This window comes from Enterococcus sp. AZ170, assembly GCF_050545135.1.
In the GTDB taxonomy this organism is placed as follows: Bacteria; Bacillota; Bacilli; order Lactobacillales; family Enterococcaceae; genus Enterococcus_L; species Enterococcus_L ureilyticus.
In genome coordinates, this window is the sequence record NZ_CP172947.1 from 2,076,173 (window position 1) to 2,133,843 (window position 57,671).

A 57,671-nucleotide genomic window follows, 5' to 3' on the forward strand; every position below is an offset into this window, starting at 1 on the left:
TATATGTTATTTTTTTGATCACAATTTCAGTATTCGGCGTTATTCCTAGTGCATTGGCTTCTTCCGTATCAATGTGGCATTCTAAGCCAGAGTTCTCAACTGCGCGGATAATGACATTTGCTAAGGTCCCGCCTCGTTCTCCTGAAAACTCGATTGTTACGGATTCACCATCACGAACACCAAATTGAGTAGCTTCATGTGGCAGCATGTGAATATGACGTTTTGCAACAATCGTACCTTCAACAATTTCTGCCGATCCTTTAGGACCAATAAGTGTGACATTACCTGATCCAGCTAAATCTCCGGATAAACGCAACGGGGCTTTCACTCCTAATTTAAACGAATCGCTTTGTAAAATTTCAACTTGTGTTTTTTTTCTTACTGGCCCTAAAATGCGAACCTTTTCAATCGCCCCTCTTGGCCCACAAACCATTACGGTTTCTTTACAAGCAAATTGTCCTGGCTGAGAAAGATCCTTTAATTTCGTTAATTGATAGCCATAACCAAATAATTTTTCTACATCTATTTGGGATAAGTGGATATGCCGATTTGAAATTCCTACTGGAATCTTTTGAGCGCTTGATAATATTGGTGGTTGTGTTTGGTTTGGTTCAGCCAATTTTTCCATCAATTTACCAAGTAGCTCTTCATAATTGTCCAACTTTATCACTCCTTTTTTCAATTAGTTCATGTTAGCTAAAACTTGGCGGACGACATTTGCCAATGTTTCTATATCTGCTTCGTTCGTTTTATTCGTATCGATAGGCGTTGAGATTGCTTTTTTGACTTCAGCCATTTCTTGTACTTCTTTTTTTTCATAAGTGAAGGTTGGATCATCCTCTATTAAACTCGTGACATCCTTTAACCCATACGCAACTTTTTTGATGTTTAGTAAATGTTTTGGTCCAACATTTTCTGAAACCGAACTGCCGCCAAAAGTGCCGCAGCCTAAGGTAAATGAAATTGGTAATCCTGTACTGATCCCGGTTCCTCCTTGGCTTCCACCTGTATTTACTAAAATTCGTGACGCAGGCTTAGCTGCAAATTTCAACACGATATCACGATTGTTAGTGTGCAAGCTCATCGTATGTCCAATGCCATTTTGTAACAATTCAATACTTAAATCACATGCTTCTTCCCAGTCATTTACAACATAAAAAGCTAAAACAGTCGTTAGTTTTTCAAATGATAAAGGATAGCCTTCACCAACGCCACCTTGGGGACCAATCAATACTTTGGTTCCTACTGGAACAGTGATTCCTGCTGCTTGTGCAATCACGTTCGCACTACGACCAACAAATTTAGCATTCATTGCATAACCATTTTTAAAAAGTAATTTACATACTTTTTCGGTTTCTACTTCTGACATAAAGTAGCCACCTTGTGCTTTTAATTCTTGCATAACAGCTTCTTTATTGATTTCTTCGCAGATGATTGATTGTTCTGATGCACAAATCGTCCCATTGTCAAACGTTTTTGACGCTATGATTTTTGCTACAGCACTTTTTACATCGGCCGTCCGCTCAATATAAGCGGGAGAATTACCAGCGCCAACTCCCAATGCTGGTTTTCCCGAACTATAAGCGGCTTTCACCATTCCAGGACCACCTGTTGCGATGATTAGACTCACTTCTTTTGCATGTAATAATTCATTTGTTCCTGCCATCGTTGGAACAGCTAAGCAACTGATAATCCCTTCTGGCGCTCCAGCCGCTACAGCAGCACGGTTCAATAGATCTGCTGCTTTTTTGGTACAGTTGACTGCTGTTGGATGTGGCGAAAATACAATTGCATTTCTTGATTTCAACGCAATCATTGCTTTAAAAATAACTGTAGAGGTTGGATTAGTTGACGGGATGATACCGAGAACAAGCCCCACTGGTTCTGCTACATCAAATGTACCTTTTTCAGTATTTTCTGCAATGATTCCGATAGTTTTCTCATGTTTGATCTCTTCATATAGTAATTGAGATGCCGCATGATTTTTATAGGTTTTATCCATTACTTTGCCGAAACCAGTCTCTTCTACTGCCCTTTCAGCTAAACCAATAGCATATTTACTTGCTGCATTCTTCATGTTTTGTAAAATTTGATCAATTTGTTCTTCTGAAAAAGTTGCAATTTGATTTGCCGCTGCTTTTCCTTTACGTGTCAAATCACGTGCTTCTTGAACAGAACGTAGATCTTTATCAAACATTTCCATTTGTATTCCTCTATTCGTCTATTATTAAAATGTCACTTAGCGCTTTTACTAATTTTTCCTTATTTGTACGGTGAATATTTTTTTGTGGGATACTAAAATTAGGTTGCTCTTTCGCTAACTTTCTCAACTCTGTTACTTTCATTTGTTGGAGTTTGTAACGGACTATTTTTTTTTGATCTGTTTCAACAATTTCGGTGTTTTCTATTTGATCACTTGTTTCTACTACAACTTCTTCTCGTTCATTTGGTTTTGACTCTGCTACCTTTTGAATTTCGTCTACAAAAGTTGTCGCTTCTATATGTGGTCGGGCAATGACATGGGAAGCCGTTAAAAGATCTTCACCCAAACGTTGTACGCTTGCACTGCCTGCTTGTACAGCTGTTTCCACAGCTGCCACATCACCAGAAATCAAAACCGTATTTAAACCGCCACCAACCTGTTTTTTACCTAAACAACGAACTTCAGAAGCTTTTAGCATTGTATCTGTTGCCTCAATCAAGGCTATTAGTCCTTTGGTTTCAATCATGCCAATCGCTTGCTTCATATGTTACCCCTCACTTTTAAATTTTCCAGATAGAATGGTGACTTTGCTTGTTGTCGACCAGCAAATAGCGGAATGTTTCGGAGCAAAAACAATGTCGCCTTGATATGCATCATACGTTATGCCGTCAATGGTTACATGAAGTTCGCCATTTACCACGTAGTTTACTGACTCTAGCCTATCTTCTTGATAAAACTGACTATTTTCGATTTCTAAAATTCCAAGCTCGAAATTATTTTCTTCTGATGTTAAAATTTCTTGATAACGTAGCCCGTTATTCTCATTATTTAATGGCGACAATTTAACTGTAGAACCGCGAATAATTTTTAAACCACCACTATGTTCTTGGTATTCAAAGGGCGACTCAGTAAAATCTGTTATTCCGGCTTCCTTCAATAGTTTTTTTAATAACGTCACTAAATACTCTTTTGAGACTTCTTGTGTGTTTGCTAAGAGATTTTTATTTTCAGACACACCCATTTTAAAGCTCATCTGATAATCTTCTGCTAAATCTTTAGCTGAAGGTGTGATTATGGTCTCTTTGTCTATACAAATAACTTGTTCTTTTTTGCTGTGAAGTTTTTCAATATCTTTTGCACATATCAATTTTTTCATTTTGTCACACTTTCTTTAAACAGATTCACAACTTTCATCAATGATTCCAATAACTGCTGCGTCTACGGGGATAGATTCATCTTCTAACATGCGTCTGGCTGCTGATCCTGTAGCAATGATTACTCGGTCACCGATACCCGCACCAATCACATCACAGACAATCATTCGCTCCCCTTCTCTAGAGCCACCAGTGACTTCTGCAAGCATTAGTTTTAATCCATTTAATTTTTCTGATTTTCGAGTTGCCCAAATTGTGTCCATCAATTTTGCAGTTACCATAAGCGATTATTTTCTTTCTTTTTAATCTCTTCCATTGCTGCAATAACCGAAGCTGTATCCCCAAAAATAGCCAACAAAATCATATTTTGAGGGCAACTCCCTCGAATATCCTCAACTGTAACACCCACTGCTTTTTCGGCAATATCTGCAGCACAAACCATTTCAATCAACTTCCCTTGAACTAGTCCTACAGCATCAGGAACGCCTAAATTATCTTTTGAGCCCTTGCGACGATTTAAAATAGCTAATGTTCCTTCACTTGGCGACTTAATAATGCGACAATCCATTTAGATTCCTCCTTATTTTAAAAGCAAAACAAATCGCTTAATCCTGTAGAAAATTAGGAAATTGGCATTGAAACGTTCTTTGTTTCACTGACGATTTGTCTATTTTCATAAGGATTGATTTGTGTAGCTAGCTATGTTAAAACTTGATTGGTACAACTCATAGCAATCCCAAGCGGCGTCACAAACATTGGATTCATTGGTTTATATGTTGGGATTCCTGTTGTCTTTTCAATAATCGTCTCTATATTCTTAAGACAGGCTGTACCGCCAACCAAATAGATTCCTTCTACTTTGTATCCTTGCGTTTGCTGAATAATAATTGAAGAGATCTTCTCAATTACCGGCTTTAAGCTAGTCAATAATTCATCATGATTTTTCCCATTTCGTTTATACTTTTCAGCTGCTTCAAAAGTAAGCTTATATGCTCCAGCAATTACTAAGGATAAATGTGTACCACCTGTTGCTTCATCCGCTACTTTAACGACTTGCCCATTTTCTACAATAGAAATACCTGTTGTCCCTCCACCAATATCAACGACTGCACCATCAGTTATTTCTAATAATTGATTAGCTGCTGTTGGTTCATCCAATAAGTTTGTTAGTTCAAATCCAGCGCTTTGAACAACGTTTTTTATGACCCCGCCATCCAACTCATCTGTACCAGGCGGTAATGAAGCAGCAGCATACACTAATTCTGTCTTCAATGTTTGTTCTATTTCCTCTTTAAGTTCTCGAACAAGTTCAACTGCACCAATATAATCAATGACCATCCCATCTCGGACCACATCTGCGTATCGATAAGCTCCTGCTACAGGCACATGATTTTCATCTAACACAGCAAGTACAACACAAGCAGTTCCTAGATCGATTCCCGTATAGTAAGTTTTTGACCGTTCTTTTTTCGGCTTTTTTATGACTTCTTCAAACGCTGCAACAAATTGATTACACGTTCTCATTGAATGTTTTTTCATTTGTTTCTCCTACTAATTGTTTCTTTAGATCATTTATTTTTTGATTTGCTTCTATTAGTATCTTGCTGTATTGAGGATATTCAGCTTGGATCAAATGGATCATGCCATAAATTTTCTTTAGTTTGATTAATAATAACCCTCGTTCACTAAAAATATAAACTGCATCCAATTGAAATTCTTCTGTTTTTTCTAGACTAGCTTCTTCATCTGACACTACTTTTTCTAGTGCCGGAAACAGCGTTTTTTCTATGTCGATGATTTTTTGACTCACATTCAACTGCTGATCTATCGCTAAACGAGCGGCTTCAAAAAGTTCTGAAGATAAAATTTCTTTATAGCCAGTCAATGAGTTTAATTGACGTTCAGTAGCGTTATCTTTCTTTCTTAGTTCTGCCTCAGACATTATTTTAATTCTCTTATCTAAAAGAAATTGCTTCGCTCCAGGTGTTAGGCGTAACTGATTATTTAAGTAAAATTGTGTAAATGGTTCTTTTTGAAAATCCATTCTAAGTTCACTTTCTGTCACAAAATGCATTCATAACCACCTCTTAGCAACCTCTTATATAATTGTTCTAATTCCTTATGGGTCGGTTTTCTTGGATTAGTCATCGTACATTTATCTTCCATAGCTTTTGTTGCCATTTCTGGAATCGCCGCTAAATATTCTTCTCGATCAATGCCATATTCTGTAATTACATTGGCTACATTTAACAGTTTCAACTGACGATTCAAGCCGTTGATCATTGCGTGAACGGTTGCTTTCGGGGTTCCTGCTTGAAATCCTAAGATACCTGCAATTCTTTGATAAACTGCTAAGCTAGGAATTTCTTTTTCTAATTCTAAACCGGCATTGTAACGAATAACATGTGGTAATAATAAGGCATTTGCTCGACCATGAGCGATATGAAACTTTCCGCCTAACGCATGCGCTAAACTGTGACAAATTCCTAATGACGCTTCACTAAAAGCGATACCAGCTAAACAAGAGGCATTATGAACACGTTCTCGAAGTATTAAATTTTCCCCATCATTGACTACAGCTACTAAGTCATTCCAAATGATCTTCATGGCTTTTTCGCTTGCTGCATCCGTAAAATCGGTTGCAGCTGTTGATGCCAAAGCTTCTATACAATGGGTGAACACATCGATACCTGTATCAGCTGTCACATTTTTAGGTACGCTAATGGTTAATTCTGGATCTAAGATTGCCAAATCAGGAATCATTTGATCTGCTACAAGTGCATATTTGCTATAATTTTTAGGATCTGAGATAACTGCAAAAGAGGTTACTTCGCTACCTGTTCCGCTTGTTGTTGGAATACAAATCAGCCGAACCGTTGCCTTTTTCTCTGCGCTGGTATAGATATGACGAATCACCTTAGCCGCATCCATCGCTGAACCGCCACCTATCGCAATTAAGCCATCCGGTTGTAATTGAATCGCTGCCAGCAAGCCTTTAGTGACAACCTCAATTGTTGGGTCAGGTACAATCTCTGAGAAAACACTACAACAAATATTCTTCTCTTGTAGTAACTGTTCGATCTGATTAACCGTACCATTTTCTTCCATAAATGGATCACAAATAATCAATACTCGTTTAAGAGCAAGAGTTTGTACTGCTGCCAACGCATCAACACCTGTCACAATTTTAGTAGCCATTTTAAATTGCTTTAACATTTACGCTCCTCCTTTCATCTAATTTCTTCAACAAATGCCCTGATCTCTTCCTTATTTATATGCAGCCAATATTGTTGTTTTATACAACCAATTTCTTCTAACATTTTTTTTGTAATTATTTTTTCATTTACTGTATGTTCTTTTTCCTTATACATTACAACACCTATTACAGGAACTCGAAGTGCGTGAGCAAAGTTTGGAGGGTAACTTTTTTTTATGCTAGGAATCGGAACTAAAAATAACGCCTTGCTCGCTTTTTGTTGTAATGAAATAATATGTTTATGCATCCAGGGACTTTCTAAATAGGAATTTGGAACAATGATTGTTTCATTGGTATATAAGATATTTGCTACTTTGCGAATTGGTTGCTCAGAATCTTCAATCGCTTGTGCAATTATGTGATTATGTTGCTGGTTTGGTCCGATAATCAAAATACGTTTCTTCATGTTCTACTCACTGGAACGATATCGTAATTTAATTTTTCTTTCAAAATCGTTACAACAGCTTTTAAAGCTACTTCAACACTTTGAACATCCCCATTGATCAATACCGAGCCTGTAAAGCGATCTAAGAAACCAACATTAATACCAGCGCTTTTTCCTGCTACATCTGCCGCAATAATGGCAGCTTCAACGGGGGAAATTGTCAAGATGCCAATTGCCCCCTCCGCTTCAATGCCTAGTGATTCATAGACTTCTGGAATTGGTGAAGCAATAACATGCGCTAAGGTTACTTGTTTTCCTGGAACGGATTCTTCAATAACTCGCTTTGGCGCGTTTTCTTCCATAATGATTACGCCACCCTTTCTAATGACGGACAACTCGAACTGGGAACTCATACTCTTTGATCCATCCTTCAATCCGATCTAAATCTTCTTCTGATAATGATGGGTCTCCAGCTACTGGATATTCCATGCCTAGTTGGCCATATTTATTGACGCCTAATTTATGATAAGGTAATAAATCGATACCTAAAAAATTGGGATATTCTTTATATGGAAGTAAAAAATCAATAATTTGTTGAATCTCATCATGGCTATCATTGATCATTTTCAACATTGGCATCCGAATCTGAACTTGGTGTCCAGCCTTTAAAACTTCTTGTAGATTTTCTAAAATCTTTTCATTACTGATACCTGTTAATTCATTATGTCGAACTGGATTCATATGCTTTAAATCAAATAAGAATAAATTGACATATTCAGCTAATGCCAATAATCGCTCCATCCTTGAATGACCACATGTTTCTATCGCAGTATGGATTCCATCAGCTCGACATGCTTGTAATAAGGCTAGTGCTGCTTCTGGCTGTGCTGTACATTCACCGCCGCTAAGGGTTACCCCACCACCAGATTGTTCATAAAAAGCATCATCTTCATGAATGACTTCCATTAATTCAGAAATTGTTTTGATTTCACCAGTAATATTTAGAGCAGCCATTGGGCAAACATCAACGCACGCGCGACAGCCATTACAGGCAATATCGCGTCGTACTTGATGATGATCGTTTTCATCCATGTAATGAATCCCCATCGGACAGACTTCTACACACGCACGACAATCACTACAGACGCTTTCCTTATACATTACTTCGAATTTTCGTTCTAGTCCTTCAGGATTGGCGCACCACTGGCATCTTAAGGGACAGCCTTTGAAAAAGACGATCGTGCGAATCCCTGGACCATCGTACAAACTATATTTTTGTACATTAAAGATCATCGCTTGTCGTTCAATTGTCGTTGTGTTTTGAGTCATCATCTATTCATCTCCTGCTCTTAAAACTTCGTTAACATTGTTCGGCTGATGATTTCATCTTGAACATCCTGACATAATTCAACAAAGAAGGCACTATAACCTGCTACTCGAACAATTAAATCACGATATTGTTCTGGATGTCGTTGTGCTTCCAACAATGTCTCGTTATCTAAATAGTTAAACTGCATTTCACCATTTCCTAAAATACTCGCAGTTTTTAATAAAGTAATTAAACTTTCTTCGCCTTCTGGTGTATCCAGTAATCCATTCATGATCTTGAAGTTATGCACCATTCCCATATTCATCGTATCATTTGCCATTTTAGAAATAGATTTCACAATAGCTGTTGGACCTTTAAAGTCAGCTCCTTGAGATGGACTAATACCATCTGATAATGGAATCCAAGCTTTTCGTCCATTTGCTGAAGCACCAGTCATTTGACCTAGTGGCGTATTGTTTGAAATCGACAATGTTCCATGACAAAGTTCTGAATAAAGGGTTTTGTATTGGCGATGCTCCGCTTCTGTAAAATGAATCAATTCGGCCGCAATTAAGTCTGCATAGTCATCATCATTGCCGTACTTAGGCGCATTCAAGCAATCCGTGCGGATTTGGTCATAGCCGACAAAATCAGCTTTTAAGGCACGATTCAATTCTTCTAAGGTATATTTTTTGTCATCGAAAACCAGCTTTTTGATTGCTGCCATCGAGTCTGCATAGGTCGCTAAACCTGACCAAACAACTCCTGGTCCAAAATTATACATTGCCCCACCACTCGAAACATCTTTCCCACTTTCCATACAGCCTTCATACATCAAAGACATCAACGGTTTTGGTGCTAGATCGCGGTGGACTCTTTGGGTGATAACTGTTGCAACCGACGACCACTTCGTAATATATTTAATTTGTTCTTTAACAGCTTTTTCAAATTGTTCATAGGTTTTAAATTGAGAAATATCGCCCAAGTCTGGACAAACCTCTTTGCCATACCATAACGGTACACCTCGGTTTAAAACAAGTTCGATACAAATTGGCCATTGTGTATAGGCTGTTGAAGTCCATTGATATAAACGACCAGATTTTTGCGGTTCAACACACCCCATTAAACAATAATCTCGTGCGTCCTCGATCGACACACCTTTAGCCAACATCATTTTGATATGGGTATCGTCAAAGTGACAGGCGGGAAAACCAATACCTGCCCGAACAACATCCACTATTTTTTTCAAGTATTCACGCGGTGAGCGATTATGAATCCGACAAGCTAAAGATGGTTGGTAAACTTTTACGTGACGGACGGCATCCATTAATAGATAGGTTAATTCATTGGTTGCATCGTGGCCTTCACGTGTCACTCCGCCAACGCACATATTCACGAATGGTTGATAGCCCGCGAAGAACTTAGATCCGCCTTCACTTGTGATCCACATCATTTCAGACATTTTAATCAACATACAACCCGCTAATTCAAAGGCTTCAAACTCATTCATCTTGCCTTTATCTAAATCATTTTTGAAAAAAGGATACATGTATTGATCCACACGTCCAATTGACATTCCAGTTTGATTTTCTTCTACAACAAGCAAGGATTCAATTGTCCATACTGCTTGGATGGCTTCCCAGAAGGTTTCTGGTTTATTTGCAGGAACTTTTGCATTGATTTCTGAGATTTTTTGTAATTCTGCTTTACGTTTGGGATTCGTTTCCCGTTGCGCTAACTGTGCTGCATATTCAGACAGACGACGAGCGTAGATCATGACGCCCTCCGTTGTATCGATCAATGATTTGTAAAAGTAGATTTTTTGAATATCATCAGGGTTTTGATAATCTAATTTTTCTAAATGCTCTTTTGCCTCTTTTTGAATATCCAACATCCCTTTTTTCATTAAAATGACATCATAGCCTGGATTAGAATCACCACCGCCATTTAGTTGATGATAAGAACAGTCTGAAACAAAAGATTCGCCAGATAGTTCCCAAACTCCGGCTTCACGGAATTGATCTTCACAATACTCATCGATCGATCTGCCCTTCCAAAACGGGAATAATTCTTCACGCATAATCTTTTTGTCTTCATCCGAAATAAAGAAAGGATCTTGCGGACGGCTTGAAATTGTATCGATTTCGTCTTCCATCCAACGCCACGCAATATCTGGAGAAAAAGCGCCGGCGCGTGGTGCGCCATTTGGTGCGCCTACGATCAACTCATTGTCTTGAATTACAAGTGGTGCAGTTTCACAACAACGTTTGAATGACTTTGCTCTTAAAACATTTTTAGGCATTCCTGGATTTTCTTTTGCAAGTTCAGTGATCACTCTAGCTCGATGAGTTGTGATAGTCGGTTTTTGTTTTAAATAATTTACTTTTAAAGCATCTAATCGAGCAGTTGACCCATTTGGAATACTTGATTGATCATCAGAAGCAAAACCGCCACTTGTGGATTTATCATCGGCAACTGTCGCAAACATCTTCATCAATGCGTTACGTTCTTCTGAACTTAACTCTTTTGTTGCTTCGGCTAATTTTGCCGAAAATTCTTTAATGTCCATTTTATTCCCTCACTTTACAACAATTTATTTTTCCATTATTTTTTTTAAGATTTTTTCTAAAATGTCTGTTTCTACATCACTTTTCGTTTCTGATTGTTTATTCTCTGATAATGATTCAACAGGATAGCTAATCTCTCGAACATAAGTTAAATCTTTTGCAGTAATATTTTTGGCACTTATGCCTCGTCCAGTTGTAAATCCCCCTAAAATGACGGACACTGGTAAAGTCGATTGCAAGCCCATACTTGCCATACTCGCTGGGGCATTAACAATCATGCGACCAACTGGTTTTTTTAACGCAAATTCTTTCAACACTAACTTATTGTGAGAATGAATTGCGAGTGTATGACCATTATTTTTTTCTTTTAACAAACGGATCGATTTCTCACAAGCATGCATCCAACCCGGTTCTAAATAAAATGCTAAAACTGGGCACTTCATTTCATTGGCAAAAGGATCTTCGTCATACATGTAATCCTGTTCTGAAACTAGCACTTTGGTTGTTGAAGTAACACGTATATTTGCCTCTTTGGCCAGCCATTGGGCATTCTTGCCCACACAAGATGGATTAATTTGGTTATTTTTAGGCTGTAAAAGTGCTAGTAAGTTTTTTTCTTCTTCTTTTGATAAAAAGTGTGCACCATATTCTTGTAACAACGCTCTAACCTCAGAAGCGATGACTCCTTCAGCTATTAGGTACTGTTCTGTAGCTGGAAGTAAACCACAATCATAAGAACGACTATCCACGATTGCCTTCACTGCTTTTTTAACATCTGCTGAACGCTCGATAAAAACAGGTGTAGCACCTGTCCCACCATAAATGATCGGCCGTTGGTAATTGGCTGCGTTGATATAGTTTTGATTACCAATAGCTAAAATCATTGCACTATCCTGACTGGTTAAAATCTCTTTTACACCTTTATCGGTTAAAGAGCTAACACATCCTAAACAGCCTTTTGGTAAGCCATTTGCTTCACAAATCTCTCTAATTTTTTGAAAAACAAGATATGTTGTCTTTTGTGCTTTTGGATGTGGAATAAGCACCATAGCATTGCCTGATTTTATCCCAATAGTTAGACTGTACAGAACATTTAATGTTGTATTTTCTGCTGGTAATAGGATTGGAATGACGCCCAATGGAACGCCAACTTGTAAAACATTCCCCGCTGAATCTTCTACAATATTCCCCACACAAAGCTGTTGATCCAGCTCTTTAGATAACGCTTTCAATAAGCGTTCCATCAATATTTCTTTATCTTTATAACATCCTAGATTTGTTTCTTTTATTTCAGTTGCTAAAAATCTACTTATATCTGGTTTGATCTCTGCCAACAGTTTTTCCACTATTGCATCGAGATTTTTTTGCTCATATTCTTTTACTAGGTGCTGTGCATCTCGTGCTGTTTCTACTAAAATCCGCGCTTCTTGAATAGATAATAAATCTTCATCTACTTGTTGCATGTATTATGCATCTCCCTCCTCAACAGGTAAAAAATCACCTAATTGATAACGATCAATCATTTTATTTAAATCGCCATGTGGGCTTGCAATCACGACCGAGCTGTAGATGTTTGCACCCATTTTTTCAACAGCTGCAATACCTGCTTCAACTGCTGATTGGCACGCCGCAACGTCTCCTTGTACAATCACAGAAATATATCCTGAGGCAACATTTTCATATCCTACCAACTCAACATTGGCCGCCTTACACATTGCATCACACGCCTCCAAAATAAAAACTAATCCGAATGTTTCAATTGCACCAATTGCTTCGTATGTTCTCACTCTTTCTCCTCCTTGCACTACCGATCAATATCATGAACGGAAACAATGTCTCCAACGTATGAAATTGGTCGAGGCATCACATTGTGTGCAGTCAATTTGCCAATTGTTTCGGCAGCCTTAGCTCCTGCTGCAACAGAAGCTTCAACAGCGGCAATGTCTCCTTTAATCATGACCGTTACTAAAGTAGACCCAATATTTTCATATGAGATCAGTTCAACATTTGCAGCTTTCAACATTTCATCAGCAGCCTTTAGTGCTGGAACTAAGCCAATCGTTTCTACTAACCCTAAAGCTTCTTCGCCACGATATCTCAATGTATCTCCTCCTTACGCTGACCGATATTTTTTATCAACATATTTATCGACGGTTGCTCTACCTTCATCGGTAATTTTGTAATAAATAACTAGGTTCTCGTTTTTATCTAAATCATATGTTGCTAGCTCGACTAATCCATTTGCTTCTAGCGCCATCATATGCTCCAGATACAATTTTTCATTGAATTGTTTCTCTTGCCCATATTGTGGTTTTAACGCCTTCATGATTTGGGCAACATCTATTTCTCTTTGGTCATACATTTGATTTAAAACAGCTGTTCGACTAGGCAAAAGCATCTTACTCTTCCCCCTTTTTAAATAAATCTAACGGATTCATCGTAACTAAAATCGCGCCGATCACGATAATCACTGAGCCTATAACCATTGTTGGTGTTAAGGTTTGACCAAGGAAAATAACACTGAATAAGACACCCCAAAATGCATAGGTAACATTTAAAGACATGCCGATCGCAGTTCCAACCATAGCGTTCGCTTTGTACCAGGTCAAAAATGAAACCGCAGCGCTTAATCCGGACAAAACTAACCATAGAACTGGTGTTACTGCAGCCAATGTACCGAATAATAAATTAAATGCCCCCACAGCTGGAACAACAATGATCAGAACAACTAGACCAGAAATCAATTGACGTAAGTTTACCGCCACATCTGTATCGATCATCGCACCACCAAAGCTTGAAAATACACCTTCTAAACCCCAAGCAATTGCAGCAATCAATGCACAGACGATTCCTAGCGTAAAGTTAGGCGCTCCTTCTGGCTTCACCATGTTAATCGTAATAGCTCCGACAACGACAACGACCATACCTAATACAATTCGAGCAGTTGGCTTTTGCTTTAAGAATATCCAAGAAAATAATGCGCCAAACAAGCTACATGTCGCTGAAATGGGGATCGCATACGCACCCGCCATAGCTAACCCAACAAGATAAGCCCCGTTAGCAATTGGTCCACCTAGGAGAAATCCGATTACTAATAATTTTCCTGGTTTTGTATGCAATGTTCTGACTAATTCTTTTAATCTTCCTTGCTTTGCGTTATAGAATAAAAGTAAAATACCTGCAAAAAAATCATTTAAACCTGAACAAACAAAAGGTGCTGCCAAGAAGCCAGCCGCACTAACTAACGGGTCATAACCACTTGCTACAACGACTAGTGTTGAATAAATTCCATAAGTGATACCTGAAATAATCCCATTGCTGATTCCTTTCACTCGGAAGCCTTTTTTGGCTTGTTCCATTTGAACGTCAGCACTAGTACAAGAAATATTTTTTCCACTTTCCATGTCTATTTCTCCTCAATTGTTATTTTTCAATTATCTATTTGGCAGAATATTTTCAACTTCACTGTGCGGGCGTGGAATAACATGTACGGATAATAACTCTCCAACGCGTTCAGCTGCAGCTGCACCAGCATCCGTAGCAGCTTTTACCGCACCTACATCACCTCTGACCATCACGGTTACAATCCCACCACCAACAAATTCTTTACCAATTAGTGAAACATTAGCAGCTTTTACCATTGCATCTGCTGCTTCGATCGAACCAATCATTCCTTTAGTTTCTACCATTCCTAATGCATCATGTTTCATTTCTTTCTTCCTCTCATTTTCAAATTAAAAAACGCTTTCTTTATTGACAAATCCATCATATTGGATGACCTTAAGGGCGTAGTCAATCTATTTTTTCATTTCTTTTCTGTATATAACACAGAACTATCTGTACTAATACAAATACTATTCTCAATTAGCTTTTTTAATTAAGAATAATCTTTACTATTAGCACTATAATATTTACTTAATCGGCAGTGATAATTATTCTAATTCTAATTCTTGATTTTAATAACAGGATTTGAATTGATACACCTCATGATCATTTTTTCACATAAAAAAATAGTAGCTCGTTACAAATAATTTCCAATTGCTTTTAATTTCTATCATCACAATCATTTAATAACTTCAAAATAGACAAAAACACTATATTATGAACGAATAAAATATATTTAATAACAAAAACAAAAGGTTCCCCTAAGGGGGAACCTTTTGTTTTTGCATTCACAATAAAGAGGAACATTAGTGATCTACTCTTCAGTCCACTTGTTCCTCTCACTACCTATGTTCTAATTTTCTCTGCGGGAATCAGTAACTCAACAACAAAATTATCCACATTCATAGTTGACCAATAATCAATGACATAGCGTTGATATACCTCATTTTTACATTGATAGTTATTTTCTTTTGCCCAAGTTTTCATCTTTTTGTATTGATATGAAAGTTTAGCCAGATCACCAATATGATAACTAGACAAAAACATTTGGCCACCTATCATTCTTTTTGGTATCTTAGGGTTTGGTATACCAATTGGTTTTTGCATTATCATCATTTTTGAACCTTGAAAATTACTAGATTCACAATCTTCAAATCGAAGAATAACCGGCCCTGTGATTGCACAGTTGTGTTCTTCTAAATAGTTAACCCAAGGAATATTGATTACCGCATCCATGTAGTTATGACAAAACTCTTGCTCCAAAAATACGTAGTTTTCTTGCTCAAAATACTTGACGTTCACACTTTGAATGCTGTTTTCACTGGCTAACGTTCCTTCTCTGATTAAGCCTAACCAATCTGAAACTGCAGTATAGCTATTGCGAATTCTTCTTTCTTCAAGCTTTAATTCCTCTAATTTTGTTAAGAATATATTTTCTTGATAGAAATAATCTCCTGTTTGCTGAACCCCTTTCATTTCCTGCAACTTAAAGCCCATCTGTTTATAGTATTTGATTACAGGAATACTATTCATTGTTTCTTCGGTGTAATACCGATAACCATTTTCGTTACTTACATGATCTGGTTTTAATAATCCTAATTGCTCATAAAAGCGCAATGTTTTGCGGGAAACATTACACAATTTCGCAACTTCACCAATAGAGTACATTTGATTAGTCTTTTTGCCTATTTTTGTATTATTCATTAGACATCTCCATTACTCGCAGCCACTTATATTATTGAGAATATCTACACAATTGTCAAGTAAATTTCGAGGTTATTGGTGTTTTATTTTTCGTCAAATAACAATCACTATCGTTAATTGTAAAGATACTTCTCACTATACATTTTACTGGTATAATTTGTGAAACAAGCCTATTTAGTTAACATAAAAAAAGGTATAAATATTGACGATCCAATATCTATACCTTCTTTCACTTCTTTTAAATACGTAATGTACTTCTAATAAAAAATCAATCGGTATTAATCGCTGAATGATTCATCAATCGATTGATATGGACACCTAAGTAGACAATTTCATTTTCTGGTATCCGCGTGTGGTAGGTTTGATCAACATATTTTTTTACTTTTGTTGCACTTTCCATTGCAACAGGGTAAAGTGACCACATTTGGCGATACAATTCATCTTCTTTCTCTTGGAGCAGAGCATTGGAAAAAAATCGATCAACGAAAAAACGAACATGCGTGATAAAACGAGAATAATGAACCGAATTCGTATCGATTTCCTGTCCCAACGAATACCTCACCATATTAACGATTGTCCCTACTAATTTTGCTTTTTTTAAGCCATCTTGGTCCTCGTGATTTCCTGATTGCGCATTAATCAAGTGAAAAGCAATATTAGATGCTTCTTCATTTGGTAGTTCGATTTGATAATTTGCCTTCATTTGCTCAAGCGCAATCTCGCCAATATGAAATTCTTTTGGATAATAATTTTTGATTTCCCAGTATAAACGATTGGAACTATTTAATCCTTTTTCACTCCGTTCAACCGCAAAATGCAAATGATCTGACAGAGTTAAATAAATACTGGTATTCAATTTATAATCTAGCGCTCCTTCTGCAATTGAGACAACTTCTTTCGTTATTTCAAAAAATTTCATTGGAATTTCAGCCACTAACTCAGCAAATTGAGAAGACTTTTTCTCTTCGATTGGCAAGAAAATTTTATCAACAGAAGAGTCAGAAATAACGTCACCGATTTTCTTGTCATAACCAATCCCTTTTCCTAATGCAATCATCTCTTGCCCTTCTTTTTCAACAAGGACAACGCTTGTATTCAGCACTTTTTTCACCAAAATCATCGAAACCAACTCCTTGCTTCCTACTCCACTAAACTTGCTCCATTAGTTGCTATCACTTCTTGATACCAATCAAAAGAATCTTTTTTTGAACGGTCATATGTGCCATTCCCTTCATCATCCGCATCAACATAAATAAAGCCATAACGTTTTGACATTTGCGATGTTCCTGCACTTACTAAATCGATTGGTGCCCAGCTAGTGTAGCCTATTAAATCGACCCCTTCATCGATTGCTTCTTTCATTTGCTTAAAATGTTCTTTAAAATATTCAACTCGATAAGGATCATGAATGGCACCATCTTCCACGATATCCACTGATCCCATGCCATTTTCTACGATCATTAAGGGTACATTGTAGCGATCATACAATTCGATCAATGCAATTTTCAATCCTTTTGGATCAATTTGCCAGCCCCAGTCAGTTGATGGTAGATAAGGATTTTTAACGCCTAAAACCGTATTTCCAGGTGTTCTTTCAGCATTTGGGTCACCAGATTCTGCCATTGACATATAATAACTAAATGACAGAAAATCAACTGTATTTTCTTTTAAAATTTGCCGTTCTTCATCAGTTATTTCAATATTGATCCCATTATTTTTCAATGCTGTTTCGATCATTTTAGGATATTCACCTTTAACTTGGACATCTGTATAAAAATTATTTTCAAGATTTTTCTTTAATGTTAATTCTACATCGATTGGCGCACAAGTTAAGGGATAGGTCATTAATTTTGTCAGCATACACCCAATTTTGTTGTTGGGATTTTTTTCATGTGCAACTTTGGTAACCAAAGCACTGGCAACAAATTGATGATGCAGGGCTTGGTAAATCTCTTGTTCTTCTTTTCTAGGTGTACACTTATCTGGCACAATTCCAGCCGTTGTAAACGGGTGCCGGTGAATACTATCGATCTCATTGAATGTTAACCAATACTCTACATACTCTCCAAATTCTTCAAAACAAACTGTCGCAAATCGGACAAAATCATCAATTACTCGACGGTTGACCCAGCCATTATAATTTAAACTAAGTGCTAATGGCATCTCGTAGTGTGACAATGTAACGATTGGTATAATCCCGAGACGTTTCATCTCTTTAAATACCGCTTGATAAAATACAATTCCTTTTTCATTTGGATATTCTTCTTCTCCTGTGGGAAAAAGTCTAGTCCAAGCAATCGATAAGCGTAATGTCTTAAAGCCCAGCTCACTAAATAAAGCCAAATCTTCTTTATAACGGTGATAGAAATCAATACCACGACGTTTAGGATACCATTTATCCGTTTCATCTGCCATCGCAGCTTCTATTGTTGCAGTAGAAATATCCATATGAGCCGCATAGTCTTTATTATCAACATCTGGTTTATAACTTGCGATATCCGCTACAGATAAGCCCTTACCATCGAGGTTCCAGCCTCCTTCTACCTGATTTGCAGCGATTGCACCGCCCCATAAAAAATCGTTTGGAAATGTCTTCTTATTTTGCATAATATCCTCCTAATTTTAGAGTTGAAAGAACTCAATCGACTTCGACTAAAAAAAACTGTTCATCTACCTAAGTGGGGCAATAGACAATACGTTTGTCTGATTTGTCACCCTTTCTAAATGATGCAATAATTGCATATGATAGGCTTCTTTATTCGTTACAACACACACGACCGTCGGATCAAGTCCGGCAGACTTGATTTTAGCTAAATCAAAAGTAATCAGCTTCTGTCCTTTGACAACCTTATCGCCAACTTTGACAAACGTTTCAAAACCCTCACCGCCTAATTGAACTGTGTTTAAACCAATATGAAATAGAATTTCTGCTCCATTATTTGTTTTCAAGCCTAATGCATGCTTTGTTTCGAATACCATCGTAACCTCACCTGATTCTGGTGCTACTAAACAGTTGTCTTCTGGAATAATTGCAAGTCCTTCACCAATTAAACCACTTGAAAAAACATCATCCTTCACTTCCGACAAAGAAATTACTTTGCCAGAAACTGGACTAATCAGCTGTTCCGTATCGGATTCAGACACAACTTCCATCCCGTCTGCCTTTTCTAAAGCCACCTCATCCTTATAAATAAATAATACCGATAAGAATCCAACAATAAACGAAATCCCCAATGTAACAAAAGCCCAAATTAAATTCATTGAATTTGCTTTGTCTACAAACATTGTAATACTAGCTAATCCCGGACCAACTAACGCAAATCCTTTGATTGCCATAATTCCGGCAAAACCGCCACCAACTAAACTGGCAAACATTACACTATACAATACGCGCTTATTTAAGATCGTCACACCATACAATGCTGGTTCCGTAATACCGAACAACGCAGATATTCCTGCTGATATTGCAGTAGAACGCAATTTTTGATCCTTCGTCTTGATACTCACAGCAAAACAAGCACCAGATTCAGCAATGTTATGCGCTAAAGAAGCAGGTAAATAGAGTAATTCAGCACCAATTTCGCTCATAGAAGATACAGCATAAGGAATCATAGCCTTGTGCATACCTGTCACAACCATGAAGGGTAAAACAGCTGCTAAGACACCTGTCGCTACCCACCCAAAATGAGTATACAACCAAACAATCACCGTTGAAAAAACAGTTCCTACATTGTATCCTAATGGGCCTAAAATAAGTAACGCAATTGGAACTGTAATCAATAGACTCATCATTGGAACAAAGAATATTCGAATCGGTTTTGGCGAATATCTTGTAAATAATTTTTCAATTTGCGCGTAAAACAACACTGTTAAAATGGCCGGGAAGACCTGTGACGCATACGCAATATTCGTTACATCAAAGCCAAGAAAATTGGCGCCTCCTGCTAACATCGTAGACATATCTGGCAAGATCAAGGCACCCACTGCCGATACAGCAACCAGTTGATTCACTTTCAATTTATTTGCTGTTGTCATTGCAACTAAAATAGGTAGAAAATATAATGGCGCACCGCCAATTAAATTAAGAATTTGATACGATTGGCTTTGATCACTCATTAATCCCGTCACAGAGGCAAGCAATAATAATGATTTTAGAACACCTCCACCTGCGATGGCAGGAACTAAGGGTTGAAAAATAGAGATGATAAAATCAAGTATTACAGATCCTATTTTTTGTTTTCTCTTCTGACTATCATCTGCTGGCAATTCCCCAAGAAGAGCTTTCATTTCATCATAAACTTCTACAACATCATTCCCGATAATGACTTGACACTGAACATTTTGACGTACGCCGATCACCCCTTCGACCTTTTCGAGTTTTTCAACATCTACAAGAGAATCATCTTTTAAGGTAAAACGTAACCGTGTTGAGCAATGTTCAAGATGAGAGACATTTTCTTTCCCGCCGATCCATTTTAAGATCGACACAGCTGTTTCTTTATAGTTCATCACTTTTTCTCCTTCATAATTAGTTACGCAAAATTGGCCAAATTTTACGCAAAAAACAGACAGAAACTAAATAAAACACTCACCAGAATCAAACTCCATCTGTTGAAAAATGCTTTATTTAGGTCCTGCCTGCATTACCAGTCACATGCCTGTTATTAATTGACTTTATGTTAGCACAGATTTTTTGAAAACGCAACCACCCAAAAAGGGGAACTTGATTTAGATTGCTATCGAGAACTGTCAGAACACTTTATCAGGTTGGTACTCACTTTTAAGGTAAAATTATAATTAATATCTAAATGTGTCAAAACAGTAGCTTTTTAGTACCTGTAGATTCTTAAGTACCCAATAGATTCAAATTTACAGCTAATTCATTTTCATATTCCTAAATTTATTAAACTACCAATCCTATTAGTTTTAAAATTAACAGGATTGGTGGTCAGTATAATTTGAACAACTATCCTAAGTAAAATCGCATTCCAAAGTTTTAATATTTTAGTGTGTTACTGCTATGCTTGCTTCGAAGGTAAAATTGTCATTTCAGTAATACCGACTGATTCTGGCTGAGATATCGCAAATAGAACAGTTTGCGCCACTGCATCTGGCGTAATTGCAATTTGATAGAATTGTTCCATCCCGCTTTTTACTTCTGGTGTGGAAATCGTTTCTAGCAATTCGGTTGCAATTGCTCCTGGATAAAGAGTGGTTGTGCGAATATTCGTTCCTTCCATTGCAGATTCCATGCGAAAACCATCCATAATAGCACGTACTGCATGTTTCGTTCCAGTATACACACTGTTACCAGGGAAAACCTTAAGTCCCACAATCGAACTTGTTGTAATCACGTGACCTGACTTTTGGGCTGTGAATTCTGGTAACACTGCTGCTAATGAATTAAGCATCCCATTGATGTTAATATCAACCGTGTCATACCACTCGTTTGTTTTCAATTCACTCATATTTGAAGCAGGCATAATCCCAGCATTTGCAAATAAAACATCAACCTTACCAAATTTTTCTTTAGCAACTTGCACAAGTGTTTCTACCTCTTTTAGGTTACGAACATCTGTCACAGCATAAACACTATTATCACCAAATTTTTTCACGAGTTTTTTCAACCGTTCTTCTCTCCTAGCACCTAAAACCACCTTTGCACCATTCTCAATCAATAGTTGAGCTGTTGCTTCTCCGATTCCAGATGAGGCACCTGTGATAACTATAACTTTATCTTTTATATTGTTATTCATAAAGTTGACTCCTTTTTATTTTTTTATTTACACACGCTATATCTCAACCATAGCGTATCTTCTTCGATGATATCGACTGATTTTAATTTAAACCCAACTGGTGCTATTTCGGGCAGGGTATCTGCTCTTTCAAAAATTGTATTGGTATCTGTTCGTCCATCAGTTGCTGGTGTCATCACAATACTCACTTCATCAATCAATCCCTCTTGTAAAAATGACCAATTGATATAACCACCACCTGATACCATTAATGTTTTGATCCCAAATAAAACCAATAATTTTTCTGAAGCAAGTGTACAATCAATCAATTCTTGTCCAGCAAAAATATAAGAGATTTGTCGCTCTCGAAGATAAGCAATATACTCGTCACTAGCTTTATCCGTTAAAATTTCAATAACGTGGGCTTCTGGACGATTTTCGTATTGAACGGTGTTTTCAATCCAGCCAACTTTACCAGAAGGATCAGCTGAAACAACATACATTTGGGCCTTTGCTTGTGCAACATAATCCGTTCTAGGATAAGGTGTTTTTATTTCTTTCAACTCAGGTTTATGGAAATGAGTAAAATTCTTTTCCATCGTAACTCTTCCACATAACCACGCTTGGCTAAGGTAGCTGTCATTGGTTGTTTCATAGGTTTCACCACCAGCAATGGCATATTTTGAACTCATATAACCACCGCTAATTTTTCCATTGATAGAAGTCAACATATGGCAAATAATTTTTGGCCTTTTCATCATTTTTACTTGCCTCCATTGATTTTTTGTTTTTTTGTTATGGTGCTGATTACAGTACAAAAAGCTAGCAACATCATGATCATACCTTCTACCATAAAAATGTCCGTGTTTTCGTTAGAAGGAAGGATATTGCCTAATAGAGAAATCGAAATTGGAGCAAAAGTCGCGCCAATATTGAAGCCTATCAATAGCAAAGATGTACTCTTTTCTGACTGGCCATTCGTATCTTGATTCACCTCATTAAACAAATATGGGATAAAGGTGCGGAAAGAAAAACCGCACAATACTACAGCAATTGAAATTGACACTAAATTTTGAGAAGAGGCAATCACAAACATTGATAAACTTAAGACAAAAAAGGATAGTGGTAATGTCCATTTTTTTGTTATTGTAACAATTGACCCAAATAATGCACCGGCGGTCATGGCACCTAAACCTATCAAGGCAATTAAATTACTACCATCTGTTGCATTTCCAAAACCTTTTTCAAGAAGCAAAGAGGTGATTTTGACGGTAACAGACATATAAATTGTTACAACTAGAATCAATAAAGCGATGTAGCCATATTTTGAAGGATTGATTGTCTGATTCTTTGTTTTGCTCTTATTCTCCTCATTTTCAAGAGCAACATCTGGTACAAAAGATGAAAATAGAAGTAAAATCGGTAAAGCTAACAGATAAGCTAAAAACGAACTCCGCCAGTTCATTACCAGCAATTGACCTACTGTAAACGTAATGACCATACCGCCAATTCCTTCGAATGCACTTTGAAAGCCAATCACAGATGAACGTTCTTTTCCTTGGTACATTTTTCCAGCTAGAGAAAAGAGTAGCGGATTAAATAATCCAATCCCAATCCCAAATAATATTCTGCTGAAAAATAAAAACCAAAAGGACTGTACAAAGACAGGTATAATCCCTGTACCTAAAACAATACCAATACCAATCTGTACAGATAACTTGTACCCAAATTTCTTAGCGAATATATGGCTAAATGGCACGGTTAAGATAATAAACAAAGAAGGGATTGTGGTAATTAATTCTACTAAAGTAGGATTGATCGTCGGATAAGCTGTCATAATCGCTGGAATATTCGCAGCGATTGCGCCACCCGATACCACAAGTAATGACACAGATAATAATGAAAACTTGGTTAGTTTATTCACTAAGTTGTCTCCTTTAAAATACGCAAAATATAGTCCGTATTTTTATTCACCAAAAATTTCTTTTGCTAGAGCAAACGCGGACCATGCTTTTGGCCATCCTGTATAAAAAGCTAAATGAGTGATTAATTCCACCATTTCTTCTTTTGTCACCCCATTTTGTTTGGCGATGTTCATATGGGCTTCTAATTGGGGTACGTCTTGCGTTAATAAGCTTGCACAAGTAATCAAGCTACGATCACGCGGCGAAAGTTGTTCTTCTCTAGACCAAACTTCACCAAATAATAAATCATCATTTAATTCTGCAAATTTTGGTGCAAATGCACCTAATTGATCTCTTCCTGCTGTTTGTTTTTTCATTAGGTAGGACTCCCATCTTTTATTCATTTTTATAATTGATTGTATAATTCATCTGAAACAGATTCTAACCATTCTGGCGTACCAGCTGTAATTGCTAAATGTTCAAACCAGCTATTTTTTGCGGCACCATGCCAATGTTTCACGCCATCATGAGTAACAATCACATCTCCAGCAGTTAAAAATTGCGCTGGCTTCCCCTCTTCTTGATACCAGCCTTCGCCACCCGTTACTAATAACAGTTGGAAACCATCATGGTGAATATGCCAGTTATTGCGACAACCAGGTTCGAATGTGACATTTCCTACTCCTACATTAACTTCGGGATCTGCAATTAAATTCTTTAAATAGCTTTGACCAATAAAGTATTGCGCATATGCGTCATTTTTTTCTCCCACTGGAAAAATCACACCATTTTTTACTTCTTCAAATTTTGCCATTTGTTATTCCTCCAATTCCTTTGTTTTCTGATGGTTCATGTTGTAACCAATTTTTGATTGCGGTATCTGATTTTTCAACTCTAGAACCACGAATAGGTAACCCAATATGGATGGTTGAATTAGGACATAATTTCTTTAGATCAGTGATACTATTGCCCATTCCACTGCCTTCATGGGTGCAAAAAGGATAAATATTTTTTTCTGATACATCATTTTCCTCTAAAAAAGTTGCGACGATCATCGGAAAAGTCCCCCACCAATTTGGATACCCTAGATAAATCGTTTGATGTTTTGCTAAGTTAAGGGAGACAGGTTGATATTTGGGTCGCTCGTTTGTTATTTTTTCCTGTTCCGCTTGAGCTACCACTGCTTGATACGCTTTTGAATAGGCTATTTCTGGAATGAGTTCAAAATCATCAACATCGAGTATCTCGGCAATTTTTTGTGCAGCAACTTTTGTATTTCCAACAGACAGCTGTTCCTTCTTTCCATCAACCAAATTTTCAAAAGGTCGAGAAAAATAAATGATAGCAGTCATTTGATCACCTTCTTTTATCTTTTACTTATGCAAAAACAGGCTGCATCATCTACTTACAAGTAAATGATACAACCTGCTTCTCTACACGTCTAATGCCTAAATCCACTAGTTGCTATGCCTTAAAAGCATCGTTAAATCGTTGGATAAATTCTTTAACTGCCGGTGTTTGAATTCGATTTTTTTTCCAAACAAGGACACAATTTGTTTTAACCTCAGGAACTAATGGGACAAATGTCAGCCCCTCATGTTGCCCATTGGTCGTTGCGCCTTCAATCGTTAAAGCAGAGCCCACACGATTTTCCACTAAAGAAAAAACATTAAAAATCAAATTAAACGTGCCAACCACATTTAAAGATTTTAACGGCTTATCAAGCCAGCTTTCAAGCATCAACTGAACTTCTGAACGATTAGAACTTAATAGTGGAATTCCTTCTAAATCATTGGGACAGATAGCTTTTTTTTGTGCAAGAAAAGAGTCATTAGATACTAACAAACCCCATTTTTCTTCTCTGGGCAAAATAATTTTTTCAAAGTTAAGCGTAGCAATCGGTTCTAATAAAATAGCGAGGTCCAAAATGCCCTTTTCCAGTTTATCGCTAATATCATCGCTAGTCCCCGAAACAATATTAAAGGTCACTTGAGGATAATCGCTCACCAATTCCTCCAACATCATGGCCATCGTATCTGAATTATCTGCTTCAACACACCCAATTGAAAAATGTCCACTTAAAAAGCCTTTACTCTGTTCTTCAAATTCACGTTCTGTTTGGTCAGCTAAGGTTAATATCTCAGCAGCTCGCTCTTTCAGAAAATATCCTTCTTCTGTTAAAGTCAATTGCCTTTTTTCTCGGATAAAAAGCGGTGTGCCTAATTTCTCTTCAAATTCTTTGATTTGTCGACTTAAAGTTGGTTGCGTAATATGCAAAACTTGTGCTGCTTTAGAAAAATTCCTTTCTTCTGCAACGGTCCAAAAATAACGTAGTTCTCTTAATTCCATTGTGGTTCTCCTTTTTAAGTTCACATGTTTATTTTACAATAAAACAGAACGAATTTCTAAAAGAACCGTTTTATACCTTATAAGGTTTCCATATCAATCACAACGCGGTAGTTGCTATAGGCTCTTTGGCTGGTATACAAGACTTCTTTCGCTAATAGCACTGTTGACTTTCTTTATAGTGTTTTCACAAATATAAACGGATCTTTTTTTTAGATTGAGAAAGAATTTTTTTTAGATTTATTTCGCTACTATTCGTCTTTGAAGTTCAGCCTTTGCTGCTTCTAGTCGATTGATTTGTTCTTGCAACTCATTTTTTTGTTCAGTCAGTAGTTCTTTTCTAGCTTGGACTGTTCTTTCTGGTTGATTCGATAATGTTACATATTCGATCAATCCTTCGACAGAAAGACCAACCTCCCTCATTTGCTTGATGAAACAAATCCAACCCGCATCATCTTCAGTAAACTCTCTTAATCCATCATGATTTTTCTTTACCTGTGGAATCAAGCCAATTCGCTCAAAATAACGAATGGTATTGATTGGCGTATTGGTTTGCTTGCTCATCTCTTTACTATTCATATGCAGTGCACCCTTAATAAAAAGAAGGTTTTGCCCAATCAGTATTAGGCTCGCTCACACCTAAACTGGTCTTCGCGTACTGAACTGGCTCATGAATAATCGTCATAATCAGTCTAGCTACAGCTTCTCTTGTTACTTGAGCACCAATGAATGGTTCACCTTTTTGGGTCAAGTCATAGTCTTCATTGCCTTTTTGATTGTATAACCAAGTTAATCTTAAAATGACATAATCTAACGAAGACTGCTCTAGCGCTTCTGCTGCTGCTAAATAGCTATGGGTAGCTGATCCAACCATATTAGCATTCCAGCGCCCAAATGCCCCCGCAACTTCATTGTAAATGCCTAAAACATTCGCTCCTATTAGATAATTTACCCCTGAATCTTCCATTGCTTTCACAATTGATTGGGTTACAGCTGGCGAACTCATATCATTCAAATACGCAATATCCACTCCAATTAAGGCTTTTTTCAATTTGTCTTGATCATTAAAATCACCTTCAATAATGACTTCTCTCGTTGGATCTTTCACAGAAATCCGACTTGAAAGATTGCGACCATATAAAACAAGATCATGATCTGTTTCTGTTAAAATCAATTCTGTAACCATTTTTGAAATTTGACCTGCTGCACCTAAAATTAGTATTTTTATCTTAAATCCCTCTTTCTAAATCACTCTCTTTTTTATTTATGACCAACAATGACATGAGGAACATAAGGTTCTTCTAGATAGTGCACTTCTTCTTCCGTCAAAATTAAATCCAATGCAGGAATCGCATTCGTCATATGACTTTCTTTTGTTGCGCCAATAATCGGTGCGACAACTGGCCCTTTTTGAAGCAACCAAGCAAGTGCCACTTGGACACGTTCCACTCCACGTTTTTCCGCAATTTCAGCAACTCTTTCAACGATGATACGATCTTGATCTGCTGTTGTATCATATTTTGACCTCGCTGTTTTATCTGTTTCAAAACGTTTGGTTTGCGCGCTCCAATCACGGGTTAAGCGACCTGAGGCCAATGGACTATAAGGTGTCACCGCAATTTTTTGATCTTCACACAACGGTAGCATTTCTCTTTCTTCTTCACGATATAACAAATTCAAATGATCTTGCATGGAAACGAATTTTGTCCAACCATTTTTTTCAGCTACTGCTTGGGCTTTAGCAAACTGCCACGCAAACATCGCAGAAGCACCAATATAACGGGCTTTTCCAGATTTCACGACATCATGTAAAGCTTCCATCGTCTCTTCAATTGGGGTGTTGTAATCCCAACGATGAATAATGTATAAATCAACATAATCCATCCCTAAACGTTCTAAACTCGCATCAATTTGATGAAAAATTTCTTTTCTTGAAAGTCCACCACTGTTTGGAACGTCTTTTTTCATGGTAGTAAATAATTTGGTCGCCACCACGATTTCATCACGATTCGCATATTCATTCAGTGCCTTACCAAGAATTCGTTCACTTGCACCATATGAATAAACATTGGCAGTATCAAAGAAATTAATCCCTAAATCTAACGCTTTTTTGATAACTTTTTTACTTTCTTCCTCTTCTAAAACCCACTCGTGAAAGCCACTATTCGGATCACCAAAGCCCATTGCCCCTAAACAAATTCTTGAAACTTCCATTCCTGTATTGCCAAATTTTACATATTCCATTGTATTTCCTCCTCTATTTTATTTTTCGTTTTCTTCGGGTAATATTTCATTGATACAATTTAATGCGGTTAATGTTCTTGGATAGCCGATAAATGGTAGTAGAACGGTAATCGTTTCGATCAATAGTGGCTTTTCATTGCCAACACGCTGATTGTTGCGAATATGCCCTTTTAGTTGTGCATCCGCTCCACCCATTGAAGCCAGCATTGTGAAAATCAGTAATTCACGTTCTTTCGATGTTAGCCCATTTCTTGTAAAATAATCACCAAAACAATTATCAGCTAAAAATGTAGCAAAATGTTTTTGATTTTCCGGCATCGTTGTGAGCATCTGATCCACAGCATCTCCAGCAACTTCCCGTACAACTTCCAAGCCTTTTTCATAACGATTTTCATTGGTGGTTGTTCCTTGTTTTTCCAAAGGAAGTGAATTGCCTCTTTCGGTCAGCACTTCATTGGTCGCGTGTAAGAAATCGAACACCTTCCCTAAACCGGCATATGGCACTGCTTGATAGACAATTTCTTTTATCTCAACTGGAGAAACACCCACATTTAAAGCTGCATTCATCATTACTTTATACTCATTAACACATTGCATTGCGATTAAAGAGGCCAGCGTTACTTTCATACGTAACCTTACATCTAGGTTTGAATAATGAAACACTTCATCGAACGTAAAATTGTCAAAAATTTCAATAAATTCTGGATCCGTTTTAGCTAATGCTGACTCATGGTTTGGAAATAATTCATCATGATTCTTCTGTGCAGTTTGACTGATTAACATAGCATTCCTCCTCGATTTAAAAGCAGTATCATAAATGAGCACTTTTTCTTACTAACAACAACAGTTTAGCTCTTGGAGTTCACTCCAAGTCAAGGGATTTGTTAAAATAAACAAAAAACTTCTAAATCAGACTTCCTCTATAAAATTTAGAAGAAAGACACGATTTAGAAGCCATTCATTTGCTATTATCTATTCATATTAAAATCTCTTAAGGCATTTTCAGCTGGGATCATATGCTCATCATAGTTGGCTAATTTAAACTCTAACCGTTCAATAGCTGTATTTAATTCCGAGGCTTTTTCTTTCAATTCCTCAATTTGATCTGCAATAATTTCTTTACGAGCAGGCACTGTTTTACTGCCCACTTGAAATAAGGTTAAATATTCCACTAACGATTCAATAGATAAGCCCGCATTTCTCATTTGTCTACTAAAAACAATCCAACGCAAATCTTCTTCATCAAAATTACGAATCCCATTATCATTACGTTTGACAGGTGGAATCAACCCAATTCGCTCATAATACCTGATGGTATCTGCAGACACCCCACTTAGTTCACTTACTTTCTTTATATTCATGCCCCATTCCTCCTCCACGCATTCCTTAGCTCGTCTACTTCATTTTCATTATAAAACAAACTTAGCCTCTTTTACAAACTTTCTTATTGACTTAGAGTCTACTTAAAGAGATAAACTAGCCCCAGAATGAACAATTTTTGGAATGCAATATGAAAAAACAAACTTGGCTAATTACTGGTGTCAGCAGCGGATTTGGCTTAGAATTAACAAAGCAATTATTGGCGAATGGACAAACTGTTATCGGGACGGTACGCAAGGATACAACTGTACAAGACTTAATGGCACAATATCCAGAAACCTTTGATCGAGAATTTTTAGATGTAACCGATGCAACTGGTATCAAAAAAATGTTAGATAAAGTCTATGAAAAATATGGCGCAATCGATGTGCTGGTAAATAATGCTGGTTACGGCTTATTTGGAGCGGCGGAAGAATTAACGGATCAAGAGGCAGCTAAAATTATCGCAACTAATTTAACAGGTTCTATTCAAATGATACGTGCTGTGACTCCTTTTATGCGTGAGCAACAAGCTGGTCGCATCATTCAAATTTCTTCATATGGTGGACAAGTCGCTTTTGCTGGAAATTCTATGTATCATGCGACTAAATGGGGAATTGAAGGTTTTTGCGAGTCTGTCGCTCAAGAATTAGCGCCATTTAATATTGGCGTAACGATTGTTGAACCTAGTGATACACGTACAGAATTCCACTATGTCAGTGCACAAGTTGCTGAATTGATGCCTGAATATGACAATAATCCAGCGCATGCCTTTTTAACTATGTTAGACCCAGCAAACGGATTGGCCGCTAGTGATCCAGAAAGAATGGCAACAAGAATTATTGAAAGTGCGGCGATTGAACCCGCTCTATTACGGATGGTTTTAGGATCACAAGCCTTGGATAGTACGATTCAAACCTTGGAAAAACGCGTGGCAGATTTTAAAAAGCAAACTGAATTGGCCGCTTCGACTGATTTTTAATGTTTATTATAAAAGAATCATCAATTGATGGATAGATTGCGTATTTTTATAGTGTAGAAAAGTAAAAAAGATGGTGGCTAACTCTCTGATAAAGGGGTGATGCCTATGGTTCTTGGCTTTATCCCTAGAAAGGAATAAGCATGTCCGTTTTTGAAGCATTGACACTAATGATTGCTTTTGCAACTTTAGTTGTGCTGATAATGGATAAAAACAAACCAAAAAAATAACCATCTAATTTCACTTTGACCAGTAATTAGATGGTAATCAACATTTAATGATGTCACCGTCTTTTAAACGGTTCTACAAGAGAGGCGGGGTTTCCTGCCTCTTTTCATTTATTATCGTAACACAATTTTTTTTGATTGTCAGTATTTTTGAAGCAAAAAAATAAATAGCAAAAGATTCATCATTTTCTGTATTTTTTGCGTATTTTTATAGTGTAGAAAAGTAAAAAGTATGTTTAATATAAAACTGATTGAGTCTGGTTACAATCTTTTACAGGACATTTGGTCCAACGTTTCACGATTCACTCAATTTGTTCTTTTTTAGTGCAAATAAAGTGAAGCGAATGAGATCAAAATTTTAAACTTGTTATTTTATATTGACTTTCAATTTATTTTACCGCATAAGAAGACTATAGAAAGGACGTTAAACACAATGAAACTGCTCCAACGAATCGAAGAATATAAGGTGAATCAAAATGATTCAAAAAGACAAATCGCTGAATTTATTTTAGATCATAAAAATGATATTTATAGAATTTCTATGGAACGAATTGCTGAACAGACTTTTTCATCTAAATCTGTATTAGTTCGTTTTGGTAAATCACTTGGCTTTAATGGTTGGAAAGATTTTACTTTGGATTTGATTGAAGAAATCCGCTACGAACAAGCTCATTACTCAGATATTAATCCGAATATCCCTTTTGAAAGTAACGATTCCTATGCTGATATCATTCATAAAATAGCGACAATTCAAGTAGAAAGTATTCAAGATACCGCTGATCAAATTGATGAAGAGGTTTTGAATAAGCTGTCAACATGTTACTTAATGCAAGACGAATTGTCATTTTAGGGGTCAGTCCGAATAACCTGATTGGTAAAATTTTTAGACGTAAGATGGGGATCTTGGGAGATCAGTAGAAGTTATTTCCAGTGGAGAAATCGGGATGACCGCTCATTCTCTCACTAAAAATGATGTTGCGATTATTATTTCATACTCAGGCAATGATGTTTCCAGAGAACCAATGAAGTTTATTCCAATAATGAAGGAGCACGGCGTGAAGTTGATTGGCTTAACCAGTGATGGTGGCAATTATATGGACACAATCCTTACCATTTCTTCAAGAGAGCGCCCATATAAAAAATCAGCAACTTCTCTACTGAAGAATCGATTTTATTTCTTTTAAATGTTTTATATGCAGTCAATTTTTCAAAAGACTATATTAGCAATTACAATTACAAAGTAAAAAACTCAATCTTGTTAGAAGAAACAAGACGAGTCAAACAAACAGATATAAAAGAATAAAATTATGGCCTAATAAAAAAGCTACTGCCAAACTTAATTAAGTAAAGTTTAGCAGTAGCTTTCATATAGACAGAATTTATTCATCATAAATAACAAAATCAAAACCATCTTCTGGCTCCCCAACCTGATAGCCCATTATTTCTGTTGCTTTCTCCTTAAACAAATCGAACCATTGATTCCATTCATCCTGTGGTAGCTTCGCATAAAAACTTAAACCACTTGGTTCAACAGAAACCTCAATTAATTTTTCGTTATCCCCTCCATACCAACAAGGCTTACCATTATCTCCCCCATTCCAATGAGGCATCTGCTTATATAAGTATCCTAATTCATCCCAAATAGGATCTGGTGCTGAGTAATGAATATTTAAATTACAATTATGTACGTCCATCCTTCTACTCCTTTATGATGATATTTTTGTTTAAAGTAAAGATTTTAACTAACTTCTGTTGGGTATATCATTGCGCGAGATACTTAAGAAATTACTGGTCTCAATTGAGGCCTCTTTACTTAATTTCACCACCGTTTTAACGGTTCCAGCTAAGCCACTTCATCCATAAATTGAGAATGGAATAATCGTTTTACTAGCTAAATCGTTCTTCTCAAAAAAGCTATACATTGCTATTAGAAAAATAAAGAACAATAGCTTTACTATTTTGATTAACTTTTGTACTATCCGATTGAAAACAACCAGATAATACAAACAGTAATGACGAAATTAAGAACAATATCTTTTTCATTATTTCTCTGTCTCTTTCATCCGATTCATAAACCATTCCACTTGTTGCGGTGCGTCATGATCGAAAAATGCCGATTCTTTCATATCTAAACTTGCAATTTTTTTAATATCTTCTTTCGATAATTCAAAATCAAAGATATCAATATTTTCAACCATTCGTTCTGGACGAACAGATTTTGCCAAAGCGATAATTCCACGTTGCATTAACCAACGAAGTACCACTTGACCAACCGTTTTACCATATTGTGCCCCAATTTCAGTCAAAACTGGATTTGTAAACAAATCATGTCGTCCCTCTGCAAACGGTGCCCAAGCTTCTACTTGTACATCATACTTCTCATGCCATTCTTGGTCTTTGATTCGCTGATTCCAAGGATTCACCTCAATTTGATTGATCTGCGGTTTCACTTCATTCAATCCTACAAATTCAATTATTTTAGCTGATTTAAAGTTTGAGATACCAATCGCTCGTAGCTTCCCTGCTTTTTGAGCTGCACACATGGCTCTCCATGCGCCATAAATATCTCCGTAAGGTTGATGAATCAGATAAAGATCTAGAGAATCCAATCCCATAGTTGTAAGTGATTGCTCAATTGTTTCAGTAGCTTTAGCTTCCGGGGCTTGCAAAATAAAAAGTTTTGACGTAACAAATAGTTCTTCACGCGTCACAAGTTTTTCATCAATTGCACGTTTGATGCCTTCCCCTGTCTCTTTTTCATTTCCATAAATAGACGCCGTATCAATCAAACGATATCCTGCCTTGATTGCTTGGTAAACGGCCTCCGCTGTTTCATTTAACGGGATTTGATACACTCCGAATCCAAGTTGCGGCATTTCTACACCATTGTTTAATTTGACTGTTTTCATCTCAATTTCCTCCTCTATTTTTCTTTACATGATCTATCTTAAACCATGAAGTGAACTCCAGCGCAAGTAGAACATTCTATTTTTTTGTTCTCATAGTTTTTCAATCTTATCAGGTTCCATCTCGTCTGCTTTAAATTTTGCTAGATAATTTCTTCGACTTTCTGTAATTCTCGTAATTGGCAAATTCAATCAAGAATCCAACAGATAATCCAGTATGTCGTAAACTTTTAGATAAACAACCCCAATTGAAATCATTTGTTCCGTAATCACGATATCCATTTGAATTCTGAATAACTGATTGAATTACTTCTACGCGATGAAGTGTAGTATTCTCAAAATGTATGCCTCTTTGTCTATTGAAGATAACCATCATTTTCACCGAAGATAATTGTTTTTATATTCTCATTCCTTTTTCTTTCTGCTTTGATACGCGCCCATTTATTTATATTTAGCGTGTAGAATGTCAATAAAAAAGCTGAGTAGGTTCTGATTTAGAACGTTACTCAACTTTATGTTTTATTCACTTTTTTACATTATTAGAAGTATTCACACTGCTATTTACGAAAAATAAATTCTTAATTTTTTTACAAAATATTGATTTATTCTAATCAACTAATTCGTTATTTTTCTTATTATTTTATGAAGTTCATCCCGATCAATTAGATAGACACCTGTTTTATGAGCTAATTCTTTTGCGGACTTTGTGAAATAGCTGTTTGTAACCACGTATACATCAGCCAAGTCATAGTAACTTTTCCCAGCATGCGCTTCTTGAACAGCCTTATTTCCGACATTTTTCTTATATCTTTTACATTGATAACCTATTTTTCGATTTTCACTATATGCTAAAACATCAATTCCTTGGTCACCTTGGTATTTTGTCACTCTTACTTTTTTATAATTTGATTTTCTTAATACGTTAGCGAAATAATGTTCGAATTTTTCTCCAGTCATTTGGTCAATATCTTTTAATTCATAGTTTTTGTTTCTTTCGATGAAAAGTAAAATGATTTTGTGTAGATAGTTTAGGATCACAATCCCTACTACCAACCAAATTGCTTTATTTTCTATTAAAGGTTTCAATAATGCTAACCAGTCACTTGTATTCATGTGCTCTCCTATAAACATGTTCTTTTAGTATAAACTAAAGCTCACCTTGAATTAACTTAATTGATTCATTCTCTTGCCAAAGCTCTCGGTCACCAATCACATATAAACGATACTTGGCTCTTGTCACAGCAACGTTTACAATATTATCGTTTACCCAGCGAACGGCTCCTTTAGCAGTCGAATCACAGCCAAGTAAAAATATCACTTCGTTTGCTTCTTTCCCTTGAAAACGATGAACTGTTCCACAATTTTCTTCCAACCAATAATCTAAATAATCGCCTGCAATTCTTTTTAATGCTTCAGATTGTCCTGCTATCTTTTTGAAACCATTGATCACACTCGTAAATGGTGAAATGACATATAGACTAGGCAAGTCAGGTACTCGCCTAAATGCTTCTTCTACATAAGATAATGCGACTTTAGCTTGTTCTAGAACATGATGATCTTTATCTCCCATTTCTTTTCCAGACACATCTTCCCATTTTGATTCAAGTTTAATAAAGGACTGACTCACTATATCTTTTGGTTTGTTTGTACAGCTTATCATCGTGTTGTTGTATGATAATGCATTAGAAATCGTAAACATTGGCTCTAAACATCTTCTATGAACAATCAACGGACTTCCAACCCACTCTTCTTCTTTTTCGCTATTAAGCAATGTCGTACCAATAACATTGATACTATCGGCAAAACTTTGCACAGAGATTTTTTTATCTTGATAATCGGATAATTCTTTTGTAACAAACAAGCGCATTAAAGCATCAACATCATCTGTAACAATTGGTTCTACTTGTTTTGGGTCTCCTACAATAATTGACTTTTTAAATCGCCATAATGCTCCAACAGCCATTTGTGGTGTTGCTTGCCCAGCTTCATCAATAATTAATTGTCCTAAACTTTTCGGTGTTTCAATTCCATCTAAAAATCTAGCTACTGAGGCAAATGTTGTGGAAATAACAGGTGTAATCAGAAAGACTGTATTCAATAAATGTTCATATGCTGCTCGTTTATCTTTAGTAGAAAAGTGACACATTTCTTGCTCACTATTTTTTCTAAACTTCCATAAGCACCCTAAATTAATTAAATTATGTCTAACATATTTCGACGATAAAACAAAATATTTATTGACTTGTAGTGCCAAATAAAATAGTTTTTCTCTTTCACGATTGTATTCTTCTGTCGTCCAAGGATTCGACAATTGTTCTTTTTCATTATTAGAATGTAGCTGTCTAAAGAATTGCTCATCAATAACCGTAATTCCATCAGCCTTTAAAGTACGTACTTGTTCGATATAATCATTTGTGATCACTTCTTTCACTCTATCAAGAAGAAGGATTTTTTGCTTATCATCGTTAATTGATTCTTCCAAATAAGCAGTTTCATTTTTTATAATTTGAGCATTTTTATTGACCTTTTTATATTCTTTTTCAATCTTTACTTCTTCATTTATAATTACTTTCAATTGTTCTTCAAGTGGATTTCTCGATTTTAAAATCAAACTTTTCTGATTTATAAGTTCATCTCGCTTCATTTTCTCTTCTTCAATTTCTGTCAATCGTTGTGTTGTTAGCCATTTGCCTAAAATGATTTCGATAAATTTCCGATTATCTTCTAATTCTGTGATTCGTTCTTTACAATTTTTAAGCTCACTTTTCAGACTCTCTAAATGATTGTTTACTTCTTCCACGTTTAGTTCTGAAGACTTTCGTTCAGTGTTTTTTTCTAGTAATATACCTTGTATTTCTTTCATTTTTATTTCAAATACACGTATTCTTTCTTGCTCAGTTTTAAGTTGTTTTTCCTTATGAATGATCTGCTTTTTTAATTCATTTTGCTGTAAGTCTGCCGTATATAGCTTTGAATCTCTGACATTCATTATTTTACTAGTTTCAGAAAGCTTTTGTTGAATTCTCATGACTTTTTCTAACTGCTTTTTAAATATAGATTTAGCATTGGCAAATTCTTTTTTATTATCAAATGAATGAGCTCCAATGTTTTTTATGATGGGATCAACAACTTTGTAGTAATAATCTTTCAAATTTTTTCTCTTTCCAAGTGGAGCAGATATCAACCCCCATTCAGAAAATAAATCTACATTTTCCATTTCTTCGTTATTCTTCAGGTCATGTGCTAAAGCTGAAAAATAGATATCTTTTTGCACTAAATCAACTGTTTTTCGTTTATTGTCTTTCGTAAAACTTGAAAATGAAAATTCAAGTGTGTTTTGTTCTTTAGTTAAATCGAATAATTGTTTAATTTCTTTGCACTGTTCTGATGCTAGTGAGTCATGTAAGCTTTCGTACTCTGGTAAATCTTTGGTTATGTTTTCAACAGCTGCATTATTCGATGAAGCAACTAACATACCATATTTTGAAATTTCGTCATTTTTAAATGCATAATAATTTCCAAACTTCTTATCATAACCATTTTCTTTTTTTGTCCCATCACTAAATGTTCTTTTTACAAATGCATCATCTGCTTGGTCATATTCAGATAGTAAAGAAGCTACTTTTACCACATTATGTGCAACAATCTCTTTTAGAAGTGTTGTTTTTCCAGTACCCGGAGGACCATTGACTGAAAAATAATCATCTTTATTCGTCAAATAAGCATTAATCGCCACTTGCTGCATCAATGCTGGCTGATGATCTGATGGCCATTTACCTATGGGTGCATTCGCAGGATCTAATAATTCTTTCAAGAAATTATCTTCAGTACGAATGTTTATTTTTCTAGATTTTTCCTTATCAAAAGAATGAGCCATTAAACTTGTCACATAATTCGTAAAGTCTTTTGATGGTAATATCTCCTGCTTTAATTGATCAATTACCATCTCAAAGTCTTTCTGAAAAAAACCTGTCATTAGATCGCTATAATCTTCAAGAGAATCGTTTAATCGTTCCAATTCATCTTTCGTTTTGAATCTAGTATAAATCAATGAGCCCTCAAAAGTCGCTTGAATATTTTTCACCCAACGTTTAACAAATATCTCATAAATATAATCATACATTGATTTTAATAATGTATCGTCAACAAATAATTCATCCTGTTCTTTCATAAAATACTTCTCGATATTATCCATGGTTTGGTCATATTCCGCAAGAGACATCTTGTTTTTGATATTGTCTGGATAATGGAAACAAATAGCCGTTCCCCAAAGTAAAGGAGAAACTTTAAGCGATCCTTTGATATATGTTCCCTCTTTTGTTACTTTTAAGGCGTACATACAAATTTTTTCACGATTTTTTTCTACGACTTCTTTTTCTTTTATTGGCGAGAAGAGTGCTTCAATTATACTGTTTCGAGCAACTTTCCCTACCATAATATGAATTGCTGTCCCCTCAAAAGGAAACACCTTGATTACTTCTTCTCTTTTGTTTATTGTTTCTTTCACAGTTGTATTTAAAGGGATATTTTCAAAAATAGTTAAAGAATTTGAATGCACTTTTCGTTTTGATAAAACATCTTTTATCTGTTTTAGTTGCAACTTGGAAGGGTATGGAAACTTATTTTGATCAAGAAACTCAACCATTCTCCAATATTCGATAATATCCGTAACTAATTTAGTATTTTCCATTTCAAAAAAACCACTTTTCGTTTTATTTTTAAAACTAATTGTACCATATTATCTTTTACTTTTTGTATTTATTATCCATTTGAAACAAATTTTATTCACAGTGTGTCTTCATTCTCTCCATCATTTCCAATACTAAAAAAGTTAAGCAGTTTTTTGATACAGAAACTCACTCAACTCCGTTCCTTTTATAAAACCAATTTTTTAAAGTTTTCTTCAAATCATTCCCTCTTAATCATCTAGTTTGTTGTCCTTCTAGAATTGGCAGATAGACGTCTTTGCCCCAAATTTCAGGATGATAGTTTTAGTATGATTATAAATTCCGAATTTTCGTTCTCTTTTTTCTCTGTTCGCCTTGATTCTCTCTGTCGATTTATTTATACTTAGTGTATAGAATGGAAATAAAAAAGCTGAGTAAGTCCTGATTCAGAACATCACTCAACTTTATGACAATTTAATCCTTGGCACCTTTTTGTTTGGCTGGAACCGAACGGAAATGGTCTTGAAAACAGCAACGACTGTCCGCACAAGTATGCCAATAGTAAATGAATCACTAGCTTTTTTGTCGTGTCTCTTTTTGAGCTACCACTAGAAAGGATTGCTAGGTTTCTTTAAGGTACTATTGACTTATTCAGGTATTGGACATTGCGCCAATGCCTTTTTTGTTTCTATTCTAGGTCTGATTTTTATCGATGGTGGTGATAATGAAACGTAGCGATGTACAAGTTTAAAAATAGAAAAATAAAAAACGGCACCTTACAACCTGACTGGAATCATGTTGCAAGGCCCCGAATAAACAGCAACGACTGCTTATCCGAGTTGCCGATAGCGCGTACCGAAGTACTCGCATGTTTTATTGTACTTAATTTTGATTGATTTTACTAGTCTCTTTGCTAGATTCTTTCATCTTTTTGACGATTTCATGTGTTCTTTGGCGAACTATTGCACACGATGAGGCACAGATAGGTCTGATCGTTTTTTATTTTCCTGTTGGTTTTTCAAAAAAATAGGAATGGATGTGTAGTGATGAGTAAAGAACAGAATTTGAAGGCGGTACCTTATCAGGATATTTTGGATGTGCGGAGTGAGTTAATCAAGCTTCGATCTTGGCAGAAGTCGTTGGTTTATTTGGATGAGTTTTTTGATGGGAAGGTTACGAGAAATAAGAAGGATATGCGGATGCGGTATTATTCTTGTCAGCAGTTGTATCAGGTTTTTGCTGGGGATTTTGTGGGGGTGCTTAAAGAGACAGAGGAAGTTTTGGGAAGGATGATTCAGAGAAAGAAAGTTTAATAAACAAGAACGACCAATCTTCAGTCTTAATTGGTGGTCGTTCTTTATTTTATATACTAATAGGTTAAACTTATATCTATTTTATTGAAGATATTTCTTTTATTTTTGATTTCAAATTTTCTTCTACAGATTCTAACTCTTCAAAGAAATTTGTATTAAAAATTCCTAAGGCTTTTAGAATTCTTTTTAAAATTACCCATCCTCCACTAAATATACATAACTCAATAACTCCTTTTAGCAATGCCAAACTAATAGTACCAACTTCAATCGATTCATCTTTATTTCCCGAAATCAATTGAAAAAATTTATATAAAGACTCTAGCAGACTTTGAGGAACTACATCTTGTACAATTACCATAGAAATATAAAAAATTAATGTAATATAAGGGATTAGGAATCTATAGAAGGATTTCTTGGTTGCATCCACTTCTTTATTTAAAAATCGAACAACAAACTCATTGGAAAATGCCAAACCCAAAATAGATACTAAAAGTGATATACCCGACCACCATTTTGAATTACATAAACCTAAGAAAACAAAAATACTTCCTAAAACAATAATAAACTTTCTTTTTACTCTTGAGTTAAATTCTATGAAATCCATCATAAGTATGAATAGCAAACAAAATGATATTATACCATTGATAGAATTAACGAGTTCCAATTTATCTTTAACATCTACCAATCTAGATAATAATAGTGTTGAACTAATAAAAAACCAAACATCTTTGTACATATCTAAAAAGATAATTACTATCCCAAATAACGTATAAAAAAACTTTTCATTTGACGAATTGGATTATTAATTTCCAGTTTTTTTCATATTTATCACACTTATCTACTAAACTATAAAATAAGCTAGTCAAAAACATGTTAATCAAAAAAGTTGTGTAGGATTTAAAAACATAAGCTGACCCTAATAGAATGACACCCTGCAAAAGAATGATCATTTTTCGTGAATGTGAAGCTACTACTACTTCTTTTATCTTGCTAATGATTATTGTCAAAATGAGAATAATCATAAAAAGTAATATTATATATAACATTTCCAACATCAATTATTCTTACTCTCCATTTTCTTTTTATTAAACAATCTAATAAAAAATTACTTATCTAAAAGCTTTAAAAATTTATCAAGTTCTTTCTGTGCTTCACTAGTTATTCTTTTTAATTCTTCCATCATTTGATAAAAGTTTGCAGTTGATTGTTCAATTTCAGCTTTAACTTCATTAAGTTCTTGAACCACTTGAAAAAGTGGGATCACTATTAATAAAAATTACTTAACATCAATAATTTTTACTTTCTCAGCTAAAACCCAACCAGTCATACCATAAGAAGAGTATAGGACATAGTATCGAATATCGCTTTCTTGTAACATTTTCTCTAATTCTTCAACAGAACTATACATGAGAGGCCAACCACTATTCTTTTTTTCTTCTAGTAAATCTTTATTACTTGAAAAAAAGTATTTTATATCCAGCTCATCTAAATCTAAAATAATGCTATATGGTATTTCATCACTAAATTGATGAGCAATAGCACCTACAAAATCAATTCTTTTGTTTGATTCATCGTTAGTTACATCAATCGTAAGTAAGCTGTTTTTGAAATTAATATTATAGTTTAAAATTTCGTAATCGTGTAGCGAGTTCATATTTATTCCTCTTCTCTCATTTGTTATTTCTGTCTAGGTGGTCTTTTATTCCAGTCCCATTGATGTCTATGTGGAAATTCATGCGTACCATCATCAGTGTGATTGAAGTCTATATCTTCTAAAGCACGTCCGTCAGGACCATAATATCTTCTTTGTTTTACGGAACCATCTGGGTTTAATAAATCAGCAGAAGAATTTGGTTCTCCATCACCTTTTAATTTTGATGCATCTTCATGTTTCACTTCTTTATGTTTCTTTGCTGGAACACCCTCTTCACGACTTTTATCTAATTCAGCAGTCTCATCTACCGCATTGATAATAGGCGCATTATTTATTATATCTGCAATAGACTGCCCTACTTTGAGCGTTCCTGTCCCTTTTCTAATAATATCCGCTATTTTACCAGCAATTCCGAGATTACCTAAAATCCCTCCAAACCCAGGGGCAAGAGGCATTTCATTTTTTACGATTTTTATTTCTTCAAATCTGTACTGGTCTTCATTTAAGGAATCCTTACATAGTTCCAATTGTGTATACAGTTCTGGATGGTTATCCGGCGAGACGATTTTGCCATTTTTCATTAGGTACCAATAACCCAATTCAGTTTTAACGATTTCATACCCATCCAGTTTACTAATTGCTTGTTTTACTTGTGTATCTTTCACTTGTTGTTTCATTTTTTCACGTTGCTTCCAACGTGTATGGATTGGTTTTGCCCATGTCATGTCTAAACGTTTCAGGTCAAATGTTCCTGTCGCAGGATTCCATGCTTTAGAATTGGCAACTTGTGCCAAACCTGTATTGAATTCTTGCTGACTCGCTTCATAATCTGAAAAGAAACCGGCTGATTGACCATCATATGCATGAAACTTTTCTAATTTCTCTCGACGTTTATCAATACTTTCACAGGCATTGATATATCTCCGTTCTAAGTCTGGTTGTGGTGTTTTAGCCGTACTCATTTGGTGATCTAAACGCTGCTTTAACTGCTCAAACTGATTGATCTCTTCTAGGATCAACTCTTCATCCGTATCAATTCCACTAACAGTTCCTTGATATTCACTAAGAAACTTTTTATGTGCACTTTCCAGCGCTTCACCTGTCATTATAGCAGACTGGCACAACGGTGTATAAGCGATCATGAAATAATTTTTAGCCGAATCATATGCCTTACTTGAAAGTGGTGCGGATAAAAACAGTTGGATACTCGCTTGTAACGATGTGATTGCTTGATTCGCTTGATTGGTCAATTGAGAAGCTTGTGCTGATCGTGCTTGCGCTTCACTCACATAAAATTTAAGCCCCATTTTCTTTTTCCTCCGCCTTCTTCCAAAAAGTTTGTTGCTCGACCTTTAGATTTTCTTCTTGATCAAACAAACTACGTTCCTCTTTTTTTAGCTGAAGGAGTTGTTCATCAAATTCTCGTTGGGCTTTTTTGGCGAGATGAAGGCTCTCATCTCCTCTTTCTTCAAAAAAAGCTCGTTCTTCTACTTCACAGTTTCCTAAGACAAAATTATAGGCCGCCTGTTCTTGTTGTTGTAGCTGGAAAAATTCTTCTTGTTGCTCTTCTATGTAGCGCTGCTCTTTTCTAATGACTAACTGATCTTCTTGCAGTTGTTCCAAACGAATCCTAAACTGAACATTTTTTTGATCAAATTCTTGCTGTTTTTGAATCTCACTCATGAAAAACCTCCTGGAAGGTTAAATTTTGTCAATTGCGCAATATTTTGATCGATTCGTTCAAACTCTTGCGCAACGGAATGAATGTTATCACCAGCTGAAACAACACTGGTCGACAACGCTGCTAATCCTTGTTGATAATGATTAATTGATTGTACTGCTGGGGCGTTACCTGCAACATTGGTGCTAGAAGCTGATACAGAAACACTTATACTATTTAACGCGCTGGCAGACTGACTAAAAGAAGCCGAAATACCACCAGCAACACTTGAATTACTATTAATAGCCATTTTGTCCTTCCTTATTTATCATATTGTCTAATTTAGTTTATCATATAACAGACAAATTATAAATATGAAAAATGGATTAAAAAGGAACTATAAATGAATACTTATATATAAATATAAAGAAATTATAAATAATAATGTACATAAAATATTGAATGAGTGAAAATACAGACCCTCTAATGATTCGCCTAAAATTAAAAAGGCTAGGAATACTGATTTAACAGTATTCCTAGCACATATTAAAGGGTTAACCCACAGACCCTTCCAGCAAAGAGACAGTGTTTTCTATAAGTTTCAACAGCTTCTGAATGCTGTTATATCAACATTCGCTGTTTTAGACGGTACCATGAAATTCTGATGATTTTTCTAGATTGGTGCTAGTTTGGGTGTTAGTTTGAAGCATTGAATTTTTCACTTGTTTATTCAATTTCATTTTTAGCTATTAATACTACAATTGTTTTTTATAGCATAAATGAGCCTCATGTACAAATGAACTCAAATCATTTTTATACGAACAGTTTCTCTCAATTCTTTGTTCAATTTCTTTTATCACTATTTCGTCTAATTCTCTAGATGACTCATTTTCAAAATTCAAGATTGCTTCATTTAACAAAGAAATAAATTTAGACAGAGTAACCCTTTCTGGTAACGTTTCTTGTAGTACTAACAATTGATCCATGGACATATTGAAATTATTCTTTGATTTATCAATACTCGAAGTGGTAGTTGAAGATTTATTGGAAGTTCTCGTTACTTTACAGTAAAAGGTTGGGCTCAAATCATTTTTCAAAACAAAAACTTCTTTGTTATTCATTTTTGATTTTATTAAATACATATCAATAATTTTTAAGTCAATAAAAGATCCCAATTTAAAAGTATTATCTTTTTTGTTGTTTACTTGAATTTCTTTAGAAAATTTTTCTAAATCGGACAAACTCCACATATCTTTACGATCAGGTATATCAGAATTAGGAACTACTTCTGATAACAGTCGAATATAACTTGCATCTTGAACATGGTACCATTCTTCTTTTATCCATTCTGTCCCATAAATTGCACCTAATAAACCACCTGTAGCAGCCGCATTAGTATCAGTATCACTGCCTTCAAAGAAAGCCATTTCTAATAGTCCGTTTTGAGGATCTACAGAAAATTTAGATGCAATATATATTGAAGCCAAACAAGTAACAACTCCAGAACCTTTGACTTTCGGATTATTACAATCAAGCTGAGATAATGTTTGCGTTGTATTATCGAGTAATCCATTGGATAAAGCCTTCTTTATTAAGAGCAAACCATCGAATATTTCTTCACTTGTTTTTATCCATAATTCTTTATAGTTAATCCCTATATCTGATGATGCATTTACCCAATCATTAATATTGTTAGGTTCCGGGATTCTTATCCAATCTTCTTTCATATCTAACAAATAATCAACTAACTCTCCATATTGTAACTGATCATTTTTGTTTATAAGATATTTTACAGCTCTACAATATACTAGTGCACTCAATATCGCTCTCGGATGTCCATGTGTCGAAATTCCATTTAGAAACGCTCTCTGATACATCTCATCATTAGTAATGTTTTCAGCATAAGCATGCGGTAATATTCGCATTACTACCCCATTTCCACCTGCATCAAAATAATTTTTCACATCATTTTTATTCTGCTTCCATGGTGGAATCCCTTTCGCCCAAGAGAGTGCAGCGCGTTTAGTTGCACCACCTCCACCGCGTTCATAAACAAGCCAAGATGGTAATTCTATTCTTCCAAAATACGACAAAAAATTTGTATATTTTAATGCTCTTGCAGTCGCTAATGTGAGTTGTGTATCGTCACTGTAACTACCTGCTTGTATGACTTCCTCAGTATATGACTTCCCATATCCAGAGTTTTTAACCCATTCTCGAAAGTTTGTATTCCTATTTCTTTCGCTACTTCTTTTATTTCTTTCTTGAGGCCATCCTAAAGCATCACCAATTGCAATGCCCAAAAGTGAGCCTAAATATTTTTCTTCTACTAATCCCATCGTCTCACTCCTCTTCAGTATAGATGTTTTCATTAGGAATAATAGCATTTCGCAATTGATATGCTAAATTTTTTTCATACATTTCTGGACAAACGATGATTTGAATATTGGAAATATCACATTGAGCTAAATTAAGATTTATTAGTTCCCTTTTAGCTTGTTCATTACTTCTAAAAACAATCCCTAATATGTTTTCTTTTAGGATAGAATGCATAATTAGAACTTCAGCCTGATTATCAGTTGGTGAGCTTGCTAACATATTCTTATATCTAACAATTTCTCTTTTACCTAATATGCTCTCGGAATAAAGTTTTTTAAAACTATCGATTCCTCCACCTATCATTATACCACCATTAGTTGCTGCATTACATGGGCAAAACAAGGATTGGTCATTTATCACACTTGGGGATATTAACAAAATAGACCAGTCTTTAAATAAATGCATTATATTGCTAGTAATCACTCTATCTAAATAAAACAGATTAGGGTATTGAACAGAACAACAAATATAATCTTCTTTACCATCCAATCTCAATTCGTCATTTCTTTCTAAATTCTCATCTTTAATAAAATTATTGGCTAGCAATTTACCATCTGTTCCCAAGATATATGGTAGATTTTTAGATTTAGTAAAATGACACAATCGACTAATTCCCCTCTCTTTAACAAAGGCATTATATTCAGTCATTCTCCGACCTCCAATCATATAGATTTTCGTCTCTTGGCAGTAAATCAGTTAACTCATCGAAGTAGGTTATTATTACACCAGTTTTTGCTCGAGTTACACTGACATATACTAGTTTAACTTCTTCTGAAAGAGCATCGTCTTTGCTACCATACTTATCTATTTCATCCTCAGTAGGCATATACTGATCACTCATAAATGGCAATATAACTATATCAAATTCCAATCCTTTTGCAGAATGGTAAGTTCCAATATAAACAGAATCGTTACCATTCCACCTATCCATATCTTTTTTTAACGTTGTATAATTTATGCCTTTAATAGTAAATTCATCTTCTATGATCCTTACATCTTCTCTAGTTTTTAAAAGGACTGCAATCGTTCGGGAAGAATCAGATCCCTTAACAACGTTAGCCACAAAATTTATTTCGTCTTCTAAATTCTTTACCTGCATCAGAATGGGTTTTGGTCCCTCTGCAATAGGAACTACTGAGTCAACTTTATCATTGTCATCAATTTCGAAGAAAGGCAACTCTGAGATTGCTTTTGCTAGCTTTCCTACACCTGATTTATTTCGATAATTCTTTTCAAGTTTCCATATTTTCACATTGGTTAAACCAGCAGAACGCCAAGAAATTCTACTGCCATAAATTTGTTGAGCCGCATCACCAAAAAAATTTATACTGCCTTCATCTGGTATCAGCAAACTCAAGGATTTAAGCATCATTGGAGAAAAATCTTGGCCTTCATCTATAAGAATATACCTATAGAATCTCTCCGTTTCATCTTGAGCTGCTTCTTCACAAACTACCGCAGCTAAACTATCCCAATCATATAAATATCCACTCTCATTTCTAAGTTCAATATATTTTTGAAATACTTCATAAAAATAAATTCTATTTTTCCTAAGAATCCTAGCGTCGCTTCGTCCAGTCCTCTCTACTTTAATATACGCATTTTTATCTGAAATACCCATTTTTTGAATCCATTCTATTTCGTCAATAAAAACATCTACATGACGATTTAAAGTTGATTCATTTGGATACATCTTTTTCACACTATCTATTGCTTCTTTGATTAATTCATTTTTAGAATTGAGAATGCAGTTATATTTCATCTTTCCTCTAGAATTTAAATATCCTCGTGCAAATTTATGATAATTTTCAATCACTAAATTTTCTGGAATGTCAGATAAAATAAACTCCATGTAATTTATAAGAGTTCTATTGTATGTTAATAAAAGTATTTTATCTTTTGGATACATCCTTGCCATTTTTACAGCTCTAAGCAATGCAATAGTTGTTTTTCCACTTCCTGCAGTCCCTAATATCACAATATTGTCTACTTCAGAAAGATATAAAATTTCATTTTGTTTCCCCTCTGGTTTAGGTAAAACCATAAGATCACATCCATTCTGTTAATTATCTCTGTCAACTTTTATTCTATCACATATGAAAGCGCTATAAAATAAAAAAAGCTAGAAATATATTAAAATAGCATTTCTAGCTTCTTAACTGTACAATAAATTTTATTCGCTAAAACAACATTTAATATAATTTTCAGAGTCTATTCACTAAAATAGCAGTGTAGTTTGATACCATATGTATCAGTTAAAAAACTATCTGAAGCCAATATTATTTGTTTCATGCCTGGAGTCATTACCGATACAGAAACTCCTGGTTGTACAATTGAAATTTTAAATGTTGTTTGAAATCCAGCTTGAATCATTTTCTTTATCATATATAAGGTCTTTAGGTCGCCTTTATCAAATCTAGTAGAATTATACTTTTTCATTTGTTGTTTTTCACGTTCAATCATACGTACTATCAATTCTAGAGTATTATCATTCCACATAATAGACTTTTCTGATTGTCCACATACTTCATATAAATCTGATACCCTTGCTCCTGGAATATCGCCATGAGAGTATTTACAATGATACAAATAGAACTCTATGATTCTTTGTTCTTGATTAATCGCAATAGAAACAATATCAGCAATCTCCCCTGAACCATCATCGTCAAATATGATATCCGAATCCGCATCAACTATATTATGAATTGTCGCATATTGAATTGAATCCCTTTTTCGCTCTCTACCTTGGGACTCTTTTTTTATATCTACATCAAATCTATTCCAATTAATCCTATTTATATAATTTGGATTCAACTTCATATCACGCTTGGGTTTAATTACTGTTTTCAAATTTTCTTGAACGACTATAACAGTACCGTCCTCTTGAATAAAGGAGATTTCAGGAGAATAATCTTTAAGATAGTCAACCATACTTATCAACTGACTCCCCTTCTTAACAAATAATTCGTCTCCTTCAATTTGTTTAAATCCATAGTTAGTGCTATTTATATACTGTTCAAAAATATATTTACGGTCGTTAATCCAGTATTCAAAAATTAAATTTTTATCAACTAATTTGGGATTACGTAGATCCGCTTGAAAAAATGGTATAAGCAACTCTTCTTTCTTAATATAAAGTTGCTTAGACAAAGAATTTGATACTTCAATTTGTTCTGGTAAAGTTATCTTATATGCTTTTCTTTTTGGGAAATTAGTTATTGCTTCTGAAATAAGAGAATTTTCTAAAATATTACTTGTATCAATTGACGTATCCAGAACTTGTTTTCCAGTTTCTTTACACCACTCTATCCAAAAATCTACTCGTTCGACCCAACGCATCCAGACTTTGCCTTTATATGAACAACCGATACTTATTCGCTCACCATTTTTAAATCCATAGCCAAATAAATTAGATTTTGTTGAACTGGAAATAGCAGCCTCACTAATACCTGATTTAATATCCGTTCCTGCAAACATTCTGAAACTAACTCGACCATTAGGTACTTGTTTTAACCCAAGTGTTCCAATCATCAGCCTGTTAATCCCATTTAGAACACGATAAATGGAATCCCCTTTTATCTGGGTAGCACCAAAAAACATCTTGTCAATAAGGCGGTTACCTTTTCCAGCATCGGTTTCGTTTATGTGAATCATTCCGTTTTCTTTATCAAAAAATAGTACAAAAAGATCATATTCATACTGTACAATATCTTTTTGATCAGACCAAACTACTCTTGATTCAATTTCTTCAATGAAAATATAGACAGAACTTTTATTGTTAATCAAAAAAGTTGTTCGTTCAGGATTTAATACCTTTTTCCAATTATCCAATAAAACGTCGGTAGAATGATAGCGGAACATTCTCGTACTCACTTTCATTTTCAATTGAGATAAATCAATTTCATCGGCATGACCTTTTTCAAAATTTTCAATAAACTCTCCAAGATTAACTTCACTTTCAATTGATTGACTTGAATGAATACTTAATAGTTTATTCCAATCAGAATCCTGATGATAAAGTTCTTCTACCGCTTCTCTTAAATCATCCATAGCCACATTAGTTATTAACTTTGCATCTCCTAAATTTTCACCACTTGTTCTTGCAAATCTACCTATAAATTGTAGAGTAATTGGTAATGACTTATACTTATCATGAATAGCTGCAATCTTAAGTGAGGGGATATCAATTCCCTCTCCAAACATATCTACACATACAACTATTTTAGCTACCCCATTTTTAACTTTCTTTAAATTTTCTCTGCGTGCGGCTGCTTTTATTTTACTGTGAATCACGACAGGATTAAATTCGGTGTATTTTGAATAAATTTGTTCAAACAGCTCATTAGCACGCTTTGTACTATTTGCTCTAGCTAAAACCACATGATTATATCCATCATCTATATCTATGCGTAAATGCTCTACCGCAACATTTGCAATCTCTTCATCCGATTTATTTTCATCAAATTCTTGAATAGGGTAAAAATCAATTTTTTTGAAATAACCCGCACTTTGTGCCAGTCCAAGTCCATAGTTAAATATTATCTTACCTGCAATTTTCTTTCCATCGTTTCTAAATGGAGTTGCTGTAAACTGTAATATTTTCTTTTCTGAGAACTTGTCTCTAACAGCCTGCCAATCTGGTGCCCCTAAATGATGCGCTTCATCAAAGATTACAACTTCAACTTTTTTTAATAACTGCTCTAAAATCTCAGGTTTCATACTCTTTATCATACCTGGAGTTGAAACAATAATATCGGAAGATTCAATTGTTTTCATTAGAATATGCTCATCTTTAAATTTTGCCTTATATAGAAATGTTGTTGGATAGATAATTCCTTCTGAAATCATCCCTAATTTCGGTAAAATGCCAAAATGACTAGCTCCTTCAAAAATTTGTTCTCTTAATAAATTAGAGGGAACTATAATTAATGTTGAGCCAATTTGTTCTGAAATAATTGTTGCAAACATAGTTTCTGATTTCCCCGTGCCTGTTGGCAGTACAACTGTAGCCGGTGCACCGGAAGTCGCCCAGTGTGCTCGAATTGCTGACAATGCACCAAATTGAGGAAGTCGTAAACCTATTTCACCATCATTTCTAGATACTAATTCACTGTAATATTTTATCCAACTTGTAATAACTTCATTGTAGGAATACTCTTTGCCTTTTTCATCAAAACATTTACTTACTTTATTTCCTCCGCCAAGTGATATAATTTCTTTTCTAGGATATCTTACTTCCATACAATCATCTCCTTTTATATTTTTTCAAAATCAGACATTCCCTGAATAGCCCGATACTATACTCCTTCTTTTTTATAGAACATCATCTTTAGTTTAGATTAGCATGCTTTTATTCTTTATTTAATCAAAGTTGTGCTCTATTTAATTTTGACATATGGTCTTACCTTCGTCTTAATTTTAGCAACTGTATAATCAGTTCTAAAAAATTATCATATATTATCATTTTAACAGAAAAAAAAAAATTATGTACATAATGTGAGTCGCCAATTTATGAGTAAAATAATAAAAAGGGATTCTCACCTAAGGAATATTTTTTGAGAAGTGATAAGAGAAAATTTTTATTGACAGATACCACAATATCTAGCGAAGCTGATACTGAATTTACACAATGATGCAAGTATTGATGCTACTTTTAAGTATCAAAAAAAGCTAGGAATGCCTATATTAACAGCGTTCCTAGCTTCTATTTTGTTGTTATCCAACAGACCCTTCCATCTCATAACTAATCAATCGATTCAATTCAACCGCATACTCCATCGGTAATTCCTTCGTAAACGGCTCCACAAATCCCATAACGATCATCTCAGTCGCTTCAACCTCTGTCAACCCACGACTCATCAAGTAATAAAGCTGCTCTTCCGAAATTTTCGAAACCTTCGCTTCATGCTCCAACGCCACTTGACTGTTATGAATCTCATTAAACGGAATCGTATCCGATTTCGATTTATCATCCATAATAATCGTATCACACTCAATATGTGAAATCGACCCAGCACTATCTTTCCCAAATGTTACTTGACCACGGTAATTCACTTCGCCGCCGTCTTTCGCAATTGATTTAGAAACAATCGAACTTGACGTGTTTGGCGCATTATGAATCATTTTCGCCCCTGTATCTTGAATTTGTCCTTCCCCAGCAAATGCAATCGAAAGCATTGTACCACGAGCACCTTTTCCATCAAGATACACACTTGGATATTTCATCGTTGTTTTGGCACCTAAGTTTCCATCGATCCACTCGACAGTGGCACCTTCATAAGCTTTGGCACGTTTTGTTACCAAGTTATAAACATTATCAGACCAGTTTTGGATGGTTGTATAACGTGTATAGGCATCTTTATGGGTAAAGATCTCAACGATCGCTGCGTGTAAGCTATTGCTTGTATACGTAGGTGCTGTACAGCCTTCTACGTAGTGAACACTTGCGCCTTCATCCACAATGATCAGCGTACGTTCAAATTGTCCTGTGTTTTCCGCATTGATTCGGAAATATGTTTGTAATGGCACATCCACACGAACCCCTTTTGGCACATAGATAAACGTTCCACCAGACCAAACTGCTGAGTTTAGGGCTGCTAATTTGTTATCTGTTGGTGGAACTAATTTTGCAAAATATTTTTTGAATATATCTGGGTATTCTTTCAATGCTGAATCTGTATCAGTAAAGATGATTCCTAATTTCTGGAATTCTTCTTTCATATTGTGGTAAACCACTTCTGATTCATATTGCGCTGAAGCTCCCGCTAAATACGCACGTTCTGCTTCTGGAATTCCGATTCTTTCAAAAGTTTCTTTGATTTTATCTGGCACATCATCCCAGTCACGAGCGGGTTTATCGCTGGCTCTTTGGAAATATTTGATTTTTTCAAAATCAATATCAGATAAATCTGGTCCCCATTCTTGCATGGCCATTTTGTTGAATTGTTCCAATGATTTCAAACGGAACTCCAACATCCATTCTGGTTCTTCTTTTTTACGTGAAATTTCTCTAACAACTTCCTCTGTTAGTCCATTTCCCGTACTGAAAATTGGTTTCACATCATCATGGAAACCAAATTGATATTCTTCTAACTCAGGTACAGTACTCAAATTATCTCACGCTCACTTTCTTAGGTTGAGAATCAAACGATTAGTTTCGAGTTATTTGATTTCTCACTAATTTTCTATTCTTCACAGTGTAATTGTCCTGCGGTTCCTTGTCCATCATTTTCAACTGCTTGTTCTAATGCTTTCCAAGCAAGTGTTGCACATTTGATCCGTGCGGGGAATTTGGCCACACCGCTAAGCATCGCTGCATCACCTAATTTTTCTTCTTCTGGTACATCATTTCCTTGTACCAATTGAGAAAAATCTTCAGCTAACTGTTCTGCTTCAGCTAATGTCTTTCCAATCACCGCATCTGTCATCATACTAGCACTCGCCGTACTAATTGAACACCCACTTCCGCTAAAGGCAATATCTTTAATAACATTGTCTTCAATAGCCACTTGCAATTCGATCACATCGCCACAAGTTGGGTTATTCATTTCGATTTTCTTGCTTGATTCTGCCAATGTTCCATGATGATGAGGATGACTTGAATGATCCAAAATCACTTGACGGTATAAATTATCTAATCTAGATAGAGCCATGTTGGAAAAACTCCTTTGTCGCTAAAATTGCATCGATCAATCGATCAGCATCTGCCTTGGTATTATATAGATAGAAACTCGCTCTCGCTGTCGCTGGAACGTCTAAATAGTTCAGTAATGGCTGCGCACAATGATGTCCTGCACGAACTGCCACTCCTTCCATATCCAAAGCTGTCGCCGTGTCATGTGGGTGTAAGCCATCTAAATTAAACGCCAAAACACCTGTATGATGAGCTGGATCTTGTGGTCCGTAAACCGTCAGACCTTCAATCGCCAATAGTTTTGGTAACACATAAGCGACTAATTCTGCTTCATGTTGATGAATTTCTTCTAATCCGATCTCTGTTAGAAAATCGATGGCCGCACCTAGAGCAATTGCTCCAGCAATATTGGGGGTACCTGCCTCAAATTTCCAAGGCAGTTCTTTCCAAGTACTATCATATAAATTCACGAAATCGATCATTTCCCCACCAAATTCTACGGGTTCCATTTGATCTAGTAATTCACGTTTTCCATATAATACACCAATTCCAGTTGGACCACACATTTTATGCCCACTGAATGCGTAAAAATCAGCATCGATTGCTTGAACATTCACCGGCATATGCGGTACAGCTTGGGCACCATCGACAACTAAAACAGCACCGTGACTATGAGCAAGCTCTGCCAACTCTGCTAGTGGATTGATCACGCCTAAAATATTCGATACATGCGCGATAGAAACAATCTTGGTTTTATCCGTGATTTGTTGTTTCGCACTTTCCATATCTAAAAAGCCATCTGCTGTGATTTCGATATATTTTAACGTTGCGCCTTTGCGTTCAGCTAATTGTTGCCAAGGGATAATATTGGAATGATGTTCCATATAGGAAATCACGATTTCATCCCCTGCTTCAACCGCTAAATCACCATAGCTTTTTGCGACCCAATTTAGACTCGTCGTTGTGCCTCGGGTAAAGAGCGTTTCGGCTGTTTCTTTCGCATTGATAAAGGCTCTAACTTTTTCACGAGCTTCTTCATACTCTTTCGTGGCACGTTCGGCCAACGTATGCACACCACGGTGAACATTAGCATTATCGTGTTCGTAATAATAAGTCAGTTTATCTAAAACTGCTTTAGGCTTTTGAGTTGTTGCTGCATTATCCAGATAAACAAGCGGCTCGTCATTGACTTCTTGAAACAAGATGGGAAACTGCTGCCGAATCTTATCTGCGTTTATCATGCATTCAACTTCCCTTCAATTACGTCTACAAATTCTTTTTGTACGTCTTTTACAGGAATCGCTGTGATCACGGAACCTAAGAAGCCGCGGATAACCAAACGTTCCGCATCATCTTTACGTAACCCACGACTCATTAAATAGTACATTTCTTCTGGATCGACACGACCAACACTGGCTGCATGTCCTGCGGTTACTTCATTTTCATCAATCAATAAAATCGGGTTCGCATCACCACGGGCTTTATCAGAAAGCATTAAGACACGACTTTCTTGTTGGGCATCTGCCCCTTTAGCGCCTTTTAGAATATGACCAATTCCGTTGAACGTTAAAGTACCACGTTCGCGGATAACTCCATGTTGTAAAATGTGTCCCACTGAGTGAGAGGCTTTATTGGTTACACGAGTATCGATTCCTTGTGTTTGTTTGCCAGCGCTGATTGCTACAACTTTGACTTCTGAATGAGAACCTTCACCTACTAAGTCAGAATCAAAATCAGCAACCACGTCACCATCGTTCATCACGCCAAGCGCCCAATCAATAGATGCATCACGCATGATATGTCCACGACGATTCATGTAAGTTGAAACATTTTCGCCTAATTGATCCACAGCTGAATATTTCACTTTTGCACCAGCTTTTGCAATCACTTCAACCACGATATTCGCTGACACTTTAACTTTTTGCTCGCCAATTGTTTGGAATCGTTCTAGGTAGCTGAACTCGCTATGTTCGTCCGCTACAATCAAGACATGTTTGAAGAATGATTCTTCACTCGCCGAATCTTGGATAAAGATTGCTTCGATCGGTTCTTCAATAACAACATTTTTCGGTACGTATAAGAACACTCCACTATTCATAAAGGCTGTATGGAACGCTGTTAATTTATCTTCATCCATTTCAACCGCTTTGTTCATATAATATTCTTTGACTAAATCACCATGTTCTTGTAATGCAGTGAACATATCCGTGAAAATCACGCCTTGATCGGCTAATTTTGCTGAAAGTTGTTCAAACGCTGTGATCGACCCTTGCTGCACAATCACCGGGTTGTCTTTCATTGCATCAAAGCTTGGAAAGTTCATTGTTTCAGGTGTATACTCTTCAGTATTCACGTTAAACAAAGGCCAACGGTGAAATTTCACGCGTTCGATCTTTGGTAATTCTAAGTTTTCAGCTTTTTCTAAAGCCGCTACACGTAAGTCGGTCATCCAAGTAGGTTCTTCGTTACGGGCTGAAAAAGCGTTGATGTCGTCAAGATAATTCGCTGTTGTTATGTCCTTCATTTATCTTGTCCTCCTTATGCTTCTTCTTTGTATTCGATACCTAATTCTTGGCTAATGCCAGCATAGCCTTCTGCTTCTAAACGTTTCGCAAGTTCAGCACCGCCAGTTTTCACCACACGGCCTTCCATCATGATATGCACCACATCTGGTGTGATGTAGTTCAATAGACGTTGGTAGTGGGTGATGATCAAGGCGCCAAAATTTTCCCCGCGCATTTCGTTTACGCCTTTTGAAACAACTTTTAACGCATCGATATCTAGACCAGAATCGATTTCATCTAAGATTGCAAATGTTGGTTCTAACATCAATAATTGTAGGATTTCATTTCGTTTCTTTTCCCCACCAGAGAAGCCTTCGTTCAAGTAACGTTCAGCCATTTCTTCTGGCATATTTAAAAGGTCCATTTTTTTGTCTAATTTTTTGATGAATTCCATCACTGAAATTTTATCGTCTTCATCACGTTTGGCGTTGATTGCCGCACGCATGAATTCAGCATTGGTGATTCCTGGAATTTCACTTGGGTATTGCATGGCAAGGAATAAACCTAAACGAGCACGTTCGTCCACTTCAAGATCTAAGACATTTTCGCCGTCAAACAAGATTTCACCTTCTGTGACTTCGTAATTAGGATTTCCCATGATCGCCGCAGATAAAGTTGATTTACCTGTTCCGTTTGGCCCCATGATTGCGTGGATTTCACCTGTTTTCATCGTCAGGTTAACCCCTTTTAAAATCTTTTTATCTTCGATTGATACGTGTAAATTTTTAATTTCTAAAACGGACATTTACAATTCCCTCCAACTTAAAATAATTATTTTATCGTTCTCATTCATTTTATCCTAATTGAGAATGATAAGCAATCTCTTTACTAGAATAATTCTTATTTAGTCTAGGTTTTCTTTGTGAAAAAATGGACTTAATTAGAATCTTTCTAAAATGGTTATTCTTTTCCTTTCTCATTTTTATAGTCTTTTCTCGGCTATACTTGATGAACTATTGACTACTAACAACCTAAAAAGTTTTGATTTCCCTCAACCTTTGTGAGATAATTTACAACGATTTCAGGAAATTTTTAACTAGAACAAAAATTACTTTGTTCCAGCCATTTGAAGGAAGGTTTTTCAATGTCTAAAAAAGGAATCATTATCGTTAATCTTGGTACACCAGATAAACCAGAAACCAAGGAAGTTCGAGCTTATCTTAAACGCTTTTTAGGAGATAAACGTGTTATTGACATGAACCGTTTGATCTGGCTACCGGTTTTATATGGGATCATTCTACGAACGAGACCAAAAAAATCAGCTGCTTTATACCAACAAATTTGGCAAGAAGCGGGTTCTCCTTTACTTATCTTTACTCGATCACAGACCGATCAATTGCAAGCGCGTTTTCCAGATCGTATTGTGCGGTATGCAATGTCTTACAGTAAGCCTTTGATCCCAGAAGTACTAAAAGAAATGCACGATCTTGGTGTTACTGATTTAACGATCATTCCATTATATCCACAATATTCAACCACTACCACAGCACCTATTTTTGATGAAGTTGCTAAATTTTATTTGAAAGCTCAAGCAATTCCTACTTTGCATTTTATTCAGTCTTTTTATGATGAGCCTTTATATATTGAAGCTTTAGCGAATCTAATCAAACAAGCGTTATCTAAAAAAAAGATTGATAAGATTGTTTTCTCTTATCACGGCATCCCGGTGTCTTATATTGAAAAAGGCGACCATTATTTAGAACACTGTGAACAGACAACTCAAGCTGTAATGAAGCTGGTTGGCGATGTTCCTTTTATCAGTACATTTCAATCAAAATTTGGACCAGCTGAATGGCTGACACCAGCGACAGACCAAACGTTAAAAGAACTTCCTAAACAAGGTGCTAAAAATATTTTGATCCTGACTCCTGGTTTTGTTTCTGATTGTTTAGAAACAGTCGAAGAAATCGAAGAAGAAAATTATGGTTATTTTATGGCGCATGGCGGAGAGTATTTCCATTATATCCATCCATTTAATGCCGATCCAACGTTAGCAGATATTCTGGAAAAACTTGTAAAACAACGCTAAATATTACTCAAATCAAAATAATCTCTTATTGTTTGCCATGTTAGAATAAGTAGAATTATCTTCTATTGAGAGTCAGTTCTACTTTTCTATTTATTAAACTTTATTTAACT

Annotated in this window: 59 protein-coding genes (1 of these 59 cut by a window edge); 6 read left to right on the forward strand and 53 right to left on the reverse strand. The window is 35.7% G+C overall.

Translation table 11 applies throughout. From position 1 onward, the window contains the following. From IGJ55_RS09965 to IGJ55_RS10135, 35 genes are all read right to left on the reverse strand, one after another. Positions 1-661 carry the 5' portion of a phosphate propanoyltransferase gene (locus tag IGJ55_RS09965; RefSeq protein ID WP_430606305.1) on the reverse strand. 77 nt of this gene lie to the left of the window's left edge, so only the first 661 of its 738 coding nucleotides appear in the window; the start codon lies at positions 659-661; its stop codon lies beyond the left edge, outside the window. A gap of 21 nt (positions 662-682) precedes the next feature. After that, positions 683-2,203, reverse strand: coding sequence for an acetaldehyde dehydrogenase (acetylating) (locus IGJ55_RS09970; protein ID WP_430606307.1), 1,521 nt, complete (start codon positions 2,201-2,203; stop codon positions 683-685). A 10-nt stretch (positions 2,204-2,213) separates the two neighbouring features. Continuing rightward, positions 2,214-2,747 (reverse strand): BMC domain-containing protein, encoded by a 534-nt coding sequence (locus IGJ55_RS09975; RefSeq protein WP_430606309.1) that lies wholly within the window; start codon positions 2,745-2,747, stop codon positions 2,214-2,216. Positions 2,748-2,750: 3 nt separating this feature from the next. Beyond that, positions 2,751-3,359, reverse strand: coding sequence for a cupin domain-containing protein (locus IGJ55_RS09980; protein ID WP_069639925.1), 609 nt, complete (start codon positions 3,357-3,359; stop codon positions 2,751-2,753). Positions 3,360-3,374: 15 nt separating this feature from the next. After that, positions 3,375-3,638, reverse strand: a complete 264-nt coding sequence (locus IGJ55_RS09985; RefSeq protein ID WP_430606312.1) for a EutN/CcmL family microcompartment protein — start codon at positions 3,636-3,638, stop codon at positions 3,375-3,377. Then, positions 3,632-3,925, reverse strand: coding sequence for a BMC domain-containing protein (locus IGJ55_RS09990; protein WP_069639923.1), 294 nt, complete (start codon positions 3,923-3,925; stop codon positions 3,632-3,634). Before IGJ55_RS09990 ends, IGJ55_RS09985 begins: the two co-directional genes overlap by 7 nt. A 131-nt stretch (positions 3,926-4,056) precedes the next feature. Further along, entirely contained in the window at positions 4,057-4,896 is an 840-nt protein-coding gene (eutJ, locus tag IGJ55_RS09995; RefSeq protein WP_430606314.1) for an ethanolamine utilization protein EutJ, read from the reverse strand. Beyond that, positions 4,868-5,431 (reverse strand): hypothetical protein, encoded by a 564-nt coding sequence (locus IGJ55_RS10000; protein WP_430606316.1) that lies wholly within the window; start codon positions 5,429-5,431, stop codon positions 4,868-4,870. The genes eutJ and IGJ55_RS10000 overlap by 29 nt, the downstream gene beginning before the upstream one ends. Then, positions 5,419-6,573, reverse strand: a complete 1,155-nt coding sequence (locus tag IGJ55_RS10005) for a 1-propanol dehydrogenase PduQ (protein ID WP_430606317.1) — start codon at positions 6,571-6,573, stop codon at positions 5,419-5,421. Before IGJ55_RS10005 ends, IGJ55_RS10000 begins: the two co-directional genes overlap by 13 nt. A gap of 14 nt (positions 6,574-6,587) precedes the next feature. Further along, a complete protein-coding gene (locus IGJ55_RS10010; protein ID WP_430606319.1) occupies positions 6,588-7,019 on the reverse strand; it encodes a EutP/PduV family microcompartment system protein in 432 nt (143 codons plus the stop codon). Next, complete coding sequence (locus tag IGJ55_RS10015; protein WP_069639918.1) at positions 7,016-7,360, reverse strand: BMC domain-containing protein; 345 nt, start codon at positions 7,358-7,360, stop codon at positions 7,016-7,018. The genes IGJ55_RS10010 and IGJ55_RS10015 overlap by 4 nt, the downstream gene beginning before the upstream one ends. Positions 7,361-7,379: 19 nt before the next feature. Then, positions 7,380-8,330 (reverse strand): choline TMA-lyase-activating enzyme, encoded by a 951-nt coding sequence (gene cutD / locus IGJ55_RS10020; protein ID WP_069639917.1) that lies wholly within the window; start codon positions 8,328-8,330, stop codon positions 7,380-7,382. 17 nt (positions 8,331-8,347) lie between these two features. Continuing rightward, positions 8,348-10,876: a choline trimethylamine-lyase gene (gene cutC / locus IGJ55_RS10025; RefSeq protein ID WP_430606321.1), complete on the reverse strand. Its 2,529-nt coding sequence runs from the start codon at positions 10,874-10,876 to the stop codon at positions 8,348-8,350. A 24-nt stretch (positions 10,877-10,900) separates the two neighbouring features. Beyond that, a complete protein-coding gene (locus IGJ55_RS10030; protein ID WP_430606323.1) occupies positions 10,901-12,337 on the reverse strand; it encodes an aldehyde dehydrogenase family protein in 1,437 nt (478 codons plus the stop codon). 3 nt (positions 12,338-12,340) lie between these two features. Continuing rightward, positions 12,341-12,661: a BMC domain-containing protein gene (locus IGJ55_RS10035; RefSeq protein ID WP_069639914.1), complete on the reverse strand. Its 321-nt coding sequence runs from the start codon at positions 12,659-12,661 to the stop codon at positions 12,341-12,343. A 17-nt stretch (positions 12,662-12,678) separates the two neighbouring features. After that, a complete protein-coding gene (locus IGJ55_RS10040; RefSeq protein WP_430606325.1) occupies positions 12,679-12,975 on the reverse strand; it encodes a BMC domain-containing protein in 297 nt (98 codons plus the stop codon). Between the two features lie 12 nt (positions 12,976-12,987). Continuing rightward, complete coding sequence (locus IGJ55_RS10045) at positions 12,988-13,272, reverse strand: hypothetical protein (protein WP_069639912.1); 285 nt, start codon at positions 13,270-13,272, stop codon at positions 12,988-12,990. Position 13,273: 1 nt separating this feature from the next. Further along, complete coding sequence (locus tag IGJ55_RS10050; protein WP_069639911.1) at positions 13,274-14,278, reverse strand: DMT family transporter; 1,005 nt, start codon at positions 14,276-14,278, stop codon at positions 13,274-13,276. Between the two features lie 30 nt (positions 14,279-14,308). After that, positions 14,309-14,584, reverse strand: a complete 276-nt coding sequence (locus IGJ55_RS10055) for a BMC domain-containing protein (RefSeq protein ID WP_069639910.1) — start codon at positions 14,582-14,584, stop codon at positions 14,309-14,311. A gap of 520 nt (positions 14,585-15,104) precedes the next feature. Further along, positions 15,105-15,962: a MerR family transcriptional regulator gene (locus IGJ55_RS10060; protein ID WP_429949491.1), complete on the reverse strand. Its 858-nt coding sequence runs from the start codon at positions 15,960-15,962 to the stop codon at positions 15,105-15,107. A gap of 268 nt (positions 15,963-16,230) precedes the next feature. Further along, entirely contained in the window at positions 16,231-17,082 is an 852-nt protein-coding gene (locus IGJ55_RS10065; RefSeq protein ID WP_207121352.1) for a PRD domain-containing protein, read from the reverse strand. A gap of 20 nt (positions 17,083-17,102) precedes the next feature. After that, positions 17,103-18,569: a glycoside hydrolase family 1 protein gene (locus IGJ55_RS10070; RefSeq protein ID WP_207121353.1), complete on the reverse strand. Its 1,467-nt coding sequence runs from the start codon at positions 18,567-18,569 to the stop codon at positions 17,103-17,105. Between the two features lie 63 nt (positions 18,570-18,632). After that, positions 18,633-20,471, reverse strand: coding sequence for a beta-glucoside-specific PTS transporter subunit IIABC (locus IGJ55_RS10075; RefSeq protein ID WP_069639906.1), 1,839 nt, complete (start codon positions 20,469-20,471; stop codon positions 18,633-18,635). A 509-nt stretch (positions 20,472-20,980) separates the two neighbouring features. Beyond that, a complete protein-coding gene (locus IGJ55_RS10080; protein ID WP_430606329.1) occupies positions 20,981-21,718 on the reverse strand; it encodes an SDR family oxidoreductase in 738 nt (245 codons plus the stop codon). A 23-nt stretch (positions 21,719-21,741) separates the two neighbouring features. Beyond that, positions 21,742-22,458, reverse strand: coding sequence for a dihydrofolate reductase family protein (locus IGJ55_RS10085; RefSeq protein WP_430606331.1), 717 nt, complete (start codon positions 22,456-22,458; stop codon positions 21,742-21,744). Positions 22,459-22,460: 2 nt separating this feature from the next. Then, positions 22,461-23,621, reverse strand: coding sequence for an MFS transporter (locus IGJ55_RS10090; protein ID WP_430606333.1), 1,161 nt, complete (start codon positions 23,619-23,621; stop codon positions 22,461-22,463). 42 nt (positions 23,622-23,663) lie between these two features. Further along, positions 23,664-23,978: a carboxymuconolactone decarboxylase family protein gene (locus IGJ55_RS10095; protein WP_429949481.1), complete on the reverse strand. Its 315-nt coding sequence runs from the start codon at positions 23,976-23,978 to the stop codon at positions 23,664-23,666. 29 nt (positions 23,979-24,007) lie between these two features. Then, positions 24,008-24,415: a cupin domain-containing protein gene (locus tag IGJ55_RS10100; protein ID WP_429949480.1), complete on the reverse strand. Its 408-nt coding sequence runs from the start codon at positions 24,413-24,415 to the stop codon at positions 24,008-24,010. Beyond that, entirely contained in the window at positions 24,402-24,953 is a 552-nt protein-coding gene (locus IGJ55_RS10105; protein WP_429949478.1) for a flavodoxin, read from the reverse strand. Before IGJ55_RS10105 ends, IGJ55_RS10100 begins: the two co-directional genes overlap by 14 nt. Before the next feature lie 112 nt (positions 24,954-25,065). After that, on the reverse strand, positions 25,066-25,950 hold the full coding sequence (locus tag IGJ55_RS10110) for a LysR family transcriptional regulator (protein ID WP_069639901.1): 885 nt from the start codon (positions 25,948-25,950) through the stop codon (positions 25,066-25,068). Between the two features lie 237 nt (positions 25,951-26,187). Further along, positions 26,188-26,526 (reverse strand): MerR family transcriptional regulator, encoded by a 339-nt coding sequence (locus IGJ55_RS10115; RefSeq protein ID WP_069639900.1) that lies wholly within the window; start codon positions 26,524-26,526, stop codon positions 26,188-26,190. Positions 26,527-26,539: 13 nt separating this feature from the next. Continuing rightward, positions 26,540-27,175, reverse strand: a complete 636-nt coding sequence (locus IGJ55_RS10120) for an NAD(P)H-binding protein (protein ID WP_430608155.1) — start codon at positions 27,173-27,175, stop codon at positions 26,540-26,542. A 32-nt stretch (positions 27,176-27,207) separates the two neighbouring features. After that, positions 27,208-28,191, reverse strand: a complete 984-nt coding sequence (locus IGJ55_RS10125) for an aldo/keto reductase (protein ID WP_430606335.1) — start codon at positions 28,189-28,191, stop codon at positions 27,208-27,210. A gap of 18 nt (positions 28,192-28,209) precedes the next feature. After that, positions 28,210-28,974 carry a carboxymuconolactone decarboxylase family protein gene (locus tag IGJ55_RS10130; RefSeq protein ID WP_430606337.1) on the reverse strand — a complete coding sequence of 255 codons (765 nt, stop codon included), beginning with the start codon at positions 28,972-28,974 and terminating at the stop codon, positions 28,210-28,212. Positions 28,975-29,159: 185 nt separating this feature from the next. After that, positions 29,160-29,552, reverse strand: coding sequence for a MerR family transcriptional regulator (locus tag IGJ55_RS10135; RefSeq protein ID WP_069639896.1), 393 nt, complete (start codon positions 29,550-29,552; stop codon positions 29,160-29,162). Between the two features lie 149 nt (positions 29,553-29,701). On the opposite strand from IGJ55_RS10135, the gene IGJ55_RS10140 reads away from it, so the two are divergent. From IGJ55_RS10140 to IGJ55_RS10155, 4 genes are all read left to right on the forward strand, one after another. After that, a complete protein-coding gene (locus IGJ55_RS10140; RefSeq protein ID WP_430606339.1) occupies positions 29,702-30,532 on the forward strand; it encodes an SDR family oxidoreductase in 831 nt (276 codons plus the stop codon). 140 nt (positions 30,533-30,672) lie between these two features. Then, a complete protein-coding gene (locus tag IGJ55_RS10145; protein WP_429950036.1) occupies positions 30,673-30,759 on the forward strand; it encodes a putative holin-like toxin in 87 nt (28 codons plus the stop codon). 430 nt (positions 30,760-31,189) lie between these two features. Beyond that, on the forward strand, positions 31,190-31,606 hold the full coding sequence (locus IGJ55_RS10150) for a MurR/RpiR family transcriptional regulator (RefSeq protein WP_430606342.1): 417 nt from the start codon (positions 31,190-31,192) through the stop codon (positions 31,604-31,606). Positions 31,607-31,700: 94 nt separating this feature from the next. Next, positions 31,701-31,940: a hypothetical protein gene (locus IGJ55_RS10155; protein ID WP_429949467.1), complete on the forward strand. Its 240-nt coding sequence runs from the start codon at positions 31,701-31,703 to the stop codon at positions 31,938-31,940. A 195-nt stretch (positions 31,941-32,135) separates the two neighbouring features. On the opposite strand, the gene IGJ55_RS10160 is transcribed toward IGJ55_RS10155, so the two are convergent. From IGJ55_RS10160 to IGJ55_RS10175, 4 genes are all read right to left on the reverse strand, one after another. Further along, a complete protein-coding gene (locus IGJ55_RS10160; RefSeq protein ID WP_429949466.1) occupies positions 32,136-32,450 on the reverse strand; it encodes a hypothetical protein in 315 nt (104 codons plus the stop codon). A gap of 348 nt (positions 32,451-32,798) precedes the next feature. After that, the gene (locus tag IGJ55_RS10165) at positions 32,799-33,665 is read right to left on the reverse strand and encodes an aldo/keto reductase (protein WP_429949464.1); all 867 of its coding nucleotides are present in this window, start codon (positions 33,663-33,665) and stop codon (positions 32,799-32,801) included. Between the two features lie 612 nt (positions 33,666-34,277). Continuing rightward, a complete protein-coding gene (locus IGJ55_RS10170; protein WP_429949462.1) occupies positions 34,278-34,775 on the reverse strand; it encodes a restriction endonuclease in 498 nt (165 codons plus the stop codon). 34 nt (positions 34,776-34,809) lie between these two features. Then, positions 34,810-38,352 (reverse strand): AAA domain-containing protein, encoded by a 3,543-nt coding sequence (locus IGJ55_RS10175; protein WP_430606345.1) that lies wholly within the window; start codon positions 38,350-38,352, stop codon positions 34,810-34,812. 1,023 nt (positions 38,353-39,375) lie between these two features. On the opposite strand from IGJ55_RS10175, the gene IGJ55_RS10180 reads away from it, so the two are divergent. After that, a complete protein-coding gene (locus tag IGJ55_RS10180; RefSeq protein WP_430606347.1) occupies positions 39,376-39,642 on the forward strand; it encodes a hypothetical protein in 267 nt (88 codons plus the stop codon). A 76-nt stretch (positions 39,643-39,718) separates the two neighbouring features. On the opposite strand, the gene IGJ55_RS10185 is transcribed toward IGJ55_RS10180, so the two are convergent. The 14 genes from IGJ55_RS10185 to sufC form a co-directional block, all read right to left on the reverse strand. Further along, complete coding sequence (locus IGJ55_RS10185) at positions 39,719-40,306, reverse strand: hypothetical protein (protein ID WP_430606349.1); 588 nt, start codon at positions 40,304-40,306, stop codon at positions 39,719-39,721. A gap of 612 nt (positions 40,307-40,918) precedes the next feature. Then, on the reverse strand, positions 40,919-41,296 hold the full coding sequence (locus tag IGJ55_RS10190; protein ID WP_430606351.1) for a hypothetical protein: 378 nt from the start codon (positions 41,294-41,296) through the stop codon (positions 40,919-40,921). Positions 41,297-41,319: 23 nt separating this feature from the next. Then, positions 41,320-42,603, reverse strand: a complete 1,284-nt coding sequence (locus IGJ55_RS10195; protein ID WP_430606353.1) for a hypothetical protein — start codon at positions 42,601-42,603, stop codon at positions 41,320-41,322. Further along, a complete protein-coding gene (locus IGJ55_RS10200; protein ID WP_430606355.1) occupies positions 42,593-42,979 on the reverse strand; it encodes a hypothetical protein in 387 nt (128 codons plus the stop codon). The genes IGJ55_RS10195 and IGJ55_RS10200 overlap by 11 nt, the downstream gene beginning before the upstream one ends. Further along, positions 42,976-43,266, reverse strand: coding sequence for a TIGR04197 family type VII secretion effector (locus tag IGJ55_RS10205; RefSeq protein ID WP_430606357.1), 291 nt, complete (start codon positions 43,264-43,266; stop codon positions 42,976-42,978). Before IGJ55_RS10205 ends, IGJ55_RS10200 begins: the two co-directional genes overlap by 4 nt. A 445-nt stretch (positions 43,267-43,711) precedes the next feature. Further along, positions 43,712-45,295 carry an ADP-ribosylglycohydrolase family protein gene (locus tag IGJ55_RS10210; protein ID WP_430606359.1) on the reverse strand — a complete coding sequence of 528 codons (1,584 nt, stop codon included), beginning with the start codon at positions 45,293-45,295 and terminating at the stop codon, positions 43,712-43,714. Positions 45,296-45,299: 4 nt separating this feature from the next. Next, complete coding sequence (locus IGJ55_RS10215) at positions 45,300-45,983, reverse strand: DarT ssDNA thymidine ADP-ribosyltransferase family protein (RefSeq protein WP_430606362.1); 684 nt, start codon at positions 45,981-45,983, stop codon at positions 45,300-45,302. Then, the gene (locus IGJ55_RS10220; protein WP_430606364.1) at positions 45,976-47,379 is read right to left on the reverse strand and encodes a 3'-5' exonuclease; all 1,404 of its coding nucleotides are present in this window, start codon (positions 47,377-47,379) and stop codon (positions 45,976-45,978) included. Before IGJ55_RS10220 ends, IGJ55_RS10215 begins: the two co-directional genes overlap by 8 nt. A 167-nt stretch (positions 47,380-47,546) precedes the next feature. Continuing rightward, entirely contained in the window at positions 47,547-50,576 is a 3,030-nt protein-coding gene (locus IGJ55_RS10225; protein ID WP_430606366.1) for a DEAD/DEAH box helicase, read from the reverse strand. Positions 50,577-51,050: 474 nt separating this feature from the next. Next, on the reverse strand, positions 51,051-52,445 hold the full coding sequence (gene sufB, locus IGJ55_RS10230) for a Fe-S cluster assembly protein SufB (protein WP_429949439.1): 1,395 nt from the start codon (positions 52,443-52,445) through the stop codon (positions 51,051-51,053). A gap of 74 nt (positions 52,446-52,519) precedes the next feature. Continuing rightward, positions 52,520-52,987, reverse strand: a complete 468-nt coding sequence (gene sufU, locus IGJ55_RS10235; RefSeq protein ID WP_069639886.1) for a Fe-S cluster assembly sulfur transfer protein SufU — start codon at positions 52,985-52,987, stop codon at positions 52,520-52,522. Next, a complete protein-coding gene (locus IGJ55_RS10240; protein WP_430606368.1) occupies positions 52,974-54,209 on the reverse strand; it encodes a cysteine desulfurase in 1,236 nt (411 codons plus the stop codon). Before IGJ55_RS10240 ends, sufU begins: the two co-directional genes overlap by 14 nt. Further along, positions 54,206-55,492: a Fe-S cluster assembly protein SufD gene (sufD, locus tag IGJ55_RS10245; protein ID WP_430606370.1), complete on the reverse strand. Its 1,287-nt coding sequence runs from the start codon at positions 55,490-55,492 to the stop codon at positions 54,206-54,208. Before sufD ends, IGJ55_RS10240 begins: the two co-directional genes overlap by 4 nt. A gap of 14 nt (positions 55,493-55,506) precedes the next feature. Next, on the reverse strand, positions 55,507-56,277 hold the full coding sequence (sufC, locus tag IGJ55_RS10250) for a Fe-S cluster assembly ATPase SufC (protein WP_069654614.1): 771 nt from the start codon (positions 56,275-56,277) through the stop codon (positions 55,507-55,509). A 339-nt stretch (positions 56,278-56,616) separates the two neighbouring features. On the opposite strand from sufC, the gene hemH reads away from it, so the two are divergent. Next, positions 56,617-57,561, forward strand: a complete 945-nt coding sequence (hemH, locus tag IGJ55_RS10255; protein WP_430606372.1) for a ferrochelatase — start codon at positions 56,617-56,619, stop codon at positions 57,559-57,561. Positions 57,562-57,671 lie beyond the last annotated feature (110 nt).

Bases quoted from the DNA above. Each gene is read 5' to 3' on its own strand.
- IGJ55_RS09970 (WP_430606307.1), bottom strand. From the start codon at position 2,203: ATGGAAATGTTTGATAAAGATCTACGTTCTGTTCAAGAAGCACGTGAT.
- IGJ55_RS09975 (WP_430606309.1), bottom strand. From the start codon at position 2,747: ATGAAGCAAGCGATTGGCATGATTGAAACCAAAGGACTAATAGCCTTG.
- IGJ55_RS09980 (WP_069639925.1), bottom strand. From the start codon at position 3,359: ATGAAAAAATTGATATGTGCAAAAGATATTGAAAAACTTCACAGCAAA.
- IGJ55_RS09985 (WP_430606312.1), bottom strand. From the start codon at position 3,638: ATGGTAACTGCAAAATTGATGGACACAATTTGGGCAACTCGAAAATCA.
- IGJ55_RS09990 (WP_069639923.1), bottom strand. From the start codon at position 3,925: ATGGATTGTCGCATTATTAAGTCGCCAAGTGAAGGAACATTAGCTATT.
- eutJ (WP_430606314.1), bottom strand. From the start codon at position 4,896: ATGAAAAAACATTCAATGAGAACGTGTAATCAATTTGTTGCAGCGTTT.
- IGJ55_RS10000 (WP_430606316.1), bottom strand. From the start codon at position 5,431: ATGCATTTTGTGACAGAAAGTGAACTTAGAATGGATTTTCAAAAAGAA.
- IGJ55_RS10005 (WP_430606317.1), bottom strand. From the start codon at position 6,573: ATGTTAAAGCAATTTAAAATGGCTACTAAAATTGTGACAGGTGTTGAT.
- IGJ55_RS10010 (WP_430606319.1), bottom strand. From the start codon at position 7,019: ATGAAGAAACGTATTTTGATTATCGGACCAAACCAGCAACATAATCAC.
- IGJ55_RS10015 (WP_069639918.1), bottom strand. From the start codon at position 7,360: ATGGAAGAAAACGCGCCAAAGCGAGTTATTGAAGAATCCGTTCCAGGA.
- cutD (WP_069639917.1), bottom strand. From the start codon at position 8,330: ATGATGACTCAAAACACAACGACAATTGAACGACAAGCGATGATCTTT.
- cutC (WP_430606321.1), bottom strand. From the start codon at position 10,876: ATGGACATTAAAGAATTTTCGGCAAAATTAGCCGAAGCAACAAAAGAG.
- IGJ55_RS10030 (WP_430606323.1), bottom strand. From the start codon at position 12,337: ATGCAACAAGTAGATGAAGATTTATTATCTATTCAAGAAGCGCGGATT.
- IGJ55_RS10045 (WP_069639912.1), bottom strand. From the start codon at position 13,272: ATGCTTTTGCCTAGTCGAACAGCTGTTTTAAATCAAATGTATGACCAA.
- IGJ55_RS10050 (WP_069639911.1), bottom strand. From the start codon at position 14,278: ATGGAAAGTGGAAAAAATATTTCTTGTACTAGTGCTGACGTTCAAATG.
- IGJ55_RS10055 (WP_069639910.1), bottom strand. From the start codon at position 14,584: ATGAAACATGATGCATTAGGAATGGTAGAAACTAAAGGAATGATTGGT.
- IGJ55_RS10060 (WP_429949491.1), bottom strand. From the start codon at position 15,962: ATGAATAATACAAAAATAGGCAAAAAGACTAATCAAATGTACTCTATT.
- IGJ55_RS10065 (WP_207121352.1), bottom strand. From the start codon at position 17,082: ATGATTTTGGTGAAAAAAGTGCTGAATACAAGCGTTGTCCTTGTTGAA.
- IGJ55_RS10070 (WP_207121353.1), bottom strand. From the start codon at position 18,569: ATGCAAAATAAGAAGACATTTCCAAACGATTTTTTATGGGGCGGTGCA.
- IGJ55_RS10075 (WP_069639906.1), bottom strand. From the start codon at position 20,471: ATGAACTATAAAGAAACAGCTGTGTCGATCTTAAAATGGATCGGCGGG.
- IGJ55_RS10080 (WP_430606329.1), bottom strand. From the start codon at position 21,718: ATGAATAACAATATAAAAGATAAAGTTATAGTTATCACAGGTGCCTCA.
- IGJ55_RS10085 (WP_430606331.1), bottom strand. From the start codon at position 22,458: ATGATGAAAAGGCCAAAAATTATTTGCCATATGTTGACTTCTATCAAT.
- IGJ55_RS10095 (WP_429949481.1), bottom strand. From the start codon at position 23,978: ATGAAAAAACAAACAGCAGGAAGAGATCAATTAGGTGCATTTGCACCA.
- IGJ55_RS10100 (WP_429949480.1), bottom strand. From the start codon at position 24,415: ATGGCAAAATTTGAAGAAGTAAAAAATGGTGTGATTTTTCCAGTGGGA.
- IGJ55_RS10105 (WP_429949478.1), bottom strand. From the start codon at position 24,953: ATGACTGCTATCATTTATTTTTCTCGACCTTTTGAAAATTTGGTTGAT.
- IGJ55_RS10110 (WP_069639901.1), bottom strand. From the start codon at position 25,950: ATGGAATTAAGAGAACTACGTTATTTTTGGACCGTTGCAGAAGAAAGG.
- IGJ55_RS10115 (WP_069639900.1), bottom strand. From the start codon at position 26,526: ATGAATAGTAAAGAGATGAGCAAGCAAACCAATACGCCAATCAATACC.
- IGJ55_RS10125 (WP_430606335.1), bottom strand. From the start codon at position 28,191: ATGGAATATGTAAAATTTGGCAATACAGGAATGGAAGTTTCAAGAATT.
- IGJ55_RS10130 (WP_430606337.1), bottom strand. From the start codon at position 28,974: ATGTTAATCAGTCAAACTGCACAGAAGAATCATGATGAATTATTTCCA.
- IGJ55_RS10135 (WP_069639896.1), bottom strand. From the start codon at position 29,552: ATGAATATAAAGAAAGTAAGTGAACTAAGTGGGGTGTCTGCAGATACC.
- IGJ55_RS10140 (WP_430606339.1), top strand. From the start codon at position 29,702: ATGAAAAAACAAACTTGGCTAATTACTGGTGTCAGCAGCGGATTTGGC.
- IGJ55_RS10145 (WP_429950036.1), top strand. From the start codon at position 30,673: ATGTCCGTTTTTGAAGCATTGACACTAATGATTGCTTTTGCAACTTTA.
- IGJ55_RS10150 (WP_430606342.1), top strand. From the start codon at position 31,190: ATGAAACTGCTCCAACGAATCGAAGAATATAAGGTGAATCAAAATGAT.
- IGJ55_RS10155 (WP_429949467.1), top strand. From the start codon at position 31,701: ATGACCGCTCATTCTCTCACTAAAAATGATGTTGCGATTATTATTTCA.
- IGJ55_RS10160 (WP_429949466.1), bottom strand. From the start codon at position 32,450: ATGGACGTACATAATTGTAATTTAAATATTCATTACTCAGCACCAGAT.
- IGJ55_RS10165 (WP_429949464.1), bottom strand. From the start codon at position 33,665: ATGAAAACAGTCAAATTAAACAATGGTGTAGAAATGCCGCAACTTGGA.
- IGJ55_RS10170 (WP_429949462.1), bottom strand. From the start codon at position 34,775: ATGAATACAAGTGACTGGTTAGCATTATTGAAACCTTTAATAGAAAAT.
- IGJ55_RS10175 (WP_430606345.1), bottom strand. From the start codon at position 38,352: ATGGAAAATACTAAATTAGTTACGGATATTATCGAATATTGGAGAATG.
- IGJ55_RS10180 (WP_430606347.1), top strand. From the start codon at position 39,376: ATGAGTAAAGAACAGAATTTGAAGGCGGTACCTTATCAGGATATTTTG.
- IGJ55_RS10190 (WP_430606351.1), bottom strand. From the start codon at position 41,296: ATGAACTCGCTACACGATTACGAAATTTTAAACTATAATATTAATTTC.
- IGJ55_RS10195 (WP_430606353.1), bottom strand. From the start codon at position 42,603: ATGGGGCTTAAATTTTATGTGAGTGAAGCGCAAGCACGATCAGCACAA.
- IGJ55_RS10200 (WP_430606355.1), bottom strand. From the start codon at position 42,979: ATGAGTGAGATTCAAAAACAGCAAGAATTTGATCAAAAAAATGTTCAG.
- IGJ55_RS10205 (WP_430606357.1), bottom strand. From the start codon at position 43,266: ATGGCTATTAATAGTAATTCAAGTGTTGCTGGTGGTATTTCGGCTTCT.
- IGJ55_RS10210 (WP_430606359.1), bottom strand. From the start codon at position 45,295: ATGGGATTAGTAGAAGAAAAATATTTAGGCTCACTTTTGGGCATTGCA.
- IGJ55_RS10215 (WP_430606362.1), bottom strand. From the start codon at position 45,983: ATGACTGAATATAATGCCTTTGTTAAAGAGAGGGGAATTAGTCGATTG.
- IGJ55_RS10220 (WP_430606364.1), bottom strand. From the start codon at position 47,379: ATGGTTTTACCTAAACCAGAGGGGAAACAAAATGAAATTTTATATCTT.
- IGJ55_RS10225 (WP_430606366.1), bottom strand. From the start codon at position 50,576: ATGGAAGTAAGATATCCTAGAAAAGAAATTATATCACTTGGCGGAGGA.
- sufU (WP_069639886.1), bottom strand. From the start codon at position 52,987: ATGGCTCTATCTAGATTAGATAATTTATACCGTCAAGTGATTTTGGAT.
- IGJ55_RS10240 (WP_430606368.1), bottom strand. From the start codon at position 54,209: ATGATAAACGCAGATAAGATTCGGCAGCAGTTTCCCATCTTGTTTCAA.
- sufD (WP_430606370.1), bottom strand. From the start codon at position 55,492: ATGAAGGACATAACAACAGCGAATTATCTTGACGACATCAACGCTTTT.
- sufC (WP_069654614.1), bottom strand. From the start codon at position 56,277: ATGTCCGTTTTAGAAATTAAAAATTTACACGTATCAATCGAAGATAAA.
- hemH (WP_430606372.1), top strand. From the start codon at position 56,617: ATGTCTAAAAAAGGAATCATTATCGTTAATCTTGGTACACCAGATAAA.